General features: G+C 42.2%; 37 protein-coding genes and 2 pseudogenes. 25 read left to right on the top strand and 14 right to left on the bottom strand.

Going from position 1 to position 40,863, the window contains the following annotated elements:
* The 3 genes and pseudogenes from CH376_RS14750 to CH376_RS14735 form a co-directional block, all read right to left on the bottom strand.
* On the bottom strand, nt 1-1,131 hold a 1,131-nt coding region (locus CH376_RS14750; protein ID WP_165783628.1), incomplete at its 3' end, for a M48 family metallopeptidase.
* Between the two features lie 242 nt (nt 1,132-1,373).
* Nucleotides 1,374-1,778 (bottom strand): annotated as a pseudogene (locus CH376_RS24880) (DUF4269 domain-containing protein).
* A 111-nt stretch (nt 1,779-1,889) separates the two neighbouring features.
* Nucleotides 1,890-2,417, bottom strand: coding sequence for a helix-turn-helix transcriptional regulator (locus CH376_RS14735; RefSeq protein WP_100784702.1), 528 nt, complete (start codon nt 2,415-2,417; stop codon nt 1,890-1,892).
* A gap of 288 nt (nt 2,418-2,705) precedes the next feature.
* On the opposite strand from CH376_RS14735, the gene CH376_RS14730 reads away from it, so the two are divergent.
* Nucleotides 2,706-3,233, top strand: coding sequence for an ankyrin repeat domain-containing protein (locus CH376_RS14730; RefSeq protein WP_100784703.1), 528 nt, complete (start codon nt 2,706-2,708; stop codon nt 3,231-3,233).
* A complete protein-coding gene (locus tag CH376_RS14725) occupies nt 3,230-3,622 on the top strand; it encodes a hypothetical protein (RefSeq protein WP_165781703.1) in 393 nt (130 codons plus the stop codon). The genes CH376_RS14730 and CH376_RS14725 overlap by 4 nt, the downstream gene beginning before the upstream one ends.
* 110 nt (nt 3,623-3,732) lie before the next feature.
* Here CH376_RS14725 and CH376_RS14720 read toward each other — a convergent pair whose 3' ends face one another.
* Nucleotides 3,733-4,899 carry a DJ-1/PfpI family protein gene (locus tag CH376_RS14720; protein WP_165781704.1) on the bottom strand — a complete coding sequence of 389 codons (1,167 nt, stop codon included), beginning with the start codon at nt 4,897-4,899 and terminating at the stop codon, nt 3,733-3,735.
* Between CH376_RS14720 and CH376_RS14715 the strand changes: the two genes are divergently transcribed.
* Nucleotides 4,891-6,150: an AraC family transcriptional regulator gene (locus CH376_RS14715; RefSeq protein WP_165781705.1), complete on the top strand. Its 1,260-nt coding sequence runs from the start codon at nt 4,891-4,893 to the stop codon at nt 6,148-6,150. The genes CH376_RS14720 and CH376_RS14715 overlap by 9 nt on opposite strands.
* Before the next feature lie 352 nt (nt 6,151-6,502).
* Complete coding sequence (locus tag CH376_RS14710) at nt 6,503-7,630, top strand: sensor histidine kinase (protein WP_100784780.1); 1,128 nt, start codon at nt 6,503-6,505, stop codon at nt 7,628-7,630.
* A gap of 252 nt (nt 7,631-7,882) precedes the next feature.
* Here the strand turns inward: CH376_RS14710 and cyoE are convergent, their stop codons facing one another.
* Together cyoE and CH376_RS14700 are read right to left on the bottom strand one after the other, a co-directional pair.
* Complete coding sequence (gene cyoE / locus CH376_RS14705) at nt 7,883-8,752, bottom strand: heme o synthase (RefSeq protein ID WP_100784706.1); 870 nt, start codon at nt 8,750-8,752, stop codon at nt 7,883-7,885.
* Between the two features lie 18 nt (nt 8,753-8,770).
* Nucleotides 8,771-9,724 carry a COX15/CtaA family protein gene (locus CH376_RS14700; RefSeq protein ID WP_100784707.1) on the bottom strand — a complete coding sequence of 318 codons (954 nt, stop codon included), beginning with the start codon at nt 9,722-9,724 and terminating at the stop codon, nt 8,771-8,773.
* Between the two features lie 184 nt (nt 9,725-9,908).
* On the opposite strand from CH376_RS14700, the gene CH376_RS24275 reads away from it, so the two are divergent.
* From CH376_RS24275 to CH376_RS14630, 12 genes are all read left to right on the top strand, one after another.
* Nucleotides 9,909-10,061: a hypothetical protein gene (locus CH376_RS24275; protein ID WP_165781706.1), complete on the top strand. Its 153-nt coding sequence runs from the start codon at nt 9,909-9,911 to the stop codon at nt 10,059-10,061.
* A gap of 55 nt (nt 10,062-10,116) precedes the next feature.
* Complete coding sequence (locus CH376_RS14690; RefSeq protein WP_100784781.1) at nt 10,117-10,932, top strand: SCO family protein; 816 nt, start codon at nt 10,117-10,119, stop codon at nt 10,930-10,932.
* A gap of 10 nt (nt 10,933-10,942) precedes the next feature.
* A complete protein-coding gene (coxB, locus tag CH376_RS14685) occupies nt 10,943-11,944 on the top strand; it encodes a cytochrome c oxidase subunit II (RefSeq protein WP_207767164.1) in 1,002 nt (333 codons plus the stop codon).
* A 9-nt stretch (nt 11,945-11,953) separates the two neighbouring features.
* Nucleotides 11,954-13,558 carry a cytochrome c oxidase subunit I gene (gene ctaD, locus CH376_RS14680; RefSeq protein WP_100784709.1) on the top strand — a complete coding sequence of 535 codons (1,605 nt, stop codon included), beginning with the start codon at nt 11,954-11,956 and terminating at the stop codon, nt 13,556-13,558.
* The gene (locus CH376_RS14675; RefSeq protein WP_100784710.1) at nt 13,545-14,195 is read left to right on the top strand and encodes a cytochrome c oxidase subunit 3 family protein; all 651 of its coding nucleotides are present in this window, start codon (nt 13,545-13,547) and stop codon (nt 14,193-14,195) included. Before ctaD ends, CH376_RS14675 begins: the two co-directional genes overlap by 14 nt.
* A gap of 361 nt (nt 14,196-14,556) precedes the next feature.
* A complete protein-coding gene (locus CH376_RS14665; RefSeq protein ID WP_100784712.1) occupies nt 14,557-14,850 on the top strand; it encodes a hypothetical protein in 294 nt (97 codons plus the stop codon).
* A 94-nt stretch (nt 14,851-14,944) separates the two neighbouring features.
* Nucleotides 14,945-15,652: a hypothetical protein gene (locus tag CH376_RS14660; RefSeq protein ID WP_100784713.1), complete on the top strand. Its 708-nt coding sequence runs from the start codon at nt 14,945-14,947 to the stop codon at nt 15,650-15,652.
* 85 nt (nt 15,653-15,737) lie between these two features.
* A complete protein-coding gene (locus CH376_RS14655) occupies nt 15,738-16,412 on the top strand; it encodes a hypothetical protein (RefSeq protein ID WP_100784714.1) in 675 nt (224 codons plus the stop codon).
* 85 nt (nt 16,413-16,497) lie between these two features.
* Nucleotides 16,498-17,046, top strand: a complete 549-nt coding sequence (locus tag CH376_RS14650; protein ID WP_069608824.1) for a CarD family transcriptional regulator — start codon at nt 16,498-16,500, stop codon at nt 17,044-17,046.
* Nucleotides 17,047-17,084: 38 nt separating this feature from the next.
* Nucleotides 17,085-18,119, top strand: coding sequence for a PIN/TRAM domain-containing protein (locus tag CH376_RS14645; RefSeq protein ID WP_100784715.1), 1,035 nt, complete (start codon nt 17,085-17,087; stop codon nt 18,117-18,119).
* Nucleotides 18,120-18,180: 61 nt separating this feature from the next.
* Nucleotides 18,181-19,773, top strand: coding sequence for a phosphoenolpyruvate carboxykinase (ATP) (gene pckA, locus CH376_RS14640; RefSeq protein ID WP_100784716.1), 1,593 nt, complete (start codon nt 18,181-18,183; stop codon nt 19,771-19,773).
* A 631-nt stretch (nt 19,774-20,404) separates the two neighbouring features.
* Nucleotides 20,405-20,728 carry a phasin-related domain-containing protein gene (locus CH376_RS14630; RefSeq protein ID WP_100784783.1) on the top strand — a complete coding sequence of 108 codons (324 nt, stop codon included), beginning with the start codon at nt 20,405-20,407 and terminating at the stop codon, nt 20,726-20,728.
* Nucleotides 20,729-20,970: 242 nt separating this feature from the next.
* On the opposite strand, the gene CH376_RS14625 is transcribed toward CH376_RS14630, so the two are convergent.
* The 4 genes from CH376_RS14625 to CH376_RS14610 form a co-directional block, all read right to left on the bottom strand.
* Nucleotides 20,971-21,678 carry a hypothetical protein gene (locus tag CH376_RS14625; protein ID WP_100784718.1) on the bottom strand — a complete coding sequence of 236 codons (708 nt, stop codon included), beginning with the start codon at nt 21,676-21,678 and terminating at the stop codon, nt 20,971-20,973.
* A gap of 3 nt (nt 21,679-21,681) precedes the next feature.
* On the bottom strand, nt 21,682-23,511 hold the full coding sequence (locus CH376_RS14620) for a CHAT domain-containing protein (RefSeq protein ID WP_100784719.1): 1,830 nt from the start codon (nt 23,509-23,511) through the stop codon (nt 21,682-21,684).
* 149 nt (nt 23,512-23,660) lie between these two features.
* A complete protein-coding gene (locus CH376_RS14615; protein WP_100784720.1) occupies nt 23,661-24,389 on the bottom strand; it encodes a hypothetical protein in 729 nt (242 codons plus the stop codon).
* Between the two features lie 35 nt (nt 24,390-24,424).
* Nucleotides 24,425-25,330 carry an RNA polymerase sigma factor gene (locus tag CH376_RS14610; RefSeq protein ID WP_100784721.1) on the bottom strand — a complete coding sequence of 302 codons (906 nt, stop codon included), beginning with the start codon at nt 25,328-25,330 and terminating at the stop codon, nt 24,425-24,427.
* 35 nt (nt 25,331-25,365) lie between these two features.
* Between CH376_RS14610 and CH376_RS14605 the strand changes: the two genes are divergently transcribed.
* Nucleotides 25,366-26,265: a M23 family metallopeptidase gene (locus CH376_RS14605; RefSeq protein ID WP_165781708.1), complete on the top strand. Its 900-nt coding sequence runs from the start codon at nt 25,366-25,368 to the stop codon at nt 26,263-26,265.
* Between the two features lie 197 nt (nt 26,266-26,462).
* On the opposite strand, the gene dnaE is transcribed toward CH376_RS14605, so the two are convergent.
* Both dnaE and gatB read right to left on the bottom strand, forming a co-directional pair.
* Complete coding sequence (gene dnaE / locus CH376_RS14600) at nt 26,463-29,981, bottom strand: DNA polymerase III subunit alpha (RefSeq protein ID WP_100784722.1); 3,519 nt, start codon at nt 29,979-29,981, stop codon at nt 26,463-26,465.
* Between the two features lie 355 nt (nt 29,982-30,336).
* The gene (gene gatB, locus CH376_RS14595) at nt 30,337-31,797 is read right to left on the bottom strand and encodes an Asp-tRNA(Asn)/Glu-tRNA(Gln) amidotransferase subunit GatB (RefSeq protein WP_100784723.1); all 1,461 of its coding nucleotides are present in this window, start codon (nt 31,795-31,797) and stop codon (nt 30,337-30,339) included.
* Nucleotides 31,798-31,916: 119 nt separating this feature from the next.
* On the opposite strand from gatB, the gene CH376_RS14590 reads away from it, so the two are divergent.
* The 4 genes and pseudogenes from CH376_RS14590 (at nt 31,917) to CH376_RS14575 (ending at nt 34,453) form a co-directional block, all read left to right on the top strand.
* Nucleotides 31,917-32,693 carry a ParA family protein gene (locus tag CH376_RS14590; RefSeq protein WP_100784724.1) on the top strand — a complete coding sequence of 259 codons (777 nt, stop codon included), beginning with the start codon at nt 31,917-31,919 and terminating at the stop codon, nt 32,691-32,693.
* Between the two features lie 202 nt (nt 32,694-32,895).
* Nucleotides 32,896-33,438, top strand: a pseudogene (locus CH376_RS14585) (hypothetical protein); the annotation flags it as partial.
* Nucleotides 33,439-33,504: 66 nt separating this feature from the next.
* Nucleotides 33,505-34,224 carry a toxin-antitoxin system YwqK family antitoxin gene (locus CH376_RS14580; protein WP_125231911.1) on the top strand — a complete coding sequence of 240 codons (720 nt, stop codon included), beginning with the start codon at nt 33,505-33,507 and terminating at the stop codon, nt 34,222-34,224.
* Nucleotides 34,225-34,228: 4 nt separating this feature from the next.
* Nucleotides 34,229-34,453 (top strand): hypothetical protein, encoded by a 225-nt coding sequence (locus tag CH376_RS14575; RefSeq protein WP_100784727.1) that lies wholly within the window; start codon nt 34,229-34,231, stop codon nt 34,451-34,453.
* A gap of 744 nt (nt 34,454-35,197) precedes the next feature.
* Here CH376_RS14575 and CH376_RS14565 read toward each other — a convergent pair.
* Together CH376_RS14565 and CH376_RS14560 are read right to left on the bottom strand one after the other, a co-directional pair.
* A complete protein-coding gene (locus CH376_RS14565; RefSeq protein ID WP_100784728.1) occupies nt 35,198-36,205 on the bottom strand; it encodes an LIC_10230 family protein in 1,008 nt (335 codons plus the stop codon).
* A gap of 7 nt (nt 36,206-36,212) precedes the next feature.
* Nucleotides 36,213-37,235: a hypothetical protein gene (locus tag CH376_RS14560; RefSeq protein ID WP_100788136.1), complete on the bottom strand. Its 1,023-nt coding sequence runs from the start codon at nt 37,233-37,235 to the stop codon at nt 36,213-36,215.
* Between the two features lie 124 nt (nt 37,236-37,359).
* Here CH376_RS14560 and CH376_RS14555 point away from each other — a divergent pair, with 124 nt between their 5' ends.
* The 4 genes from CH376_RS14555 to CH376_RS14540 all read left to right on the top strand — a co-directional run.
* Nucleotides 37,360-38,733 (top strand): ABC transporter permease, encoded by a 1,374-nt coding sequence (locus CH376_RS14555; protein ID WP_100784730.1) that lies wholly within the window; start codon nt 37,360-37,362, stop codon nt 38,731-38,733.
* A gap of 1 nt (nt 38,734) precedes the next feature.
* Nucleotides 38,735-39,412 (top strand): ABC transporter ATP-binding protein, encoded by a 678-nt coding sequence (locus CH376_RS14550; RefSeq protein WP_100784731.1) that lies wholly within the window; start codon nt 38,735-38,737, stop codon nt 39,410-39,412.
* A 308-nt stretch (nt 39,413-39,720) separates the two neighbouring features.
* On the top strand, nt 39,721-40,509 hold the full coding sequence (locus CH376_RS14545; protein WP_100784732.1) for an ATP--guanido phosphotransferase: 789 nt from the start codon (nt 39,721-39,723) through the stop codon (nt 40,507-40,509).
* Between the two features lie 138 nt (nt 40,510-40,647).
* A partial coding sequence (locus tag CH376_RS14540; RefSeq protein ID WP_276329220.1) for a Clp protease N-terminal domain-containing protein occupies nt 40,648-40,863 on the top strand: 216 nt, incomplete at its 3' end.

Genomic DNA, 40,863 nt, shown 5'->3' with positions numbered 1-40,863 from the left:
AAAATACGGATCGTCTGTTTTTAAGATCACTCTTTGATAGGCTTCTTTTGCTTTTTCATACGCCGCTTGATTTCCGGGAATCGTTCGCATAACGGCTCTTTTGCGAAGGCCTCCCGGGAAAACCATAGAATCCCGAAAAGAGGGCATGTCGATTACCGGTTTTAATTTCAGATCGTCGTTGCTCGCGCTCGCCATCCAAATTTTGTGGAGACAAACTGCATAAGATTTTTCTAAATGAGTGTTGCCCGGAAATTTAGAGAGCGCTTTCTCTAAGTTCGTTTTGGCCTGATCCAGATTCTTTCCAAACTGAATGTCGTCGAATGTTTTCTCGAGAGTCGCGAGCATCGAATAAAGTTCTTGTTTGTCTCCGCCGAAACGGGAAAGGCGATCGTTAGGGGAAGGGTGACTTGTAAAATAAAGGGAAGTCATCGATTCCGGACTTACCTTGTCCAACTTTTTACTTACAATGTATTCCTTATATTGGTTGTCGATGTCGCTCATCAACTCCAAGGTGCGAATCATATATTCTCCGCCATAACCAGCCTTATTTAGAAGTTGAAATCCGGTCTGATCCGCGTCGACTTCCTGTTCTTGGGAGAATTTTAGATTGTCCAGGACGGCTTCTCCCGTCGGATTCTCTTTGAGTTGATAGAATTTTTTTACCGAGTTAAACGTGTGTTTATTATAATAATGTGATAATTCATGAGAAAGAACTCCGGCGATATATCTTTCTCTATAAAAGTTCATTTTGTCTTTTGCGTCCGATTCCGAATTCGTAATGACCTGATCGAGGATGTCGAGAGTCCCGGAATTGATGCAAAACTGACCGCCCGCCATGGCAAAGGCGTTGAAAGAATTGTCCTGAATTACATTATACACGATTGGAAACGAAGGGTTTCCGGAAGAATCCGCAAGTTTACGAAACGCCGCGTCGATCGGCTTCTTCCAGTTATTATGATCTTTTAAAACCTTTCTGGATTTTAGAATCGCGCTGTATTGATATCCACTCTGGCGAACGATTTGCGCGTAGAGTTCGGAATCAAAGTTGATCGTGTTGCTTTTTTGAGCTCCGAGAGAGAAACAAGCAAAGACGGATAAGAGAAAAAGAATTTTTTTAAGAGTTCTAAACATATTCTCGCAACCTTTGAAAATATTTAAGAAAGGACGGATCTCAAAGATCGTTAAAAAATACGGAATGTCAAGCCTGAATTGGATAACAATTTACAAGTGATTCTCTCCATTGGGCTAGCTAACGCTTGTATGGTTATATATCCTTTTTAAAAAGGAACTCGGACTCTAAAAGGAATTTTCCCAACGTTTCAGAGGAAAAAAAATTAATCCGAACAGAAATTGATGCGAGTCTTCCTAAATTCCTAAGAGTTTGCAAAACGCTTCTTCTGTTTTCCAACCCTTTTTAAGGATTGAATTCTTTCCTTAAATCGTTTCCCCGCGATCGATAGAATTTTGCTTTCTATCAAAAAATGCACATATCCCATTTGTTGAAGAACCGGAATCTTTTGAGCAAAAATCTCGTATCTGAATCTTTCCGTTTCAAATCGTCAAAGCAAGAAATTGTGTCTCTGGAATATTTTTCCTTTTATTACAAATTCTCGAAACTTGAAAAGTGGGTTTTCGTTAAGAGAGATAAATTCTTCCTTGTCGGACTATTCACAGACGAGGTTCACACCGCTATCGTCGTGATCTATCTCGAGAGGAATGGTGCCTATGAGATTCGGATTACAAGCCGCAAGTTTATTTAGAATCGAATGTTCGTTCAAATCTTCCCGGAGAAGTTCTTGTTTTTGATTTCCGTATTGAAGCGAAGCCGCCGAGAAAGGGACGTTCCTGATTCTTATCCAAATCGAATCGAGCGTCCGAATGTCTGACTTTCACTCTTCTTCGGGAAGAAGCGGGGAAATAAAATAGGCGATGAATTCGAGTTTTCCGGTAGTTCCCGATTTTTGATAAATCGAAAACGTCTGGTTCTCGATCGTTTTTAAACTTTTTCCGCGAATTGCAGCGATCTGATGATTGGACATTCCTCTCAAAAGCAACACAGCGATTTCTTTTTCCTTATCGGAAAGATCCCATTCTTCCAATTGTTTTTGCAAGGATTCCCAAAAGGACTGATTTGTATGAATGAGAAGTTGGTTTTTAGTTTTGAGACCTTCGATAGCGACTTTCGCGGATTCTATCTCCGATTGAGTGTGCCTGATTTCTTGAAAGAGAAAAAAAACTCCGATGATGGAAAGAATGCCGACCGCAATTTCCATTGTCGTGAAAAACGCCTGGGATCTTTCTATCCAGTTGATATCAAAGGCGAAAACTAATATTTCTTCGAGAATCCAGAGTAGAATTAGAAAAACATAAATTGAAAAAAAGTAAAACCGCTTTTCTTGAGGAAACCAGAGTCTCATTTTTACCTTCTAAAAAATCACTTCGAACGTTTTCGTTTCGGATCTTCGATTCGATTTGTTTCAACAGAATTTAAGATCATTCAAAAATTTCAGAACGAATTCGGGACGCATTGGAAAGTAAGAATTCCTTTGATTTACGAGTCAAGCCGGATAAGGGGCTTTATCTTTTCTTAGGTAAAAACCACTAAAGTGCGAATGTTTCATAGGTAATTGCCGCAGTTGCTGTCCCTACCTATTGCTTGAAATCGAAAAACGATTATTCTTTGAATACATTCGAGGAAAAAAGTTATGGAAGGGTTTCGGTTCGCGATTCTATATATCGAAAAAAAAATATTTTCCGGGAAACGATATGCGTTCATAGGCATCGCGTTGGTTTTCATTTGGCTTGCGGGTTGTATCGTCCCTCAAGATAGAAACGGGGCTTATATTTTGAGTCCGACGGATTACGTTTATAAAGGAGATCTCCAAGGTTTGGAAAATTCCATTCGAAGCGGACAGGGCATCAATCAAAGAGATCCTTTTTTCAGAAATTTTACGCCTCTGATGGTCGCCGCTCGTGAGGGTGAATATCTGATCGCCGAATATTTGATTCGAAACGGCGCGGATGTAAACGCAAGGACAAGGGACGGTCATACCGCTTTGATGATGGCGTCTACGAACCGTTATCCGGAGATCGTGAAACTTTTGATTCGTTCGGGGGCCGACGTCCACGCAACGAGCGTTCAAGGGCACAACGCTTGGACGGAATCTACATTAGAAGATTCTAAAAGAGTTCAGGAAATTCTTTTGCAGGCGGGGGCCGGTAGGAGACAATGAAACAAATTCGGCTCCTCGGACCTTTAATCCTTTTTCTTTTTTTTGAAAATTGCAGCGTAGATACGTCGCATTGCGAAAACGGATGCGATCAACAGCTTTCAACTTGTTTGCTCGTCGCCTTAAACGGGCAGACTCCGTCTCAGTCCGTCGCGGTTTCTCTAATCTGTTACGAGCTTTGCAGTGCTTGTAAAAATAATTGTTCTTCCCGGTCTTCCTCGGGAACTTCGACCAGATCTCCAAGTACGAGGACCGGGGGAGGCAGTAGTGGAAGAAGTAGTGGCGGCGGTGGGCATGGTGGTGGAAGCAGCGGTGGAGGCGGTCATAGCGGCGGCGGAAGCGGGGGAGGTCACGGCGGCGGCGGACACGGCGGAGGTGGAATCATATTCTAAATGTGGAATGTGATTTGTTCTCCATTCTTAAATTATTTTTTTGTTAGATATAGAATCATAGCTGGAATCGGATAATCCAACTATGATTCGTATCCTTTTATTATCTACGATTATCTAACTTCGTACTCGATTTGAAGCGCGACAAAAGAAGAAGTTAATTTTCCGTAAAGAGTTTCTATCTGCCTAAGCGCCTCGTCCAGAGAGGCAAGCGAAGATTGATTTTCTAAAATGGAAATTTTTCGGTCGATCGAGATTTCATCGGAGTTTTTTTCAGGAATCAACAAAAGACCGCCTTTTGTCTCAACGGGTCGCGTCGTGTTTGAAAAGGAAAAGACGTTAGTCTTGTATGTGCGGGCGTAAGAATCTGCGACCAAAGCGAGCGTTACTTCGTCGATTCCGGAAGAAACTTTTATTCCTACGTTTTCACGGGACCAGAAAGAAAGAAAATTCTTCGCCGCAGTCCAATAGTGTTCCTTCTCCAATTTGAAATTCGAAGTTTGGTGAGAAGTTCCCCAATCGTTTACTCCGAATTCTTTCGCGATCTGCCGAGCTTTTTCTTTTCCTCCGATCGATTCGACTAACGCGATGGAAATCGGAATCGAAGCGGTTACTCCCGTCGTAGTAACGACTTTTTTATCCACGACGTAATGACGATTTCGAATCCATTTCGTATCGGAGAATTTTTTTTCCAAATTGTTAAGCGAATACCAATGTCCGGTCGCACGTTTTCCTTTGAGAATCCCTGCGTTTGCAAGAAGCCAGGCGCCGTCGCAAATTCCAACGATCGTTGCTCCTTTCGAGGCTTGTGATTGAATCCATCGAATCAGAATATTATTTTCAGAATGATGTACTGCGGGCACGATAACAAAATCGGCGCCTTCCGGAAAAGATCGATCGAAGTCGGAAAGTGTCGTTTTGATTTCAATCTGCAAGGCCGGAAACATCCGCATCGAACCCGGACTGGTTCCAAGCGCGAATACCTCGGCGATCTTCGCTCTCGATAAAACTCCGTAAGGCACAACGAAGTCCGAAAGTTCCGTATATTCGTTTTCGCCTATGACTGCGATGACGGGACGTTTTCGATCGAGTCTGGGTTGGAATTTTTCGATTCTTTCCTCTATGAGCGATTCTGAATTTGATCCGGAGCTCCTTTCCGAAGGATTTAAGCAGCCGATAAAAAAGCCGCCCTTTACGATCATTAAAGCCGCAATCGACAATAGAATTTTTTTCGAATTCGATCTCTTGAACGTTGGAATGTTTGTATCGTTTTGTTTCATAGTTATGATTTTGTCATAACATTTCAAGCGGGTCGTCCGTCCGGATACGGATGGACCAAAATTCTTAAAGTCGGAAAAAAATATCGACAGAGAGCGAGGAATCGCTTCACTCATTCTATGCTTATCCTCGTGGCTTTCGGCTCCGGGCTTGCGTTTTTGCTCGCTCTCGCAAGTTTTATAAATAATAAAAAAGAATTTAATTCTAAGAATCCGAAACGATCGGACCGATCCGAAAAAAAAGACGAACACTCCGATTCGCTGCTTCGTTTATTAAATCAGAATTCTGCTACGCTTCTTTTTATTTCCGTTGGCGCGGTTCAAATACATCTGTATTTGGAACTCTCTGAACAATTGAAGGAAGTTTTTTGGTTCGCGGAATGGAACGTGCCGATCCTTTTTTTAATCGGACCTCTTACCTATGTTTACTTCGAGGAGTTGAGCGGCGCAAGTCAGAAGAAGATTCGTCTCTTTCATTTTTTGCCTGCGCTTTTATCTCTGATTGTTATGCTTCCGTTTTATATTCGAGGCGAGGAAGCCAAAAGATTTTTTTTGGAAAATAAAAATCCGGAAGATCCTTTTCACCGGATCGTGGTTTTACTTTTAATCTTGGGAACAGTATCCAATTTTATATATCCTGCTGTTTTGTTCTCAAAGGTTTGGAAATGGAGGAATCAAACCGTCAAAGCGCTTCACGAAGCATTCTCGCCGTTCCTGATTCTTTTTGCCTCCACTCTTGCGATCCTTTTTTTCTTTGTAATCGCTCAGATATTTTATATGCCGTTGTTTTTGATTGCTGCGGATGCATTGACGATCCTGATATCCGCGATTTTTCTTATGAGCGCGACGCATACGTCCGCGGTTTCGGATTTTCAAAAAGAATCAAGGGAAGCGCGTTACAAAGAGAGCAGAGTTACCGGTTTGGACGTGGAAATCATTTTGCTTCGTCTGGATGATATGATGAGAATCAAAAGAATTTTTTTGGACGAAACTCTCACTTTGGTGAAACTTGCAAAACTTTTGGAAATTCATACGCATCAGCTTTCCGAAATTCTAAATACACGATTAGGTCTAACGTTTCGAGAATACGTTACTCGGTTTCGTTTGGAGGAAGCCGCAAGATTGTTAAGAGAAGAATCGGATCGTTCCGTGTTGTCGATCGCGTATTCTTCCGGATTTAATTCCAAATCAGCGTTTCACAAACTGTTTCAGGAAAAATTCGGATGTTCACCTTCTTCCTATCGTTCGAAATAGATCGGATTCCGATAATCGAAGGGTTTGATTTTATCTTTGATTCGGTCCAATGATAAAATCCGCTTTTCAAGTTTTAAGAACTCGACGAGCGCTGGTTCTTGTTAAAACAAAAAGAAATTCCGTTGTTTTTAACCCAAACGTTCTATAGCTAAGTTTGTGTTTTTAAAACGAAATCCGATAAAAGAAATCGAATGCCCTTTATTCAGAAGTAAGGACCGGATTGAAGTTATAATCGGTCTCTCGAAGGAAATTTCTTTTTTACATCGAAAGAGATATTTTACTATTGCCTTCGCTTATTTATTGTAGAATGAATAGGCTTCGTTTATCGGATTTTACCGTTTGGAATAAGAATATGAAAATTTCTGCATGGGTCAACGGAATCTACAAGGACAGAGATTATCTCACAAGGAACAGAGCGTTTCATTTTTTTATCTTTAACGTTTCTTTTATTCTATTAAGCATATCATCCTATTTTTTTCTCTGGTTTGCGAAAGGGCAATTTTTGCGGCTCGGTTTTTTGATGATGACGGCAGCATCGATGTTATCATTGCTCTTTCTGTTGCGAAAAAAGTTCGAACTCGCCGTTCGTATCATTTTGATTGCCAGTGTTTGTTCCATAACTTTCGGATGGTTTTTTCCTCCTCCTGAAATAAATCTCGATTCCGTTGGCAAAAGTCAGGTGTTGAACATATTTATTATGATTTTCTTATATTTTTCCGATATCAAAAAGACGATTTTTGTTTCTTTGTACTGTCTGCTCTTGATTCTGATCGACGAATTTTATCTCAAGAAGGGACAGGATATCGTTCATAGCGCGGACAGGATCGGGTTGTTTCTGATGTTCGCGGTTATTTCCATTTTGGCGGTAAAGACGCTTCACGGTTCGGTTCAGGAAAAAAACGAACTCATTCAGGAGATTCATCATCGAGTCCGAAATAATTTGCAGGTAATTTCCGGATTGTTGGAAATTCACAGCGGCTCGGACAAAGGAAACCTGCAAATCATACTTTCCGATTTTCAGGATAGAATATTAGCGATTTCTGAAGTTCATAATTATCTTTATAAGTCCGACAATTATTTCGAGATAGATTTTGCCGAAGTGATCGAAAAGATCACGATAAACCTATTGAGCAAACTCGGAAAACAAACGATTCAGATCGAGAACGGAACTTCCCAAATTTTTATTAGAATCGAAACCGCAATTCCATGCGCGATCATTTTCAGCGAACTTCTTTCCAATTCGTTAAAGCACGCTTTTCCTTCCGAAAAAGGATCGATTGAAATTTCGTTCAAAAAAGAAGCCGGCACTTACTTTTTAGAGGTTGCAGACAACGGCTCCGGTATTCGAGATTCGAAAGTATGGCTAAAACCGAACACGGCCGGGTTTACGCTAATCCAAATTCTTACAAAACAAATTCGGGGAAAGTTTAGAATTCTGACGGAATCGGGTTCCAAAAGTATTCTCGAGTTTAATTCTTAAAAATATAAAATTAGTAAAACTGAATATTCTAATGATATAGGAATTCGATTTGATTTTCTAAATCGAAAGACCTCAAAACCTAATCCCAAATCTTGCAAAACGACAAAGTTTTGTCCTATAAATTTTAGTCTGTGTGAGTTCCCACAAATTACGTCTCATAGGATTTTCCCTAAAATTTCGAATGCTTTCTAATAGTTCAAAGAGCGTATGAGTTCCCACAGTCTCGGATTTTCGAGCGGGTTCTTATTTGAATTAAAGGCTATGATCGATTACGATCATAGCGTTGATCAAAAATAAATGAAAGATAGAAAAGAAAAAGAATTTTCTCGCGGCCTGTCTTTCCGGATTTTTCATCAGCTGAAAGGAAAGGATTCCCATCCAAATACAAACAAGAATCGAGGAAATCAAATAGAGAAGTCCCATCGAAGGTTCAAAAAAATAAAAACCGATACAAGACGCAGAATAAAGAATCGTATAAAAGAAAATGGAACGCGCGGTCTGATCGATTCCTTTTACTACGGGCAGCATCGGAAAGTCGGCGTCCGAATAATCTTCCTTTAAAAAAATTGCGAGCGCCCAGAAATGCGCCGGAGTCCACAGAAAGATCATCGAAAAAAGAATCCACGCCTGGATCGGAAGCGAATTGCCGACCGCGGCGTAACCGATCAAAGGTCCTACACAACCCGCGACTCCGCCGATTACGATATTCTGCGGAGTTCTAGGTTTGAGAAGAATCGTGTATAAAAACACGTAGGAAACCAGCGCTGCAAACGCGCATAGAGCCGTGAGAAGATTTACATAAGCGGTAAGAAGATAGAAGGAAACACCCATCATGGCAAAGCCGACTAACGTTGCTTGCAGCGTTCCAATTCTTCCCGCCGGGATCGGACGGTTGGAAGTCCGTTTCATCTTTGCGTCCCTGTCCTTCTCGATGATTTGATTGAAAATAAACGAAGCCGAGGACATGAGAAAGGTACCGAATAAAGTAACAGCGATTAAGAATCCCGAAGGAGATTGGTTTCCTGCAAGATACAAGCCGGGAATGATCGTTGCCAAAACGAGAGTTGTAACCCTCGGTTTGATCATTTGATTCCAATCGGATAGGAAAGTAGAGCTTGCCATGATTTTAATATCCTGAAATTATCTTTCAGGCCTCCGTTCCGTCTCCTGGGTTAAAACGATCGCTCTGGAGATCAGTGAAAGATATGAAAAAGTGAGAAGTAGAACCGCGAAACCTGTGTGAAGCGCGGTGATCAGCTTCGGAAGTCCGTAAAATACATTCAAAATTCCTAAAATGATTTGCGCCACGAGCAAATACATCGATATCTGCAGAAATCGTTTGCTTGTAGTGGGAAAGTTTTTCCAAATTGCGAACCCGAGAGAGATTGCGAGAAGAAGTGCGACGGAATAAGCTCCGAATCTGTGAAACACTTGGATTTTGACGATTTCCAACGGATGGTCGGGAATCCATTGTCCCCAGCAAGTCGGAAAATCCGGACAAGCTAAACCGGCGTAATGGGAACTAACGCGTCCTCCGAGGATGATCTGAACGACGATTCCGGCCAAAAGAAGAAAAAGAAGAATATTATCTTTTCTGAATAAAGAATTCGTATTGATAAAGGATTGTTTTTGATTTTGCGATTTGCTTCTTGAGTCGACGGAAACCGTCAGTATAACTAAAAAGAACGCGATCGCATTGAGAAGATGCAGGTTCACTGAAGTCGGATCCAATTTCAAAGTCACCGTCAATCTTCCTAAGTTGATCTGCGAGATGAGAAGAAGAACCGCGAGGCCCAAATAAATTCCGAATTCTTTTCTTAAAATTTTATCGGCAAAAGTCCAGATCGTAAGGCCAAGAAGAATCAAGCCCAAAAATCCGGAGTAATAACGGTGAGAAACTTCCATAAAAATCTGAAAGTCGAAAGTCGGAAAAATTTTTCCAAAACAAAAAGGCCAATCCGGACAAGCAAGGCCCGATCCAGTCGCTCTTACTAAAGGTCCATAGAGCAAATTTAAAAAAATAAGAATGCTCAAGAACAAAGAGATTTTATAAAATAGGCGAAATTTAGAAGAAAGGTCCAAGTTAGAGTTCATTCTTTCCTTAAGACCTCGAAAGAGGTTCTGAATTTACCATACTCGAAAAATGGTTCTTAAGGGCAATGTGAAAGTAAAATTTAAATATTACTTCCAAAAAAACAGATTCATCCGATCTTGTCCTAGAATCTTCCGATTTTCTTCTTTTAAGAGAATGAGAATCAAATACAGGAGCCCCTTTCCCATGTCACAAAAAGAAGGATATAATAAACCAGGATTCTGGACTTTCGTAATCGTTCTCGTAGGAAATTTAGTATTCTTTACTTACATTTCTTTTTTTCACCCGGGAGTGAAAGAACACTCTCTCAATCTTCCTGGAACTTCACAGGCTAAATAATCTCTGGGAAAAATTCCCAAGGAGCTTTACCTTGGTTTTGAAAACTTCCTCGATAATGGGGATTTTACTTTTCCTTTCAACGGCTTCTCTTTATTCTTACGATCCTTCCGCTCGGTTCGATAAAAACGAAAAACCGAAAGAGCTGGAAGGAGTCGGAGTTACGGAGAAGCTGGGAAACCAACTTGATCTTTCCTTAACGTTTCGCGACGAAACCGGCAAACCTGTCTTACTGAGTTCCTTTTTCAAAAAAGACAAACCCGTTCTTCTTTCCCTTGTTTACTACAAATGTCCGACGCTTTGTAATTTTCATCTCAATGGAATCACGGACACTCTCAAAAAACTTTCCTGGCAAGTAGGAAACGAATTCGAATACGTTGCTGTATCTTTTGATCCGAAAGAAAATCCCGAGTTAGCGGGGGCGAAGAAGAATTCTTACTTAAAAGAATATGCGCGAGGCAACGGAAGCGGTTGGCATTTTCTCACAGGAAATCAAAAAGAGATTACGGCTCTTGCGGATTCCGTCGGGTTTTCTTATAAATGGAATCCGGATAATGAACAATGGATTCATTCTTCCGTCGCTTATGTCATCACACCTTCCGGAAAAATTTCTCGTTATCTTCACGGAGTCACTTTTGATGAAAGAACTTTGAGACTTTCTCTTTTGGAAGCCTCCGACGGTAAAATAGGGGATTTCACGGATCAATTCGCCCTTTTTTGCTTTCAATTTGACCCAGGAAAAAATACATATACTTTGTACGCTTATAATATTATGAAGTTGGGTGGTTTCTTCACTCTTCTCATTCTGGCGGCGTTCTTGATCCCATTCTGGATCAGGCATAACAGAAATTCCGAACTCATTAGGAAGGAGTAACTTCAAAAAAATGACCTGGTTGAACCTCATTACGGCAACAAGTTTCATGCCGGTTCAGGCTTCCGAAGTAGCAAAGAATGTAGATAATCTCTATCTCTTTCTACTCGTGTCCAGTCTGATCTCCTTTGTCATTCTCATCGGGGGAATGACATGGTTTATTTTTAAATACAGGAGAAAGACCGACACTGATAAGACTGCCTATATTACGCATAATACATTGGCAGAATTTCTTTGGTCCTTCATCCCCTTAGTAATCATGATCGTGATTTTCTGGTGGGGTTGGGTGATCTTTGCGGACCTAAGAAAAGTACACGATAAAGGTGATATCGAAATTCACGTTACTGCAAGACAGTGGCAGTGGACTTTCAAATATCCGAACGGAGTTACAGTCGTTTCTCCGAATGCCACTGAAAAATTAAACACTCTCTTTCAACCGAACGGAATCTACGTTCCCGTTGGAAAAACGATTCGTCTTGTTATGACTTCCCAGGATGTTCTCCATTCTTTTTATGTTCCTGCCTTCCGGAACAAAATGGATGCGATTCCAGGACGTTATACGACCTTTACGTTTACTCCTACCGAAAAGGGTGACTTCGTAGTTTATTGTACCGAGTTCTGCGGAACTTCCCACTCGAACATGCTTTCTGCGATTCGTGTCGTGGATTCCGAAACCTACGATAAGTGGTATGCCGCTGCCGGTAATGTGGACCTTTCTAAGGTTCCTCCTGCCGAACTCGGAAAAAAACTCTACGCTGAAAAGGCTTGTGCCGGATGTCACTCGATCGACGGTTCACGTCTGGTCGGTCCTTCTTACAAAGGTCTTTTTGGAAGCGCGAGAGAATTCGAAGCCGGTCCAGGAGTAAATGCGGATGAGAATTACCTTCGTAAATCGATTCTTCAACCGACAGCTCAAGTTGTAAAAGGCTATCCGCCTGCGATGCCTTCTTACCAAGGACAGCTTTCCGACGACGAAATCAACGCTCTGATCGAGTATATTAAAACCCTTAAATAGGAGAGGAATATGTCTACAGCAACTGCAAGTCATACTGACAACTACCTCAACCACGAAAAGGGAATCTGGTCCTGGCTCACGACAATCGATCACAAGCGGATCGGGATCATGTATTTCTTTGCGATTATGTCATTCTTCCTTTTGGGAGGAATTTTCGCTCTTCTGGTTCGTATCGAACTTTTTACTCCGGGACAAACTCTCGGTTTCGTAACTCCGGATATCTACAATAGAATGATGACCTATCACGGCGCCATTATGGTATTCATGGTCATCGTTCCGGGGATTCCTGCAATTTTTGGAAACTTCATTCTTCCGATCCAAGTGGGCGCGAAGGACGTTGCGTTTCCAAGGTTGAACCTCGCGAGCTGGTATATCTTTATGTTCGGTGCGGCGACCGCTGCTTTTTCCCTTTTTACACAAAAAGTGGATACCGGTTGGACGTTCTACACGCCTTATTCCATCTCAAATTCCGTTTCCAACGGTGTGATTATGCTGGTAATGGGCGCGTTCATTATGGGATTTTCTTCCATTTTGACCGGTTTGAACTTTATCGTTACAACTCATAAGCTGAGAGCACCGGGAATGACGATGAACCGAATCCCTCTGATGGTTTGGGCGCTTTATGCGACTTCCATCATCCAGGTTTTGGCGACCCCGGTTCTTGCGATCACCCTTCTTCTGCTCGTTGCGGAAAGAACTCTGGGCGTGGGGATTTTTGATCCGACTCTTGGAGGAGATCCGGTTCTCTTTCAGCATTTCTTCTGGTTCTATTCTCACCCGGCGGTTTATATCATGATTCTTCCGGCCATGGGAGTGATTTCCGAACTGGTTGCCACTTTCTCCAGAAAGATCATCTTTGGATACACTGCGATTGCGTATTCTTCTCTTGCGATTGCCGCGGTTTCTTTCTTGGTTTGGGGACACCACATGTTCGTATCCGGTCAGTCCGAGTTTGCGGGGGTTTTATTCTCCTTCATCACGATGCTCGTGGGAGTTCCTACGGCGATCAAGCTCTTCAACTGGATTTCGACGATGTACAAAGGATCCGTTCGTTTGGACGCTCCTATGTTGTTTGCGATCGGATTTATGTTTCTCTTTACGATCGGCGGTTTGACAGGGGTTTTCCTTGCTTCCACCGGTATGGACGTTCACTTCCATGACACCTATTTCGTAGTAGCTCACTTCCATTACGTAATGGTGGGTGGAACTCTCATGGCGGTGATGGGCGGATTACTTTATTGGTTTCCAAAAGTTACCGGTAAAATGACTTCCGATCTTTTAGGAAGAATTTCCTGGATCTTCATTTTTACAGGATTTAACGTAACCTTCTTTCCACAGTTCATCCTTGGATCCATGGGAATGCCGAGAAGATACTACGACTACTTACCTGAATTCACCAGCTTGAACCAAATTTCCACAGTCGGATCTTGGTTGATCGCGGCAGGATTCTTGGTAGGACTTGCAGCCGTGATTCACGGTTTAATCGCAGGAGAAAAAGCGGGGGACAATCCTTGGGGTGGAAAAACTCTCGAGTGGACCATTTCTTCTCCTCCTACTCACGAAAACTTTGAAAAAACTCCAGTCATCTCAGGAGGACCTTATGAGTACCGCTAAGCACGCGGAATTCCACCATGCTCATCACTTTGATAGTGCTGAGCATCAGTATGAAGCTTCTAAACAAGGAATTTGGTTATTCCTTGTTACGGAAATTCTAATGTTTGGCGCCCTCTTTGTGGGTTATACCATTTATCATTCTTTGTATCCTGAAGTTTTTCACGCAGGAAGTCATCACTTGTCCGTTCCGATGGGCGCGTTCAACACCGTGGTTCTTTTGTTTAGTTCGTTTACGATGGCTCTTGGGATTCACTACGTTCAAGTGGACAAGAAGAAAGAAGCGGTGATCGCGTTGATCATTACGGTTCTCTGTGCTCTGACGTTTATGGTTGTAAAGTATTTTGAATATACTTCGAAGATTCACCACGGACTTCTTCCGGGGAAATTTTTCACCAACACCGAGACGCCCGATATCAAGAATCTAGCGATGTTTTTCGGTTTCTACTTTGTAATGACCGGGATTCACGGATCACACGTTTTGATCGGAGCGGGACTCATCATTTGGGTTATGATCAAGGTAATCAAAGGAGAATTAAATTCTTCTTATTACACTCCTCTGGAAGGCGTCGGGCTTTTTTGGCACGTAGTCGACTTAATCTGGATCTATCTCTTTCCGCTTCTTTATTTGGTGGGTTAAAGTCCGATCTTAGAATCTGAAATAGGGAGAAATCCCGGAATCGAAAAACCCCGGTTTTGCCGGGGTTTTTTATTTTAGAGAAGTGGAAATCGGCAATTCACAGTTTCGTTTTTGTAATTCGTTTTCGTATAGACAAATCTTTGAAACTAACGATTAGCATCTCGAGCTTTCTATTTGAAACGACGGCTTTTCGATCTTTCTTTCTCTTTGAAGCAAAATAAATCCTTCGAAATTGTTGACTGAGTGCGACTAACGCGGCCGAAAATACAGCGGATCGTTTTTTCGCGGCGGCTCCGATCTTCGTCGACACAAGTTAAAATCGACATCGGATCCGTAACCGTTTTTTAAAGGAGTAGTTTAGATGAAAAAAATCTGGATTTTAGGAACGATTCTCGCTTTGTTTTTCGTAGGATGTAAACCTTGTTCGAATTTGGAAGCGCGTATTTGTTCCGATTTAGGGGAAAAGTGCGAAAAGTGGAAGAGTTTAGGAAAACCCGGACTGCCGAACGACAGCCACGATGAAAATCGTCGCAAGAAATTGTTTACCGTTTTGGCGGAAAGCGCCGGACTGATCGAAAAGAACGCACAAATGTGTCAAGGATTGACTGCGAACTACGACAAACTTATCGAATCGTTGAAAGGTTCGGTAAAGTAAATCGGTAGATCAAATCCGCACATTTCTTTTTAACGAAGGAATAAGCGGATTTGATCGTAAGTAAATACGATATTTAGTATATTCTAATTTTATTATGAAAATTCGTTGGAAGATCGATACTAGTTATTTCCCGAAAACGTTTCCCGATTGGGTTCTTTTTTGCTTCCGTTATCCGATTTCCTTTCTTTTTATTGCGGTCGTTGTTTTCGTAAGCGCCTACGTTTATATCGATCGATCCTTTGTTTTATCTTCCATTCCATTTCCCTGGAACGAACCGATTTCTTTTTTGCAATTTATTTCCGATCGTTTGGGCTCTCTGCTCTTCTCCTGTTTTTTGATCGGCGCCGGTTGCGGCTTTCTTTGGTTCTTCTGGCTTTTGGCCCTTAGCGCTCCAAGCGTCGTTCTTCGTTCCGAGCAGGAAATTCAATCTTTACGACCGGAAGATTCAAACTTAATAGGTGAGGAAGGGGCTCGTTTGTCCGATGAAAAGAAATGTTCGTTTCGAATTCGTTGGATAAATGATACGGTACTGCCGCTTCCGGGTTCTCCTCGCTGGGTCGTTTTTGTCAGTCGTTACCCCGTTTTCTATTTATTGCCTAATTTCTTTTTGTTTCCTTACGCATATTATTGGCATCGCGGGATCACGGATTGGGAATCCGGAAAAACGGAAACCCTTTACCTGGGTCCTCTTGAACTTTTGTATGATGCGTTCGGAATTTGGGGAGTTCCCGGTTTTTATCTCTTATTAGGAGTGCTTTTTCTCTGGCTTTTCTGGTATTACGCGATCCGCAAACCGAAGTGATATCGAATCTTCTCGGCGATTTTCATTTTTTTTCGACGGAATTTGGGCATTTAATCCGATTTTAAAGATAGAATCCAGGATTCCAATGCAAAATATCGACTATTCCAGAAGACTCAAACAATCCTCGATCCGAACGCCGGTTCGGGAACCGGCTGATTTCGACAGAACGATTCAGATGGTTCAACACAGTAAAAAGTCCGGCTCCCCGATTCAGATATTTTCCTCAACTCGTTCCGTTTTCATCTTATTGTTGGGTTCGATTTCACTTTTCACGGCCGGACTTGTGGTCGGACTCAAGCTGGATCAAAAAGAGGAAACCTTTGCGCAGAACGAGCTGCAGACTTTTAGAAATGTTTCTTCTCAGGAAAAAAAGAACGAGTCCGGCGGAATCAAATCGCTGTTTTCTTCTTCCGAACCGGATACGACGGATTCTCTCAAAAATCCGGAAATTCTGTCTCAGAGCAAAAAGGAAGAATCTGCGTCCTCGAACGATTCTAAAATTCTCTATCCGCCAAAAACCGGAGAAACGAACTATTTGATCTTCATAGGAACCTCAGATTCCTTAAAAGCGGTGGAACTTGGGAAGCGGCTTTTGATGGCTCGTAACGAATTCAAAGGAAGAATTTTCCGTTCTTCCAAGGGCGAACTTTACTTGGGATATTTCTATTCCGAGGAAGAAGCGAAAGAGGCTTTGGAAAAAATACAACCTCTCAATGACCCAGCGTTTCACTCCGCAAAAGTTCGTTCACTCAAACTTTAGTCGCCTTTTGGGATAATTTTGTTGACTTTCGCCAATTTTGTGCTATTTTCTTAGGCAGAGTTTTAACGGAAGTTATCATACTTACTTGGCTGCCAAAAAGAAAAATTCCGAAATCGAACACAAGGTAGGCGACTACGTAGTCTATCCCATCCATGGAGTTGGAGAGATATTGGAAATCTCCAAGAAGAACATCCTTGGAAAAAAGAAGGATTGCTACGTTCTCGAAATCCAGGGTAGTAAGATGAAGGTTATGATACCTGTTGACAAAGCAGAACAGGTTCGAATCCGCCCTATCATCGATAAAAAAGAGATCAAGAAAGTCATCGCGCTCCTGAAAAAGGACGAAGTCGATACAGAAGAAGACTGGAAGATCCGCTACCAAAATAACCTCAACAAGATCAAATCCGGATCGATTTATGAGGTCGGAGAAGTCTGCAGAAACCTATTTCGTAGAGCAAATGGAAAAGAACTCTCCATCATGGAGAGAAAACTTTACGAAAGCGCCTATAATCTTGTGAAAATGGAAGTTGCTTTAAGCAAAGGTGTTACCCAGGAAGAAGCCGGAAATTTAGTTTCCGACGTGCTAGCGAGCACGCTTTCTCCCGGTGAAAAAAAGTCAGACGAAGAAGAATAAATTCCGCCAAAACTCAAATACAATTAAGGATTTGAGTTATGATTCATCTCTATAAAGTACTCACTTCTCTATTCCTCTCCGGAATTACATTTGCAGTTACTCACAAGCAATCCGCTGACATTTACTTATCCGGTCCTATCGCCGGAGTTGTTCTGGTAATTTCTTTAATTCTTCTTTATGGAGAATCCAACCTTTTTCCTAAACTCAAGGCTGACGTACTTTTTTGCGCAGGATTGGGAGCTTTGCTCGGACTTGCAATTGCATGGTTTGTAGGTGAGGTGGTTCACTTTGAAGAATTGAACGTCGCACTTTACTTTCTATTCGCGCTTTTCGGAATTCTTGCCGGCGTCGCTTTTGCGAAAGAGCCGGGTCTTGGAATTTTCGGAGGCGGCGGCGGGGCCGGCGCAGGATTCGGAGTTGGGATCGAAAAAGAAGAAGTTCGAGACAAAATTCTCGATACGTCAGTCGTAATCGACGGGAGAATTTTAGATATTGCTGATACGCATTTCTTGGATGGTCCCTTGATTCTTCCTAACTTCGTTTTGAGAGAAATCCAATTGATCAGCGATTCTTCGGATCCGATCAAAAGGGCAAGAGGAAGAAGAGGTCTCGAGATGTTGAACAAACTTCAACGTAAAGGATCGATCGAAGTAAAAATCACCTATAAGGACTATTCCGATACTCGAGAAGTGGATGCAAAGCTGATCAAATTGGCTCGTGATACCGGCGGGAAGATCGTCACGAACGATTTCAACTTGAACAAAGTCGCCGAGCTTCAAGGCGTGAAAGTTCTCAACTTGAATACTCTCGCGAATGCCCTCAAACCGGTCGTTTTACCGGGTGAAGAACTTGGAATTCAAGTGATCAAAGAGGGAAAGGATGAGAATCAAGGAATCGGTTATCTCGAAGACGGAACCATGGTCGTCATCGAAAACGGCGGTCATCTGGTGGGGAAAGAGGTCAAAGTGACAGTAACTTCCATTATCCAAACCGCGGCAGGAAAGATGATTTTCACAAAAGCCAACCCGAATGGGGCTGGAGAGAAAGGAAATCGCCAACCGCATTCCTCTTGAATCGGTTGACTTTCCACTTTATAGTAAAATAATTGAAATAGAATTCCCAAGGAGCAATCAAATGCAGGCCCAGACTCAGGTAAAAGGCTTGAAGGAACTCGGACTCGAACCTTCTGAAATTTTCCATAACCTTTCCTATGACGAAATTTATGAGCATGAGAAAAAGAACGGAGAAACCGTAGTTTCCAGCAACGGAACCATGATGGTAGACACCGGAATTTTTACCGGTAGATCCCCAAAAGACAAGTATTTCGTGGATGAACCTTCCTCTAACGGAAACATCTGGTGGAGTCATATCAACTTTAAGGTTTCCGAATCCATTTTCGACGAACTTTATAAAAAATGCGTCAATTATCTGAGCCATAAAAAACTCTACGTTTTCGACGGTTTTGCCGGAGCAAACCCCGAAACAAGAATGAGCTTGCGCGTCGTTTCCGAAAAAGCGTGGCAGCATCACTTTTGCACGAACATGTTTCTTCGTCCTTCTAAGGAAGAATTGGTCGGCTTGGATCCTGAATTTACTATTATCAACGCTTGCGGCGTTAAGAATGAAGATTTCAAAAAACATGGAATGAATTCCGAAGTTTTCGTGATCTTCCATCTTGCCAAAAAACTCTGCATCATCGGCGGGACCGAATACGGCGGAGAAATGAAGAAAGGAATTTTTTCCGTAATGAATTACAAACTTCCATTACAGGGCATTCTTAGTATGCATTGTTCTGCGAACGTAGGCAAGGATGGGGATACGGCTCTGTTTTTCGGCCTTTCCGGAACCGGTAAGACTACCCTTTCTACGGATCCGAATCGCAAGTTGATCGGGGACGACGAACACGGTTGGGATAACAACGGAATCTTCAACATCGAAGGCGGTTGTTATGCGAAAGTGATCAATTTGGATCCAAAAACCGAGCCGGACATTTACGAAGCGATTCGTAAAGACGCTCTTCTGGAGAACGTAGTTTACGATCCTTCAACGAAAGTCGTAGATTATTCTTCCGCAGCTAAAACTGAAAACACTCGCGTTTCTTATCCGATTTTTCACATCAACAATATCCAAACTCCTTCCAAAGGCGATCATCCTAAGACAATCATCTTCTTAACGTATGATGCTTTCGGAGTTCTTCCTCCCGTTTCTAAGTTGAGCATCGAACAAGCGATGTATCACTTCCTTTCCGGATATACCGCAAAAGTAGCCGGAACTGAAAGAGGAATCAAAGAACCTACTGCGACTTTCTCGGCTTGCTTCGGCGCTGCGTTTATGACTCTTCATCCGACTTCTTATGCGAAGTTATTGGGTGAAAAAATGAAAAAACACAATGTAAGAGCGTATCTGATGAACACCGGTTTAGTGGGTGGTTCTTACGGTGTTGGAAAACGTATGAATCTTCCTTCTACTCGTAAGATCATCGATGAAATTCTCAATGGAAATATCGAGAAGTCCGAGTTCGTGACTCATCCGGTTTTCCAAGTTCAATATCCGAAAACCATCAGCGGTGTGGACAGTGCGATCTTGGATCCGAGAGAGGCTTGGACGGATAAAGGCGCTTACGACGAAACTGCTAAGAAATTGGGTGAAATGTTCATAAAGAACTTCAAACAATATGCTGAAGGTTCTAAAGATTTCGATTTTACCGCTTTCGGACCAAAAATCTAAATTAGAATTTCTGAATAGAGGAGATCGTCCGGTCTCCTCTATGAATTCTTCTTCCCCATCTTTTTTCTTCAAGAGCTGAGCCGATTTAAAAAATCGATCCTGCGTTTTAATCCCTCGGTGGTTGGTCGAAAAGAACAAATGAAGCCGAAGAAATTCTTTTTTCGATTTTCAAAGAACGAATCTTTTAATCCTCTTCAGTTCTGTAGGAGAAACGACGCCATCCCTAAAATTTTTTCGGCCCCACCCTTGTTGGGTGGAGGAGGTGGGCTCGCGGGGAGAAATCGGAAAATTCTCTTTATCACAAAAAGCATTTTTCCTCAACAAATAATCCATTCGAAAGTTTGTCGGAATTCCGACGAAAACCAAAACGACTTTCAATCGACCTCAATTCTGCGCAAGAAGTCATTCAACCCTTTCCAATATTTTCTACTTATGTCTCTTATACTAAGAAACGAGTTCTTCTCTAAAACAAGTACGAGATTGCCTTTGTATTTTTGGCTCAAGGGCGATATTTGTATCGAAATCAATCTGAAAACTCGAAGTGAATCCTTGCCGGAAAACCCACTTGACAGGTTATTGTGCGCTGCATAAAATTGGTCTATTCTCAGTGAAGAAAACAGAGGAAAAAATTATGGAAAAAGAAATAAAGGAAGCGCTTAACTTTGCGATTGGAGCGGCAAAATCTCTCCGCGAGCAAGCTGACAGCATTCTCCTAAAAGTTGAAAAAGAATTCAAAGAACTTGCATCGAAAGGAGCTCAAGACCAATCCGAGGTTGCTAACAATCTCAGAAAATACATCGAAGATGCTCTTCACTCCGTTGAAGGCGTTGCAGGTCAAGTCAACTCTAAGGTAGAGGAAGTCAAATCCAAAGTTGGACAAGGCGTTTCATCTGCGAAAGCTACTTTGAATGGCGCTTCAAAGTCTAAAGCGGACTCTACTACCCCTAAAAACTAATCGTTTTCCTTCCTGTATTTTTAAGATGCAGGAAGGATTTTAGTTCTTCTTCCGATCTCCGATTCGGTTTCAATAATTCCCCGCTCTTTTCTACAAAATTCTTTAAAACTTTTACTTAAGAAAGAATTGGACCTGATCTTTCGTTGTAAACCGCCGTTTCAAAAAGAAACATAAGGTTTTTAAGATGTTAGAATGGAATTTTTCGAAATAATCGCCTTTTACGCATCTATATGATAAATTTCTTAAGTTCTATTTTCGGACTTCTTTACTTCCATTTCTGCGAGCAATTCCGGATCGGTTTTCAGATTCAGCCTTTGGATCAACCGTTCCATTGGCGGCTCTTTTTCTTCCTCCATCGGAATTTCAAAGGAAGTATTCATCATCGAAACGTTTTGGTCGATTTTTCTTTGAATGAGTTTTTTTAGGAAACCCCTTTTTTTATCGAAGAGTTCCTCTTTAGAAAATCCCAAACCCAAAAAAGTATCTTCGATTAAGTCGATGGTCTTATAATCGGAAGCGATCGCGGAGTAAGTAAAAGAATCCAACTCCATTTCTTCGAGAAGGGTTTCCCAAAGTTTAGCGGTTTTACGTTCCATGTTTCTACATTCGTAACCCTGACAGATGGAGGTTCCGTAAAAGGAATAATTTTGACTGAGAGGGTCTCCGCTAAAAATCGGATGAATCATACAACCGATCCTCTTATCGAAAGCGCCGAGAAACGGACAATTATAAGTGTGTTCGTCCTTGCGTTTTATGTTTTCTTCTTTTTTTTCCCTTGTTTTGCGGTATTCGGCCATCGTCCACGATTTTTGAAAATCAACCGAAGTCTTAAATTCGTTCGTTCTTTCCGAAATAAGATTTCTTATTTCATCCGGACTTAGATCCAAATTGAATATCCCGCAGCAAGAGCCGCAGGAAAAACTACCTCTGTCGGGTTGGCAAAGACTCAAGGATTAACGATTCTGGATGGAATTTTTTTCGGATTTGAATCCGGGAAAACTCAGTTCTAATTCCTTTGTTTCCGGATTTTCAATAACACTGCAAAGCATCGGAATGATGGTCATTCTGTTTTCGTTGAATACGATCACCTTTCCGCGGAATTTTTCGATCTGTTCCCCGATATAATCCTGTTTTACGACGGGCGCGACGACGAGAGAAGTTTCCGGTTTGATTCCTCGAAAGAAAAGATGGTTATTGGAATTCGTAGAAACAAGAAAGATGCTGGTCTTTTCCAGTTCTTCCAACTCCATTAGCAAATTCTCATAATAGTATTGGAAAGAAATAAGATATCCGTCCGCCGAGTCTTTTAGAATTTGACCGCGTTTATAAAGCTCGATCCATTGAATCATTTTCTGGATCGTGTCTTTATTGATTTGCAGAACTTCCTGAACGTTGCTGATCAACGGACTGATTTCTAATTTCCTAAAATCGCTCAAACACTGATATATCAGATCCCACCATTTTTTAATTTCAACCGCGTCGTCCGGATTGTTCGGAATATACTTTCCCAAAGAATGATGTTGGTGATCGCTGAAAATAATTCCACCCACTATTTTCGAAAATTCTTCAAACGAATAAATCAGGGATTGTATCAATTCGAAAGAAGATTCCGTTTCCTCTTTCTGTTTTTGAGTAAAGCCGTAATATGAGGCCGCAATATTGGAGGGATAGAATTTTGCAATGAGAGACGGATTGATGATCTTCTGAATCGGTTTTCCCTTAGTAGGATCGGTCATCACCTGTTGATTCGGAATTCCATGGAGAGAATAATTGGTCCACGTCAGATCGTTCGTATCAAAAATTCTTCGAGCGTATTCTTTCGCTAAAAATAAAGATTCTCCGATGCTCCTGTCGCTGAATAAATAAGAATAGAATTGAATCGTAAAATCGATCGTATTCTGGTTGTCTATGATCTCCCAATTTGTTCCGATAAAACTTTTGATTCCGGACATAAGAAAGGCTCCGGCGAAGTTGTTCATCAAATCGGAGTTCAGAGTTCTGGACGCGTTCGAATTCGACTGACAAGAATTGCTAAACACCAAATCGGTGTTAAATCCCGAGTTCTTGATCTCTCTCGCTTTTAAAATTTTTCCTTCGGAGATAAGCCATCCGTTTTCCAAAGGATCGTCCGAGAAAAATAGATGACCGGAGTAGTGAATGATGTTCTTTCCTTTGATTAAAGAAAGAAGTTTCAACTTCGTGACTTGTTTTCCGCCGATAAATTCGATCTCAAGTCGGGAAGGGGAAACTTTTTCGCTCAATACTTTGAAAAGCTGCTCCCCTTCTTTTTGCGCCCATTCCAAATCTTCGGTAGGGTCGGCTATGATGAGCATTCTCAGTTTTTCTTTTTCTTTATAAGAACTTTGGCTCGATTCTCCCCTTACCGTTTTTCCGATAAAGAATTTATCGGATAAAAAGCAAGTCCCGTCGTGCAGCAGTTCCCACGGAATCACTCCGAGTTTGGGATCTATATTCAAGTGAAGATATTTTTCGGTGGTAAGACGGAGTTTTTCCTGGATCGGGGCGGGGAAGAATTGATCGTAAAAAGTCTCTCCTAAAATCTTCAATTCGTGAAGAATTTCGGTTTCAAGAGTTTTCTGAATCATCCCCTTCGAATTTACCGCATTGGAGACTCTTACTAAGTTTTCAATTTCTTTAATATACTCTAAGATGAGATCTTCGTCGATCGTAGACTGAAGATGGGATTCGGATCCGCTTCCGGACGTATCTAAAATATTAAATACGTTTACGGTTCCAACTCTGTCTATGATCAAGTTTAACATAAATGTGAATCCAGGATCAGATTATAGCATTCGATCGATTTTTCCAGAAATTCTTTTGTTAATACGAAATAAAAAGCGAAAAACCTTCACCGCGAATTTTCGTATTCTTCGCAGTGGAGGTTTGTATTCGGGATATTCTTTTTAAAATTTTAGGCTTCGAGAAGGATGAACAAATCCAAAGATTTGGAATGGTCTTTCCCTTGAAATTCAACGGTATATTTTCCTTCTCTCAGTCCGGAGAAATTTGCAATTCCTTCGCTGTTGAACTGATTGGAAAGAATAAATCTCGTATCTTTGTAAAGGTTCACTCTTTGGAAAGAATCAGCATCCGGAGATTCTATCTTTACACTTAAGAACGCGGTTTCCGGAGTTTCCTGAACCAGTTGATAAGTGAATTTAGAGTTATCGAGAACCTTTTCTTCAAAAACTACGAATTCTGAAGGATCTTTGGTTACCGCAGATCGCATAGAAGGCGCATAGTCTACTCTCGTATTGATTTGCAGAGATTCTACAAGACTTTCAAAGATACGGGCGCCGGACTTCCCCAGTTTTACTACGATCGACTCTTTGGAAGGGGACTTTCTCGCCAATTCCAGAGTGACATAACGCTTTAAGTAATCAGGCACGTCTTTCGTAAGATATCCGCCTAAATCCGCTTTTTGCAGATCCAAGGCTTCCTGAAACTCGGAATATTTTCCTTGTTGAGCGGCTTGGTTTAAATACGATACTGTAGCGGAATTGATTCCCGCTTGGATCGATTCTTCCATTTGTATGAGCTGGTTTTGCAGATTTACGTCCTTATCCGCATGGCTCGTCTCTCCGTTTAAGAGAGAGAGCAAAAGCTCGTCGTTTTGATTCTTTTTAGATCCCGAATCCATGTTGGTTCTCCAATAACTTAAAAAGACGGAATTTTTTAAAAATCCAAATCACTAAAATCTAGCTTTTTCTGAATTTTTTCAATTAAACGTAAGAGAGTGACGCTTACGTTTCCTTCCGAAATCCCGATGAGATCGGCAACCTCTCTGTACGGAGTTCTCGCAAGAAAATGTCCCTTTTTCTTCTTATCCAGAAGTTTTTTACGCTGTTCGTATTTCTTTTTCAAAGCGTGAGAGGTTTTATCGACTTCCATAGGGAGAATCGGAGCAATCTTTGCGGTATTCTGCTGTTTTTCCTTGAGATCGAGAATATTCAGATAAAGAGACGTAATTTTGTCCTCCATTCGAATATTTTCTTCCTCCCGATTGGAAAGTTCCGATCTAAGATTGAGAATTTTGTCTTTGAGAGCTTGTGCGGTCAGCCCGGTTTTATCGATGAGATATTGAACTTCGTCCTCATTGAGGTTGAGGTAATAGATATAAGAAAGTTTAAAAATTACCCTTTTATCGACTCCGATTTCTTCCAATGCTTGGTTGAATCGATCGGAGAGTTCAAAGGCTTCTTCCTGCATAGTGGGGCGAGTGTCCGGCTCGTCTTCGATCGTCGCGTATTCTTTCCCTTCTTTGCTGATTTTTCCTAGATTGGTAACCTTGAGTTCTCGTTTGGTTCTTTGCCAATCAATGAGCATGTTCCGCAAAACGGAATAGAACCAGGTTCTAAAACTGGATTTTCCTCGGAAACTTCCGAATCGGGAACCGGTCTTGAGTCTTTCAAAAGCATAGATGAAAAAGTCGCCCGCGTCATCCTCGCTCAGGTGGAAAATCTTCATCGGAAAATTGTAAATATCTTCCGAGTAGATTTCGAAAAACTGCTTGAGCGCCTCTTCATCCCCTTCCCCACAACGGGTGACGAGATCTAGGGTTTTATCTTTTGACAAATTCATTTTGTATGAGTTACTTGCACTAGGTTTAAGTCCGAATGAAAAGATTTCTCTTTATCGTAATCTGGACCGCGTTCCATCTGAGCATGGAAGCGGAAAATAATAAAGTAATAAATTATCTTGTACCGGTCAAAACGGATCAACTGGAAAACAAAATTACATCAACGTTTGGAGAATCTCGAGGCGACCATTTTCACAATGGAATGGATATTTCTTCTCTGAACGAATCTGTTCTTGCGATGGCGGACGGAAAAGTCCTCTACAGTCGTTATGCGGAAGATCATCCTTTCGAGGACGAACTCGGAACCGGGAATTCCGTTTGGTTGGATCACGGGGCGGGCAACTTTACCGCCTATTATCATCTAAAGGATGGAAGAATTTCTAAATTACTAAAACCTGATTTGATCAAAGCCGGGGAAAAGATCGGGGTTACGGGGAATTCCGGTCACTCAAGCGGAGCGCACCTCCACTTTGTTGTACTTCGGAAATACGGATTGGAAATCCTGGATCCTCTGAAATTTCTCTCTCCGATTCCGGACGGTTCCGTTCCTGAAATTTCAAGTCTTCTCGTTCACGTAAATGGAAAATTTACGAATATCAACGACGGGGACAATATCAATCTTTCCAAAGAATTTCCCTTCACGGTTTCGATCGTCGACGCGGGCGAAAAAAAATCACAGAGAAGAGGAATTACGAAGGTTCAATTCTTTCTAAATGGAGAATCTCTTCGTTCTGCGGATTTCGGTTCCTTACAATATTCGGGATCGGAGTGGAAGAACCCGGACGGTTTTGCGTTTGCGAATCTCTATCATAAGGATCAGTATTTGGTCGGAAATCTCAATTTGAAATCGGGTGAAAATACGATCAAGGTTGTTGCCTGGGATTTCAGGGGCAACGTAAACGAGAGAAGTTTTACTTTTTACGTGAGCCGGCTTTAGATTCTAAACTAAAGGAATTCGAGGGGAAGGTCACCTAAGCATTGTTTAATGGAATAAGGAAGGGGAAACCGATAGAGTTGGCACAAAGGAACTTTCCGTTCACGGCCACGACGATTCTTTTTTTAAAAATATAAGAATAGAGTTCAAGTCCATTGAATTCAGGATGAGAAATCTTATCTCTCAAAAAGTTGAAATTCTTATCCTACGTTACCCGCGATTTTACTTTTGTTGATCGCTTTGAGCTGCTCCCCAACCGAATAGAAAACGGATCGATCCCCCAAAAGGTCTGCGAGTCTCAAAAAGAGTTCCTGAACCGGTTGTATCGAATATGTATCGTGAGCGCGGATGACTCTTTTTTCTTCGGAGTTTTCGACTATATGAAAGAAGACCGGAGATTCTCCTTTGTAACAAGCGAGAAGGGAATAGAGTTTAGGGATCAATTCGGGATCCTCGGTATGTCGTTCTTCCAGACGAAGATGCAGGGATTTTTCCAAACGTTCTTCGATCGTCGCATCGTCTAAAATTTCAATACTGTTTACTTTGATCTGACCTCGAAGTTCCGCGTCTCCCACTTCGATCTTGTCGAGATCTCCTTTGATAAAGATAGCCTGATCTTCCTTTATAAAATCCTTATATTTCTGATAAGTTTTTGCAAAAGCGACACATTCTATTTCACCGGTTCGATCTTCCAGTTTGAAATTGGCAAATTCTTCGTTTCGTTTGCTGAGTTTTACGTTCTTAGAAGAGATGACTCCTGCGACTTCAACTTTGGTTCCCGATTTGAGATCGTCGAACTTTTCGATCGGAATCGTCCGCAAACTTTGGAGTTGTTTTTCATACTTATCCAACGGATGACCTGAGAGATAAAGACCTGCAACCGCCTTTTCTCTTTTTAGTTTTTCATCGATCTCCCATTCGAGCGCGTCCTTCGGAAGATTGAGCGTGAAGGATCCCTCGTTTCCGCCGAAAAGAGAAAACTGTCCTTCGTTTGCTCTTTCCTGTTCCTTTTGGGCAAAGGTAAGAATCGAATCCACGGATTCAAAAAGACATTTTCTTGTATAACCGAAGGAATCCAAAGCGCCGGCCTGAATCAGCGCTTCGAATACTTTCTTGTTGATCAATCTCGTGTCTATGTTGAGGGCAAAGTCTTGAATCGATTTGAACCCGCCGGCTTTGGCCCTCGCCTGGATGATGCTATCGCCTGCGGATTCTCCGACTCCTTTCATAGCCGAAAGTCCAAAACGAATCGTTTTGTCGTCTATAACGCTGAACGAAGTCTGGGATTCGGAAACGTCGGGGTTGAGAATTCGAACTCCCATCTCCCTTGCGTTGTTGATGTATTTTACTATATCGGTTGTCTTTCCGTGATCCGAAGCGAGAAGTGCGGTTAGATATTCGATCGTATAGTTCGCTTTCAAGTAAGCGGTCTGATACGTGATCATAGCATAAGCAACGGAGTGTGATTTGTTGAATCCGTAACCGCCGAATCTTTCCAACTGTTCGAAAAGATCCTTCGCGATCTTTTCTTGAATCCCTTGTTTTACGGCTCCTTCCACAAATTGGAATTTGAGCTTTTCCATGAGATCCGCTTTTTTCTTCGCCATCGCCTTTCGGAGCATGTCGGAATCTCCGACCGAAAATCCTCCTACGACTCGGGAAATACTCATCACTTGTTCCTGATAAACGGGAACGCCGAAAGTTTCTTTCAGAATCGGTTCGCAGGAAGGATGAGGATATGTGACTTGTTTTTTACCGGACTTGCGATCTAAGTATTCGTCCAACATCCCTTCACCCATCGGACCGGGACGATACAAGGCGATCAAGGCGACGATTTCGTCGAAGTTGCTCACCTGACTTTTTGCTACAAGATCTGTGATACCCGTGGATTCTAACTGGAAGATTCCGAGAGTGTTCGCCTTTCGAAGTAAAGCGTATGTGTTCTGATCTTCGTATGAAATTTCATCGAGGTCGATTCGTTTTCCTCTTCTCTGTTCGATGAGTTTGATCGCGTGATCCAACGTCGTTAAGTTCTTTAGACCCAAGATATCCATCTTGATCAATCCGATGCTTTCCAAGTTGTTCTTATCGTATTGAGTAACGATGGATCTAAATCCGGGTCTTTCTTTTTCCGCGACCGTGGAAAGAGGAACCACTTCTTCAAGAGGATAAGGGGATATCACGACTCCGGCCGCGTGTCTTCCCGGCTGACGGTAGTTCCCTTCTAGCCTTTGAGCGATCGCGAAAATCTTATGATTGATATCGTCCTTTTCGGAAAAGTTTTTGAGTTCCGATGAAGTGTTGAGCGCTTCCGCGATGGACATTCCCAGTTTGTTCGGGAAAGCCTTCGTCATATCGTTGGCTTCTCCGAAAGGAAGATTTAAAACTCTCGCTACGTCTTTGAGCGCGGCTTTCGCGGCAAGCGAGTTGAACGTGATGATCTGTCCGACTCTCTCTTCTCCGTAACGTCTTCGGATATAATTGATGACTTCTTCTCTTCGTTCCACGCAGAAGTCGGTATCGATATCGGGCATGTCCTTACGGTCCGGATTTAAGAATCTTTCGAAGAGAAGATTGTGCTGCAGAGGTTCCACGTTCGTGATTCCGAGCGCGAATGCGACGATGGAACCTGCGGCCGAACCTCTTCCGGGGCCGACCGGAATTCCGTTTCTTTTTGCGTAGTTGATATAATCCTGAACGATCAAAAAGTAACCTGCGAACTTCATGTTCTTGATCGTGTTGAGTTCGAAGACGACCCGGTCTTTGATTTCAGGAGTTAAGCTCGGATATTTTCTTTCGATTCCTTCCCAGATCAATTTTTCAAGATAAGAATCCGCGTCAAAGCCTTCGGGAACTTCGAATTCCGGAAGAAGATAATTTCCGAATTTCAGTTTCAAATCAACTTTATTACTAATCTCTAATGTATTATGAAACGCCGCCGGGATTTCGGGAAAAATTCTCGCCATTTCGTCCGGGCTCTTAACGTAGAATTCGCCGTTGAATCCGAACTCCATCGGATCGGTGATTCTTTTTTGCATCCCGATTCTAAGAAGAATGTCCTGAGCTTCCTGGTCCGTCTTTTTAAGAAAGTGAGAATCGTTGGTCACTACCAGAGGAATTCCGGTCTTTTTACCGAATTCATAGATTTGTTTTGCGACGACCATCTGTTCGGGGATTCCGTGATTCTGAATCTCCAAATAAAAATCCTCTTTGCGAAAGATTTCATGAAGTTTACCGGCGAGTTGAAACGACTCGTCGATCTTTCCCTCGAGAATTTTTCGATTCACTTCGCCCGCGAGACAAGCGGTCAAACAAACAAGGCCATCGCTGTGTCGATCCAGAAGATCGTAGTCGATTCTCGCTTTTTTATAAAAACCTTCTGTGTAGGATTTGCTGGAAAGACGTATTAGATTTTTGTAACCTTCTTCATTCTTTGCGAGAAGAATCAGATGGTAAGCGTTTCCATCCGCGATTTTCACCATTTCGGTTTCCTGTTTGCGGTTGGGAGAAACGTAGAATTCGCTTCCAATGATCGGCTTTACGCCTTGTTTCAGAGCTTCGTTATAAAATTCCACAGCCCCGAACATGTTCCCGTGATCGGTCATCGCCACCGATGTCATGCCGAGTTCCTTGACGTGTTGCATGAGCTCTTTGATACGGATCGCTCCGTCCAGCATGGAGTAGTTTGTGTGCAGATGAAGGTGGGCGAAGTCCTGCATTGTAAGGGACATAATAGAATTTCGGCGAACGCGACGTCAAGAGTCTAATCGTCGGAAATTTATAACTTAGACCGATTTCCGATACTTTTTGCCGAGAAGAAATTTCGAAGTCTTCCTAGAAAATGGAAGCGCGGATTTTAAGGGAAAATCACGCGGTCAAATGAGTCTTGAAATCGATTCTCTTCGTTTCATAAAGTGGGGTCATTTTTTTCGAAGTGATTCTTCTATGGAGAAACGTTCAAGAGAAAGAATTTGTTTCCAAAACAGGATTCTTTCGATTCTACCTGAAATCGGATCGGAGTTCCGTCCAAATAGAATCGAAAAGGCAAGGAATCGCGATTTGGAATCAAGAATCTCAAACCTTCGGAGGCAATGGTCCCAGTTTGTCCAAAAGGAGTTGGTTGACCAATTCCGGATCCGCCTTTCCTTTGGAGATCTTCATTACGTAGCCGACAATGGCGCCTAACGCGCGGTCTTTGCCGCTTTTGTATTTTGCAACCGCGTCCTGATTGTTCGCGATCGCTTCGTCTACGATTCTTTCGATTTCTTTGTCGTCTCGAACTACGAGAAGATTTTTCTCGGTCACGATCGTTTCCGCGTCCTTGGGAGAATTTAGCATTTCTTCAAAGACCGTTTTTCCGATTTTTCCCGAAATTTTACCGTCGGCGATCAACTTTACTAGCCCGCCGATTCTTTCTGCAGAAACAGAAAATTCTGATATTGTAATGCTTTCTTTATTTACGATTCCGAGAATTTCGTCCTTAACCCAGTTCGAAGTTCTTTTCGCGTCTCCGGAAACTTGGAGCGCGCCTTCGAAATAATCCGCGATTTCCCTTTCTGCGGTGAGAACTTCCGCGTCGTATTTGGGAAGTCCGAGTTTTTCCACAAAACGATTCTTTCTTTCGTTCGGAAGTTCGGGAAGTTTTGTACGAACGTGTTCGACCGTTTCTTTTTGGAGAATGATTACCGGAAGATCCGGATCCGGGAAGTAACGATAGTCGTGACTCATTTCTTTCGTTCTCATCGTTACCGTTTTGTTCGCGACGGAATCCCAGAGTTTCGTCTGCTGTTGAAAGGTTTTTCCTTCCAGAGCCATTTCTTTTTGCCACTCAACTTCGTAGTCGATCGCCGCTTTGACTGCCTTAAAAGAATTGAGGTTCTTGATCTCCACTCTGGTTCCGAATTTATCGGATCCTTTCGGACGAATCGAAACGTTCGCGTCGCAACGAAGAGAACCTTCTTCCATATTACAATCCGAAACTCGAATGTATTTCAGAACGGACTTTAAAGAATTTAGATAATAGTATGCCTCGTCCGAAGAGCGCATGTCAGGCTCCGATACGATTTCGATCAAAGGAGTTCCGGCTCTGTTTAAATCGACATAAGATTGTGGAACGTTCGGATCCGCTGAGTGAATCAATTTTCCCGCGTCCTCTTCCATGTGAATTCTTGTTAAGCGCACATAACGCGAGGATTCTTCTCCTTTGATCGTGAAAGTGACGCCGCCGCCGGTGCAGATCGGTTTGTCAAACTGCGAGATCTGATAACCTTTCGGAAGGTCCGGATAAAAATAATTCTTGCGATCGAATTTCGTGAAAAGGGTGATATCGCAGCCGAACGCGAGTCCGGCCATGATCGCTTTTTCCAAAGCCGATTCGTTTAGAACCGGAAGAGCGCCCGGAAGTCCCAAACAGACCGGATTTGTCTGAGAGTTCGGAGGAGCGCCGAACTTGGTTGCGCTGGTTGAGAATATCTTCGATTCCGTATTGAGTTGCGCGTGCACTTCCAGTCCGATGACTGTTTCAAATTCTGCCAACTGTATCTCCTTTTCCGGATTGTCATCCCAAACCGATCGGGGATTCTATCCCTAATCCTCGGAAGACGATCTCTAAATGTAGTCTCGGGAAAGCGGAATCTACGGGCAACGGATTTTTTATGAAACAGATCCTCTGTATAGCAAACCAGAAAGGCGGAGTAGGGAAGACGACTACGGCGGTTCATCTTGCCTTCGGTCTCGCTCTGAAGGGAGAACGTGTTCTTCTTTTGGATTTGGATGCTCAGGGGAACGCGACCTCGGTTTTTCCCGAGGAAAGAACGTCTTCTTCTTCACCTGACGACGGTAGAGAAAAAAGTTTATATAGAATTTTCCGAGACGGCGGGAATCCTTCGGAAGTTTTGATTTCTACAAGAATGGAAAGATTGAAACTCGGTCCTTCTCATCCGTCGCTCGCAGAAGTGGACGTGATGCTTTCCGGAAAGATCGACGGATTCTTCCAGCTTCGGGATTCTTTAGAAACGATCAAAGATAGTTTTGATTATGTCATCATCGATTGTCCTCCGAGTCTTTCGATGATCACCTTAAACGCGTTCGTCGCGTCGACCGGGCTCGTGGTTCCTCTTCAGGTTTCCAAATTCTCCTTGGATGGAATCGAGGCGATTTTAGAAGCTCATAAGAATACGGTGAAACGATTCAACCCTTCTCTGAAAGTTTTGGGAGCGGTTCTAACGATGTTCAATCCCAGGACGACTCTTTCTCAAACCTTGGAACCGATGATCGAACCTTACTTGAAATTATTCTCATCCAGAATTCCTCCTTCGGTGAGCGTGGAAGAAGCGCACATGCTCAAGCAGACTCTCTTTGAATATCAGCCGAAGGGCAAGGCTTCCAAGTGTTATCAAGGATTGGTGGAAGAGGTTCTCGCCTTTGGCTAAAAAAGATCTTTTAAAACAAGCCGCCGGCGCTCACGTTCGAAAAACTCTGGGAGGCGAAAATTCTCCCGAAACTCCGTCGCTTCAAACGGATTCCGTTGTTTCGGAAGAATCGTTATCGGTAGATTCTTCGCCGAACGTTCCGGAACCTTCTTCCGAAATTCTTTCCGAGGAGAAGGTTTTTGAAAAAGAATCTTTGAAAACCGAAAATCCTCCGATTCAGAATTCATCCTCTTCCGAGGCAAGAGAGGAAAAACATTTGCCCAAAAAGAACCACCTCCACAGGATAAGCAGTGTCATGAGATTGGAAGATTATACCAGACCCGAATCCGCTGAAAGAGAAGGATCCTCACGTTTTTTAAAGATTGCGGGAGTGATTTTGCTCGCGCTTGCGATTTGGTTTTTCTGGCCCGCAAAACACGAGATCTATATGGACATCGACAAGATGACTCCGGAAAAAGTTTCGGGAATGAGCTCCCAAAAAGAATATCATTTCTCTCATGGGCAGGACTTTTTTATCTACTACAAGAAGGGTTGGTCCACGCCGAAACGAGTTCGTCTTTCCATCTACAAGACCGACGGAGGCAAAGAAGAATTTTCGGTTCAAGAGAAAGACTTCCGAAAGAGTTTCGAGAAGTTTCAGACTTATTACGACGATACTTTCTTCGATCAACAGGGATCTTACGAAGTGGAGATTCGAGACGAAGACGGTGAACTCCTCGTGAACAAAAAGTTTACGATCGATTGAGTTTTTCTGACGATTCTATATAATATAAACTGAATGAACTTAGAATCCAAATCTGCTCTAAACGCAATGTCTTCCTCCGTTCTGAGGACGCTTCAGCTTTTATCCTTGTTTTTTCTTTTCGAAAATTGCGCGAAAGAACCGATTCCGGCAAACATTCCCGCCGGAGCAAAATTTGAAAAACAATTCAACGCTTACGTTTTTACGGAGCCGGGAAGAAGAAGAATCTACTACGACAACGGTAAAATCTATCAAGATTGTCAGATCAATGAAATGGGATTCGACAACGGAATCTGTAAATTCTATTCCAAATACGACGATCGATTGTTGTCCACCGGTCGTTTTGAGAATGCGGTGCGACGCGGAGAATGGATTTGGAATTTCGACAATGGAAATCTCTACATTCGACAGAACTTCGGAAAGGGAGAGCGTAAACCCGAAGTTATTATGAGCGGCGCCGAGGGAAACGAAGAAGGTTTATACGAAAGATTTTACGTCAACGGTCAGGTGGAATTAAGGGGAACTTACTCCGACGGATATAAAAACAACCTTTGGCAAAAGTTCTTTCCGGACGGGGAATTGGAATACACAGGTTATTATAAGAACGGACAAAAGATCAGAACTTGGTTCTACTATTATCCGAATCATAAAACGGAAGCGATCGAAGTTTTCGACGAGAACGGCGGCTTTATTTCTAGAACGACTTATCTTCCGGACGGCGCAAAAAACTGCGAGATGCAAAAAGGATCTCAGACCGTCTGTGAGACGTTAGCTTCTAACAAAAAGTAAATTTGTGAAGTTTACTTTTGTAATTTTATTTCTTCTCGTTGTTTATCTAAGCGTTTACTTCTCTCTTACGATTTCGAATCTTTGGATTCTGATTTCCACGTTTTCAGTGGTGCATATCGGACTTTTTCAGGCGTACCGGGAACGTCTAAGTCTGAAATTTTATCTTCTTTGTTCACTTATCCATCTTTTCAGTATTCTTCTGATGAATTTGTATTTCCGACAATCGTAAACGTTCTTACGAAAAACAAGATTCGAGATTGATTTCTGGAGTGAATCCTTTACGGAAGGAGCAATCCAATTCTTTAAATCAAAGGAAAATCGTCCGAAATTTATACCTTTGGACGAGAATTGTATTCTAAGGAACTTATTTCAAAACGTATAGGGACGAAAAGGGAATCCATTTTATAAAATTCTAATTTTGTGTGAGTTCCTACAAATTACGTCTCATCGGACTTTTGAAAGGATTTCAAATCATTCTCGACCATTTAAAGAAAGTATGAGTTCCCACATTTAAGATTTTGGGACAAAGCCTAAGGTTCAGAGAGAATCAGGGATGCGGAATTTCTTCTGAACTTTTTTAGCATTCCGACTTTTGTGTGAAACAAAAGAGTGCTGACGTAAGACCTTTTGCAGCAAATTGATTTGTGGATTTCGATGGCTGACGATCGTTGCAGTTCCTACAACGAATCAAATCCGTAAAACGCTTGAAGACGGACTTAAAGTCCGCAAGTGATAAAATGACGAGAGAAACCTTTTTGAAATTCGAAGGGTTTAGAATGTAATTTTGAATAGAAGCGAAGTTTGCAGCCGGACTACGGATCTGCGCGAAACGGCTAAGCCGGTTCGTTAAAAGGATCCTGCTTTTGGGAAGATATAACAAGAGCGGAAAAAATCCGCTCGAATTTTTGGGATCGAATGCGAATTTAAAAATTTAGAATATTCTAAAATTCTTAATTATTTTTGAAAATTTCGGTTAAATCGACTTTCCGGAAGTGAAATCCAGGATCCAAGTATTCATTGAGAGGACCGAAAACAGCAATACCACAAAAAGAATGATTCCGATGATCGAAAAGCCGATAAAAATTGTATTTCGAATGATCCTGAACTGAAGATAACTGATGGAAAGGGTCACGTTTCCGGCCGAAGAGAGTTCGTCGCTTTTCCCCATTCTAAAATAATTGCGAATGTAGAAAAGCATGAGAAAAAAGATAAGAATCAAAAGAAGAATTCCGAATTCAAACGAATAGTGTTTTTGAAGAAGAAAAATCGGAATATAAACGAGATTTCCCAAAACGATTCCGGCAACCATGATGATCACAAAATGAAAAAGAATCGGAATCCAGGAAATTTTAGAACTTGTGCTGGATTGAAATTCTCCTTCTTCTCCGTTTTGAGCCGTTTCTAAAACGCCGAAACGATCGGCGATTTTTTTTCCGTAAACTTTCGAAATCGCAAAACACATGTAAACGAGAAAGCCCGTTAATGCGAACAAGGTCAAGGAAGCGATCGTCCCTAATACCGGCGTTTGGGAAATACTTCTCATCGGGTGTTGAAGAGCCATCAATACCGGGAGAATCGAAATCAAATAAAGACTTCTATTTAAAAAAGTATAAAACCAGGCCCGATAGTAAAGACTCAAAAACGAAGTTACGGAAAGGAATATTAGAAATCCGTAAATAAATAACATGATCTTCTGCCCGAGAAGAATTCTGTTCAATCTGTCGACGGTGGCGTCTAACTGTGCGTCTGCGGGAATCGACTTCTCGTTCAATTCTTCCATTACTTTTGAAGTTAGCCTGATCTTTGAAATCAGTCCTCTTTCGATTCCCCACTGAGGAGCGAGTTCTCTTCCGGATCCTTCCAGGAGTGCTTCCATAGAATCCATATCTCTCGGATCGTAGAAGACGGGTTCGAAGGAAATATTAATCAGACAGAAAAATAAAATGATAAAGGGAAGTATTTTAGCGAGTAGTGTTTTCATAATTTAATTAAAGAAGGAATACAAAAATTGCGGTCATAGCAATTCCTAAGACGCCGAGAGCGACGAGGATTGTGATCAACAATCCCGAATCTTCGGATGTCTGGGAACTTTGAGACGTTGTTTTGGAAGGTTGTTTTCCGGCCGAAATCGTTCTTTCTCCGGTATAAGGTTTTACTTTGATTGAGTTTTCTTCTTCGTAGATTTTTCCGAATATATCGGCTCCTATTTGAACGACCGTTTCGTTTTCAACTCCGTTATTTTTTGAAGTTATGATCGTTCCGGGAACGGGACGAATCTGGCCTTCCGGAGTTTCCAATTTCATTGATTCGATGATGACCTGGGAAGAAGTGTCCGCTTTTAAAAGCTGAATCATAACTTTATCGCCGGGTTTTAAAGTATTGATCTGAACTCCCGAAACCGGAGAAAGAACGAATTTCATTGGAATCACTCTTGCGCCCGAAGGAATGTATTGTTCGACCGTTTCCGTCGGCTTTCCGAATTCTATGGAAGGAGAAGAATCCAGTGAAGGCAGATCTTCATTCGTAGATTCCGAATTCTCAACGGAAGAATCCGCACCCGATGAACTTTGATTCTCATCTTCGAGTCTTGCGCGATCGACGATCATGTAAAAAATTTGGATCTCGGGTTTGGAATTTCCCGCGGCCTGGTTGATGATCTGATTGAGGAGATAGGAAATCTTTTCGTTATCTTTTCCTTTGAAGTAATGGATGAGCTGCTCCATGAAGTCGTCCGACTTTCCATTGGTTTGAAACAGTTCGTTTAATTTGTTCGTAAGATTCTTAAGTTGTTTTCCTTCGTACTTCAACTTTTGACAAAGGTTAACGACGTCTTTGTGCGTGGAAACGGAGAGTTGTACCGAAGCGATGTTATCCGATTGGCCTACGGCCACAACTTCTAGTTTATCGATCTTTGCGTTCTGAATATCGATGACGCCCGTAAAAAGAATGTGGATGGAAGAAGCGCTGTCACGAGAGATGAATTGAAACGAATAGACCTGATTGGAGCTCATGTATTTTTAACTTAAGAAGGCTCCGTTTTGGAAACTTTCTTCTTTATTTTTGACATTCTGGTTCGGATTCAGAGAATTGTCAAACTAAGGAAGGTTTTGGCCTTCTAAATTTAAGAGTTTTTTGATGAAGTCAAATTTGTTCCGGGGTTCTTTGATATTTCTGGTAACCTCCCGCTATATACGGGGGTCCCGGGTAGCAGGTCTCCTATCTTTAAAGTCTAGACTATCGTTTATCGTGATGGCGGTCGGAGTTTCTCTGTTGATCGTCGTCTTATCTATATTCAACGGATTTCAAAGGCAGGTAAAAGAATCTCTTTGGCAAGGCGGACCTCATATCACTATCGAAAATAATTTTGATTCTGGTGATATCAAGAATTATGAAAAGGTAGTGGCTTGGCTTAGTAAGAATCCTTACTTAAAAGATAGAATCGTTTCTATCGGTGGAAGTATCACCAGCCACGGTCTGATTCAAAACAGCAATTCTTTTATTCCCATCATGGTGCGCGCGTTACCGGTCGAAAACATACAGGATTTAATCGGAAATCGTCTTCCGAACTTTCCTCGGATCGTTCATCACAATCGCGAAGAGATCATGAATTATAATTCGGAAAATCAAGTCTTGATCGGGAAAGAGATGGCGGGACTTTATAACTTCGATCTCGGCGCCAATCTTACGATGGCGGTTCCGGGTGGAAGATTCTCTTTAGGTAAGGGTGTCGACGTTTCGATCAAAACTTTTCGCACCGTCGGTTTTTTTAAGACGGGATATTATAACTACGATACGCATTACGTTTTTCTTTCTCTTCCGGTCGCACAAAGATTTTTCAGTTTAAAGGATTCCGTAAACCAGATCGCGATCAAAGTTAAGTCTCTGGACGATCTTCAAAATTGTAAAAGGGAAATTCTAAAGGAATTCAGGGATCCCGAATTTGAAAACGAGATCGGTTATTCCGCTTCTTTCGGCGTAAGAACGATCGCGGAAGAGCAGGAGAATTTTTTTACCGCATTGAAGTTGGAAAAGACGATCATCTCCATTATCGTTTTCTTATTTATCATTCTCGCGGCGTTGGGAATGGTAGCGAGCGTTTACAGTTTGGTAAGAGCGAAAAGAAAATCGATCGGCGTTCTAAAAGCTCTCGGATTGCCTTCTTCCGGCATTCTACTTATCTTTACGTTAAACGCAATGGTGGTGGGAATTTTGGCTTCGATCGTAGGCGGCGTTTCGGGAATTTTTATCGCGAGCAACTTGGAGACCATCGTAAATGCGCTTTCCGAACTGATCAACATGGTCGGATTTTATTTTTATCATTCCGAATGGACGAACGTAGAATTGGTTCCTAAAGACGTCTATTACTTCGATCATATCCCGGTCGACATAGACATTTCATTTATCTTCATGGTGACGACCGCCGCCACGATTCTTTCGGGAATCGCAGGCTATTTCCCGGCAAGATGGGCCGCCGGACTCAATCCCGTGGACACAATAAGGAACGACTAACGTGAGTCTGATACAAGTTAGAAATTTAGTAAAAAATTATCATATCCTAGATAAGGAATTTAAGATTCTAGATCATCTGGATCTCGAAGTAGAGGAAGGCGAGATCGTATCCGTGGAAGGAAAATCCGGAATCGGGAAGTCGACCCTTCTCAACATTCTCGGATCAATGGATACTTACGATTCCGGTGAAGTGAGTGTTTGCGGAGTTTCTTTGGATCAAATTTCCGAAATTGGAAAGGAGAAGTTTAGAGCGGAGAAGGTTTCTTTTATTTTTCAACATCACCTTCTTCTTCCTGACTTTACCGCTTTGGAAAACGTGAGCATTCCCCTTTTGATCAACGGAGTTCAACCCGGAAAGGCGAGACAACTTTCGATAGAGATGCTGGACCGGGTCGGATTAAAAGACCGTCACGATAACTTTCCATCTCAATTATCGGGGGGCGAGAGCGCGAGAGTCGGCGTAGCTAGAGCGTTAGTCGCCGGTAAAAAACTCGTTCTTGCGGACGAACCGACGGGAAATTTGGATCGTGAGAATTCTCGAAATCTAATGGCTTTGATCTTGGAACTCCAGAAGGAGTTTCGTTTTTCTATGGTGATCGTTACGCACGATATGGAACTCGCCGCGTTGGCGCATCGGAGAAATCAGATGGCCGGCGGAAAATTGCAGCCTATCGCTTGATTGTAAGGAAGAATTTTGTATCTTTTGTTCCGGTAATGGATACGCCTTAAAATTCATCTTTCCTTCACATTCGCGAGATGATATCGCTTGAAAGACGACCGGAACTGAAACGGAATTTGAAACTTCGATTCGGTCGTATAAAGTAGGATTTTTTTTTCGGCCGAATCGATTCGGGTTCTAATGTTAAACGAAGAATCCTTTAAAACCGGAAACGTTATTTAAAAGCGAAACTCTTTCCGAAATAAAAGGCCGTCCGAAAACGCAAAGAATGGCGAACGTTTTTGGAGAATCACGGGAGCAGATCAAGAATGTCCTCCGAGACCTGTTTGTATTGCGGAACCGATCGATCCGCCTGGAACGAACTGGGAAAGATCGGTTGTATTCATTGTCTAAAACTCTTCCGAAAGGAATACCGCGCCCATCTTCGAGACGAGAAAATCGATTTTTCTTCTCGATATCTCAAAGGCGCCGAGTCCGAGAAATTTGCGCGTTTTGAATCGTTTTCCGAATCGGAAAAAATTCAAGAGTTGGATCAAATCGCGCCTCCATTTACCTTTCGTTTTAGAATCAGCCGTAATCTTTCAGGCAGAATTTACCCTGTGATCTCCGGAGTTCCGACCCAAATCTTAAAAAAATTCTTATTGGAAAGAATGGAAGTCGATCCAGCGTTTCTTCAATCGAAAGATCTCCCGACTAAGATCCCTTGGGGAGAAGGAAATCTGTTTTCCGGAGACGAGGATCACATTCGCTGGGAAATTCTTTCGTCTTCAGTGGGGGAAATGTTCCGAAGAATGGAAAATTCTCCCTTGGAAAAAATGGAGAATCAAAAATTTTTCGACTACGACGAAGAACTGGGTTATGTCACTTCTTGTCCCACGAATGCGGGTTTGGGGACGAAAATCAGTCTGAAATTCTCCACAAAACTCTGGAAAAAAGAAGGAGTTCCTACTTTTAAAGTCCCGGGCTTTTTAGAGTTTTACCTTGAAAATTCTTCAGAATTCGCCGTTTTTTATCTGAAAAATTTTGCTTATTCTCAAAAAAATTCCTTTTTAAATTTAGTTTATTATTTAGCCTTACAGGTGGAACCGGGGTTTTAGCCCGGAATTTTACTCTAACTTCCGTTCCTTTTTTGAAAACGTTCCGATATTGAAATTAAAAGCAGAACCTCACTCTCGGGTGGGAAATTGGATGCGAATTCAGTCTAATCATTACAAATAAAACACAAAGGCGCTGTTATGCTGGAATTTACTAAAAGAGCCAAAAGAGTCATCAACGAGATTGCTCAGGATGAGGCGAAGCGTCTTGGTAGCGATTATATCGGGCCGGAGCACATCCTTCTCGGTCTCCTCAAGGAAGAGGATTCGGTCGCTATCAAAATCCTGAACAACCTCAATATTAACCTCAACGAGTTGCGTAAAGAGGTGGAAAGAAGAACGCGCGAAGCATCCGGA

Source organism: Leptospira adleri (assembly GCF_002811985.1).
GTDB classification, from domain to species: domain Bacteria; phylum Spirochaetota; class Leptospiria; order Leptospirales; family Leptospiraceae; genus Leptospira; species Leptospira adleri.
The sequence above is the reverse complement of the archived record's forward strand: the minus strand, read 5'-3'. Positions and strand labels throughout refer to the sequence as shown.

What these genes read in the sequence shown, in the direction of transcription:
- CH376_RS14735 (WP_100784702.1), bottom strand. Translation starts at nt 2,417, where the DNA reads ATGAGACTCTGGTTTCCTCAAGAAAAGCGGTTTTACTTTTTTTCAATT.
- CH376_RS14730 (WP_100784703.1), top strand. Translation starts at nt 2,706, where the DNA reads ATGGAAGGGTTTCGGTTCGCGATTCTATATATCGAAAAAAAAATATTT.
- CH376_RS14725 (WP_165781703.1), top strand. Translation starts at nt 3,230, where the DNA reads ATGAAACAAATTCGGCTCCTCGGACCTTTAATCCTTTTTCTTTTTTTT.
- CH376_RS14720 (WP_165781704.1), bottom strand. Translation starts at nt 4,899, where the DNA reads ATGAAACAAAACGATACAAACATTCCAACGTTCAAGAGATCGAATTCG.
- CH376_RS14710 (WP_100784780.1), top strand. Translation starts at nt 6,503, where the DNA reads ATGAAAATTTCTGCATGGGTCAACGGAATCTACAAGGACAGAGATTAT.
- cyoE (WP_100784706.1), bottom strand. Translation starts at nt 8,752, where the DNA reads ATGGCAAGCTCTACTTTCCTATCCGATTGGAATCAAATGATCAAACCG.
- CH376_RS14700 (WP_100784707.1), bottom strand. Translation starts at nt 9,724, where the DNA reads ATGAACTCTAACTTGGACCTTTCTTCTAAATTTCGCCTATTTTATAAA.
- CH376_RS24275 (WP_165781706.1), top strand. Translation starts at nt 9,909, where the DNA reads ATGTCACAAAAAGAAGGATATAATAAACCAGGATTCTGGACTTTCGTA.
- CH376_RS14690 (WP_100784781.1), top strand. Translation starts at nt 10,117, where the DNA reads ATGGGGATTTTACTTTTCCTTTCAACGGCTTCTCTTTATTCTTACGAT.
- coxB (WP_207767164.1), top strand. Translation starts at nt 10,943, where the DNA reads ATGACCTGGTTGAACCTCATTACGGCAACAAGTTTCATGCCGGTTCAG.
- ctaD (WP_100784709.1), top strand. Translation starts at nt 11,954, where the DNA reads ATGTCTACAGCAACTGCAAGTCATACTGACAACTACCTCAACCACGAA.
- CH376_RS14675 (WP_100784710.1), top strand. Translation starts at nt 13,545, where the DNA reads ATGAGTACCGCTAAGCACGCGGAATTCCACCATGCTCATCACTTTGAT.
- CH376_RS14665 (WP_100784712.1), top strand. Translation starts at nt 14,557, where the DNA reads ATGAAAAAAATCTGGATTTTAGGAACGATTCTCGCTTTGTTTTTCGTA.
- CH376_RS14660 (WP_100784713.1), top strand. Translation starts at nt 14,945, where the DNA reads ATGAAAATTCGTTGGAAGATCGATACTAGTTATTTCCCGAAAACGTTT.
- CH376_RS14655 (WP_100784714.1), top strand. Translation starts at nt 15,738, where the DNA reads ATGCAAAATATCGACTATTCCAGAAGACTCAAACAATCCTCGATCCGA.
- CH376_RS14645 (WP_100784715.1), top strand. Translation starts at nt 17,085, where the DNA reads ATGATTCATCTCTATAAAGTACTCACTTCTCTATTCCTCTCCGGAATT.
- pckA (WP_100784716.1), top strand. Translation starts at nt 18,181, where the DNA reads ATGCAGGCCCAGACTCAGGTAAAAGGCTTGAAGGAACTCGGACTCGAA.
- CH376_RS14630 (WP_100784783.1), top strand. Translation starts at nt 20,405, where the DNA reads ATGGAAAAAGAAATAAAGGAAGCGCTTAACTTTGCGATTGGAGCGGCA.
- CH376_RS14620 (WP_100784719.1), bottom strand. Translation starts at nt 23,511, where the DNA reads ATGTTAAACTTGATCATAGACAGAGTTGGAACCGTAAACGTATTTAAT.
- CH376_RS14615 (WP_100784720.1), bottom strand. Translation starts at nt 24,389, where the DNA reads ATGGATTCGGGATCTAAAAAGAATCAAAACGACGAGCTTTTGCTCTCT.
- CH376_RS14610 (WP_100784721.1), bottom strand. Translation starts at nt 25,330, where the DNA reads ATGAATTTGTCAAAAGATAAAACCCTAGATCTCGTCACCCGTTGTGGG.
- CH376_RS14605 (WP_165781708.1), top strand. Translation starts at nt 25,366, where the DNA reads ATGAAAAGATTTCTCTTTATCGTAATCTGGACCGCGTTCCATCTGAGC.
- dnaE (WP_100784722.1), bottom strand. Translation starts at nt 29,981, where the DNA reads ATGCAGGACTTCGCCCACCTTCATCTGCACACAAACTACTCCATGCTG.
- CH376_RS14590 (WP_100784724.1), top strand. Translation starts at nt 31,917, where the DNA reads ATGAAACAGATCCTCTGTATAGCAAACCAGAAAGGCGGAGTAGGGAAG.
- CH376_RS14580 (WP_125231911.1), top strand. Translation starts at nt 33,505, where the DNA reads ATGTCTTCCTCCGTTCTGAGGACGCTTCAGCTTTTATCCTTGTTTTTT.
- CH376_RS14565 (WP_100784728.1), bottom strand. Translation starts at nt 36,205, where the DNA reads ATGAAAACACTACTCGCTAAAATACTTCCCTTTATCATTTTATTTTTC.
- CH376_RS14560 (WP_100788136.1), bottom strand. Translation starts at nt 37,235, where the DNA reads ATGAGCTCCAATCAGGTCTATTCGTTTCAATTCATCTCTCGTGACAGC.
- CH376_RS14555 (WP_100784730.1), top strand. Translation starts at nt 37,360, where the DNA reads ATGAAGTCAAATTTGTTCCGGGGTTCTTTGATATTTCTGGTAACCTCC.
- CH376_RS14545 (WP_100784732.1), top strand. Translation starts at nt 39,721, where the DNA reads ATGTCCTCCGAGACCTGTTTGTATTGCGGAACCGATCGATCCGCCTGG.